This window comes from Bacteroidota bacterium, from assembly GCA_025059945.1.
GTDB lineage: Bacteria > Bacteroidota > Rhodothermia > JANXDC01 > JANXDC01 > JANXDC01.
Genome location: JANXDC010000012.1, coordinates 115,343 through 172,627 on the forward strand (window position 1 = coordinate 115,343; position 57,285 = coordinate 172,627).

A 57,285-nucleotide genomic window follows, 5' to 3' on the forward strand; every position below is an offset into this window, starting at 1 on the left:
AAGGGCCTCGGCCAGCGTCCCGCCAAGCCCGGTAAGCCCCAGCACCCGGCCGCCAGCCGTAAGGAGTGCGCCTGAGGCGTCCTGACGCGTGCCGGCATGGAAGACGAGCACGCCCTCCGGCACCTGATCTAATCCCGAGATGGGGAAGCCCGTCTGATACGGACCGGGATATCCGGATGAGGCGAGCACCACGCAGGCAGCATAACCGGCTTCCTGTTCCAGCGCTATTCCCTCTGGCAGGTGCTCCTCCAACATAAGCTCCGGATTGCGCCACAAGGGGAGCACCACCTGGGCTTCTGGGTCACCTAGCCGGCAGTTGTACTCGATCACGTAGGGCCCCTCGTCTGTGAGCATAAGGCCTACGTAGAGAAAGCCCGTATACGGGGTCCCCTGAGCGGCCATGCCTGCGAGCGTGGGCTCCAGGATGCGCTCTCGAATGCACGCCATGGCGGCCTCGTCAACGAGCGGTGTCGGCGCGTAGGCGCCCATGCCGCCTGTGTTGGGACCGGTGTCGCCCTCGCCTATGCGCTTATGATCCTGAGCCGGAAGCAGCAGCCCATAGCGCTCACCATCGACGAGGGCGAATACGGAGGCCTCCTGTCCCCGTAGAAAGCGTTCGATTACGACTCGCCTGCCCGCCTGACCGAAAAGCTCCCCCCGGAGCATGCGCGTGAGCACCTGTTCCGCCTCTTGGATCGAATCCGTAATGATGACCCCCTTGCCGCCGGCTAGGCCATCGGCCTTCAGCACGTAAGGGCCCGGAAAGGTGCGCAAGAACCGACAAGCCTCGGCGATCGTTCCTTCATCGAAGACCCCAAACGGGGCCGTGGGGATCTGCCATCGCCGCATAAAGGCCTTGGCAAAGGCCTTGCTGCCCTCTAAACGGGCGGCGGCCGCGCTAGGCCCCACCAGACGAAGGGATTGGCCGTGAAAGGCGTCCGCGATCCCGTTTACCAACGGAGCCTCTGGTCCTACGACGGTGCAGTCGATGCCCTCTTGACGGGCGAAGGCCAAAAGCCCCGCTATGTCCTCGGCCGATATGGGCACGTTTTGCGCAAGCTGCGCCGTTCCCGGATTACCGGGGGCGCAGTACAGCCGAAGGCCCGGGATGCGAGAAAGCGCCCACACCAGGGCGTGTTCACGACCACCGGAACCGATTACGAGCACCTTCATAGAGGTTTGGCTAAACCTGGGCGGTCAGGGCCTGCGTGACCTTTTGCGCGGCCTCTTCAAGCTCGGTAGCGGGGATCAGGTTAAGCCCGGATTCGGCCAGCATGCGCCGCGCCAAGTCCGCGTTCGTGCCCTGCAGGCGCACGATGAGCGGCACGCGCACGTCGACCTTGCGCGCGGCCTCTATAATGCCGGCGGCCACGCGATCGCAGCGCACAATACCCCCGAAAATGTTCACCAGGATCGCCTTGACGTGGGGATCGCTTAAGATGATGCGAAAGCCGGCTTCAACGGTTTCTGGGCTTGCTCCCCCTCCTACGTCTAGGAAGTTAGCCGGCTCCCCGCCCGCGAGCTTGATGATGTCCATCGTAGCCATGGCCAGGCCGGCCCCGTTGACCATGCAGCCCACGTTGCCGTCAAGCCTGACGTAGTTTAGCCCATAACGGGAGGCTTCGACCTCCAGAGGATCCTCCTCGTTGAGGTCCCGCAGCTCCGCGTAGTCGGGATGACGAAAGAGCGCGTTATCATCAAAGCTGATCTTGGCATCCAAGGCCAGCACCCGTCCATCCCGGGTGAGCACAAGCGGGTTGATCTCAGCCAAAGAGCAGTCGAGCTCCTCATAGGCCCGATAAAGCGCCTCGATCATGCGCACCACCTGCGCAAACTGCTCACCGGCCGTAAAGCCCAGGCCGAAGGCTAGTTTGCGGGCCTGGAACGGGGCCAGCCCAACTGCGGGGTCGATCCACTCTTTGAGGATCTTCTCTGGCGCCTGGCGGGCGACCTCCTCGATTTCGACCCCGCCTTCTGGAGAGGCCATAAGAACGTTTTGGCTTCGGGAACGATCGAGGGTGATGCCCAGATAATACTCGCGCTCTATATCCAGGGCCTCGGCGATGAAGAGCCGTCGCACGATCCGACCCTCGGGGCCGGTCTGCGGGGTGATCAACCGCGCCCCAAGCAGCGCCTGAGCCTTTTGGCGCACCTCTTCGAGGCTGCGGGCAAGCTTAATGCCGCCTGCTTTGCCGCGGCCGCCGGCATGGATTTGGGCCTTAACGACCCATGCCGAAACCCCTCGCTCTCGCTCTAAGCGCTGAGCGGCCTCTAGGGCCTCTTCTACGCTGAAGGCCACGTAGCCGTCCTGTACGGCTACACCGTAACGCTTAAGCAGCTCCTTGGCCTGATATTCGTGGATCTTCATGAGCGCCTGCTCTCCGCTTCTGGGACCGGAGCGAACATACGAAGGGCCGAAAAGTCCGGGCAACCGGGCGACAGCAGAACCGAAAGCCTCGTCGGCGTGTTTATGGGCTGGCCGTTGCGAACCCGGGATCGTGTATGCAAGTGCGCTTAGCGGGCGTGACCAAGTCTTACCCGATGGGCCGTACCTCGGTGCGCGCTCTACGCGGGGTGGATCTGGAGATCCATCCCGGCCAGTTTGTGTTGCTTGTCGGCCGAAGCGGCTCCGGTAAGTCCACTTTGCTTCATCTCATCGCCGCTATGGACCGGCCTAGTGCGGGAACGATCGCGGTCGGACCCTGGCAGCTGGATCGGCTCACGGCAAAGGAGCAGGCCTCATATCGACGTCAGACGGTCGGGATGATCTTTCAGGGCTTTCATCTTATTCCCACTATGACGGCCCGCGAGAACGTCGAACTTCCGCTTCTGTTGGCGGGCTGGTCCAAAAGGGAACGCCTTCGGAGGGCCGATGCGCTTTTGGAGCTGGTGGGGCTGCGAGAGCGAAGCGCCCATCGGCCAACGGAGCTCTCCGGCGGAGAACAGCAGCGCGTCGCGATCGCCCGCGCCTTGGCGCTCAATCCCCCTCTGTTGCTGGCCGATGAGCCCACGGGCAACTTGGATTCTCACACGGCAGCCGAAGTGCTTCAAATGCTGGCCCGCGTTCACCGAGAGGAAGGCAAAACCGTCATACTCGTTACGCACGATGTAGCCGAGGCCCAACCCTTCGCGCAACGCCTTGTCCGACTGCAAGACGGAGCGGTGATCGAAGATGTCTCCCTTTGACCTTGTGCGGCTCGCCTTGCTGGGGCTTGCCCGAAATCGCGCGCGCACCCTCATGACCCTGCTTGGGGTATCCGTAGGGGCCATGGCCCTGTTGACGTTGCTTGCTTACGGATCGGGGCTTCGCCGAAACGCCCGCGCCCAGTTTGAGGCCCTGGAGCTATACAACACGCTTCGCGTGACCTCGCAACCGAGCCCTTTTGATACACCGGAGGACTTTCTGTATCGCTCCTTGGAGTCGGACTCCGATTCCAATCGGCCCGTAGTCCCCTTGACCGACTCGCTTGCGGCCGTCTTGAGCCGTATTCCCGGGGTGTTGGCCGTCTATCCGGAAGTACAATTTCCGGTTCGGCTCCAGGCCAACGGCCGGGAGATAGCCGGCGGCGTCGAGGCCGTTCCGCTTGCCTTCGCTCGGTTGCCCAGCTATCGGCCCCGATGGGGCGGTTTCTTCACGGGTCCCGCCGACACGGCGATCCTCATCTCCGCCTCCATGGCCGAACGCCTGGGCTTTGCTCGGCCTGAAGAGGCCATCGGAAAGCGCGTGCGCATGCTCACGGCCACCCTGGACTGGGGGGCCTTGCAGCGCGCCCTCTGGGGTGGATTGGGGTTCTTTAGCGGGGAGCTACCTATTCGCATCGTCTCTTACTCCGTGCGCATTCGAGGCGTCTGGGATGCCGCAGGACAGCCCATAGCGGGGGTTTTTCGGGTCGTCATGCCCTTGGAGGTGGCCCGAGGGATGCAGAAGCTTACGTTCTTTTCCACCGTGGATCTGTTGCTTCGTCGGGCCGGCGCTTCGGGCTACAGCGCCCTGCGCGTGCAGCTGGCCGACATGCGAGCCCATGACGCGGTGCGTCGGGCCATCGCCTCCCATGGGGTGTACGTGAGCAGCTTCCGAGAGCAGTTTGCCGAGCTCGACAGGCTCTTCTGGCTTGTGGACCTGGCGCTTTTCGTGATAGGCGCCATCGCCCTTCTGGTGGCCAGCTTGGGTATCGCCAACACGATGAGCATGAACGTGCTGGAGCGCTTTCGGGAGATCGGCATGCTGAAGGCCCTCGGGGCTTACGAAAGCGACATCCAGCGGCTCTTTCTGCTGGAAAGCGCTCTTCTGGGGCTCTTAGGCGGTCTGGTGGGTTGGCTTTTGGGATGGGCTATTGCGGAGGTTATCAACGCCCTGGCCAATTACTACCTGGGTCGACACGGAATACCGTATGTGGAGTTTTTCCACATTACGCCGCAGATGCTTCTGGGGGTCGCGCTGCTGACCCTTTTGGTGGGGCTTGTTGCGGGCTGGTGGCCCGCTCGGCGAGCCGGCCGTGTGGATGTGCTCGTAGCGTTGCGCCACGTCTGAAGATCACAGGCAGGCCAGGACGTCCTGCAAGATCCGGAGGGCGGTCGTAAGCTCCTCTTCGCTGATGATCAGCGGCGGAGCAATGCGCAGTACGTTATCCGTATGCAGCGTGCCCCCGATGATCAACCCCGCCTGCAGAGCCTTGCGCACCGCCCTGCGGGCGCCTTCTTGATCCCTGAGAACGATGCCCAGAAGCGCCCCTCGGCCGCGGATCTCCTGTACAGCCGGATGCGACTCAAGAAACCGACGCGTGGTCTGCTCAATCCAACGCGCGCGCTCCCATAGGCGCTCCTCGATAAGCACCTGAAGGGCCGCTAGCCCCGCGGCGCAGCTTACGGGGTGACCTCCGAAGGTCGTGATGTGCGATAGCGGGGGATCATGGGCTAGCGTCCACATAAGCTCCCGATCCGCAACGAAGGCCCCCAAGGGCATGCCGCCTCCAAGGGCCTTCGCCAAACACAGGATGTCGGGGATCACCCCGTAATGCTCGTAGGCGAATAACGTTCCCGTTCGACCCAGACCGGTTTGGATTTCATCGAAAATCAACAGCGCCCCTACCTCATCGCAGCGTTCCCGGACCGCTTTTAGCCATTCGGGATCAAGCGCACGCATGCCGGCTTCCGCCTGGATCGGTTCCGCAATAACGGCTGCCACGGATCGGTCTATCTGAGTTAGGTCCTTGAAGTTGTTTGGTTGTATTGTTTTCGATTGCAATAACGGTTTAAAGGGGACCCGATACCGCTCCCAGCCGCATACCGAAAGCGCTCCCAACGTGTCCCCGTGATAGGCCCCCTCCAGGCAGACCCACAGCGCGCGCCCGGTGCGCTTGCGCGCCAACTTCAGCGCCCCCTCTACGGCCTCCGCCCCGGAATTCGTAAAGTAGACGCAGTTTAGACGCTCCGCCAAATGCGCAGCCAGCGTAGAGGCTAAACGCACCTGGCTTTCTATGATAAACTCCCCGTAAACCATCACATGCAGGTGTCGGGCTAGCTGCCGCTCGATCGCCTCCAGCACCCGAGGATGCCGATGCCCCAGGGTCGAAACCGAGATGCCCGCAATCAGATCGATAAAGCGTCGGCCATCGGTCGTTTGTATCCATACGCCCTCAGCGCATTCTACCTCCAAACCCATCGGCTCCGGGCTGGTCTGCGCAAGGTGCTTGGAGAATTGTTTTTGTAGTGCCATAACGGATTTTGAGAAGCCCATAACCCCCTTTACGCCGATCCCGTCGGCAAGGCAAACCAAAACCGCGAACCCCGGCCCGGCTCGCTGTGGACCTCTATGCGCGATCCATGGGCCTCGACGATCTTCTTGGCGATGCTCAACCCAAGGCCGGTGCCGCCCTCCCTGCGGGAACGGGCCCGATCAACCCGGTAAAACCGATCGAAAATGCGCGGCACATGCTCCGCCGGTATTCCCCGACCCGTATCCTCAACCTCAACGAGCACCCGATCGCCCTTCGGAATAAGCCGCACCCAAATATGCCCCCGATCCGTATACGCCACCGCGTTCTCTACCAAGTTTACCAGGACCTGCTGCAATCGAGCCCGGTCTCCGCGTACGAAGGTAGACGGGTTCTCGTAATGCAGCTGAAGCCCCTTCTCCTGGGCCCGAGCCAGTACGGTCTCCGCCGCCTCGCGCACAAGCTCCTGAAAATCGAAGACCTCCCAGTGCAGCACGTCCTCACGGTATTCAAGGCGGGAAATCTCAATCAGGTCCGAAAACAACCGATTGAGCCGCTCTACGTTCCGAAGCGCCCTTTGCGCGAACTCCCGGCGCTGCTCCGGGCTGAGTTGACCCGATCCCAAGGCCTCCACGTATCCCTGCAGGGCAAACAGGGGGTTTTTGACCTCGTGTGAGACATTGCCCAAGAACTCGTTTTGCAGCTGAGCCAGCCGCCGAAGCTCCTGAATTTGGGCGCGCAGCCGTTCGGCCATCCGGTTGACGTCCTCAGCCAGATCTCCTAACTCCGTGCGCTGCCGGACCACGATGCGATGGTCCAGGTCTCCCTCCGCGATCGTGCGAGCCCCCCGGGCGATCTGCCGAATGGGCTTCGTGATGCGGCTAGAGACGATCCAACTGGCCAGGGCCGCTAGCAGAATGGAGAATAGCATACCGGAGTAAATGACCCAGCGCATCTGCCGGATCGGCTCGCTCATCTCTCGCTCCGGTATCCCGATGCGCACAATCCAGCCTCCTTCTGGAGCGCGCAGCGCCACGTAAAGCATTCGGCCCCAGCCCAGCTCATCGCGCCAAGCATGAGCTGAGCCGGTTAAACGCAGCGCACGCACCTCGGGGGCTTGAAAAAACCCGGAATCCCGCAGCACATGGTTTCGATACACGTCAAGCCAGATCGACTCGCCGCGGGCGATCGTGACGTGGCGGTCCAGCTGTAAGCTGAACATCCTGAATTGCTCCGGTGCCGGCGGCCCAGAGGGGCTCCGGGCCAGCTCCGAAATCACCCAAGCCGCCTCCTGTTGGAGCCTTCGCAGGGTCTGCTGCGTGATGTTGTTCCGCAGCACCAGGATCGCATAGGACCCCGTCATGAGGACCCCTAGCCCCACAAGGGCTAGAAAGGTGAGCGTAATACGGGCCCGCAGGCCAAGCCGCCACCTCATTGGAGCTCCGCGGGGTCTACGAATCGGTATCCCACTCCGCGCACGGTCTGGATGCAAGGGGCGTACGGTCCGAGTTTTTCCCGGATGTTCTTTATATGGGCGTCGACGGTGCGATCCGTCACCATCACGGCCCCCTCTTGCCAGATCTGCTCCAGAAGGGCTTCGCGGCTGTGTGCGATCCGCGGATGGCGCATAAGATGGGCTAGCAAGCGAAACTCCGTATGCGTTAGAGGCAAAGCCTGACCTCGAAGCGAGGCCCGCAGCTCCTTCAGGTGAAGCTCCAGCTCCCCGGCCCGGAGCACCTCGGCCGACTCCTCTTCCAGACGCCGCCGCAGCATGGCCTTTACGTGCGCCACGAGCACAGCTGGGCTAATGGGTTTGGTCAAATAGCCATCTCCCCCGAACTCGACCAAACCCCGAATTTGATCTTCTTCCTCAGCACGCGCCGTCAGAAACAAAATCGGAATCTGCCGCAGACTGGCCTGCTCCCGTATGCGCCGGCAGAGCTCAAAGCCATCTATGCCGGGCAACATCACATCGAGCACAACGAGGGCGTGCTCAGGGCTGAGCCGCTGCCAGGCCTCCAGCCCATCGTACGCCACTTCGACTTCGTAGCCCTCCTGACGCAGAAAGTGCGCGATGACCTGGGCCACGTCCTCTTCGTCCTCTACGACCAAAATACGCGGAGCCGATGCGCTCATTCCCCATCTCCCTCATAGACGCGTTCCACGCGGGCCCCCAGGCGGGTTAGCACCTCATACGGCGTCGTATCCAAAACCTCCGCCCAATGCCAGGCATGCCAGTTGGGACTGCCAAAGAGCACAACGGGGTCTCCAAAGCGAACCGGACTTTGAGGGCCCACCTCGACCATCACGAAGTCCATGTTCACGCGCCCTACAATGGGATAGCGACGGCCGTGGATCTCAACAAAGCCTCGGTTCGAGAGCCGACGATCTATTCCGTCGGCGTACCCCGCATTAACGGTGGCGATCACCGTGGGCCGGGGCGCTCGCCAGGTGGCCCCATAGCCCACGCTTGCGCCTCGGGCCAGGCGGCGCAGCGCAACCACGCGCCCCACAAAACGCAAGGCGGGCTCCAGTCCGCTTGAGGCCTGCAAGAGGGGATTGGGGGCATATCCATAAAGGGCCAGACCGGGTCGCACCGCGTCGAAATGGGCCTCCGGATAGTGCACGATCGCGGCCGAATTGGCCGCATGCACCATCACCCCATCGGGACTCAACCTGCTCAACAGAGCCCGAAAGCGACGGATCTGCTCGCGCGTCTGTCGGTTTTCCGGTTCATCGGCGGAGGCGAAGTGCGTATACAGGCCCGCCAGACGCACCGAGGGATGGGCCTTGAGGCGCTCCCAATACGAAGGCACGCACTCCGGACTCAACCCCAGGCGCGCCATGCCCGTGTCCACCTCTACGTGCACGGTAAGCCGATAAGCTCCCTGCAGGACCCATTCGGCCACCTCTGGGCTCGTGACGGCAAGCTCTAATCCGTAGCGTTCATACAAGGGCAGCTCCGCATACAGGGGCACGCCCAAGACCAGTATCGCCCCCTCTATGCCCGCCTCGCGTAGCTTTACGGCCTCCTGCACGCTGGCCACAGCCCAATGCTCCACGCCCACCTGCCGAAGCGCTCGGGCCACGGCAACGGCCCCATGGCCGTAGGCATCGGCCTTGACCACGGCGACAATGCGCACCGCAGGGTGCATTCGGCGACGCAGCGCGAGGAGGTTGCGCTGCACCGTCCGCAAGCACACCTGCGCCTGGGGCGCGCTAATCGGGCCTTTGTGAACGGGCTGCTTCATGGAAACGGCCCAACGTTTTTAAAATAGCACGAGCCACGAGCGTCTGCTCAAATACGGATCCGCCTGATGCGACGCAGCGCCTCCTCGATGTCGTGCATGGAAACGTCCCGGTGCGTTACCGCGCGCACGCAGGCCGGACCGAACGGCACCATCCAGACCCCCACAGCGGCGAGCTTCCTTACGAACGCCTCCGCAGGCTGATCCAGAAGCTCAATCAGCACGATGTTCGTCTGCACGGTCTGCACCGCCACGTGCAAACCGGGGAACTCCGCCAGACCCTCGGCCAAACGGCGCGCCTTTTCGTGATCGGCTCGCAACATTTCAAGATGGCCGTTTCGGAGCGCATACAGGGCGGCTGCCGCCAGCAGGCCAACCTGACGCATACCCCCGCCCATGCGCTTGCGGATGCGGCGCGCCTCCTGAATCGCCTCCTCAGAGGCGCACAGCAGGGATCCGGCCGGAGCGCCCAACCCTTTGGAAAAGGAGACCATAACGGAGTCCACAAGCCGAGCCCAGGCCTGCAGGGGCTCGCCCGTGGCCACGTGGGCGTTCCAGAGCCGGGCTCCGTCCAAATGCACGCGCAAGCCCAAAGCGCGCGCTCGCTCTACCGTCTCCCGAAAAAGCTGGACCGGATAGACCGCGCCGCCGCCCCGGTTGTGGGTGTTCTCCAGACACAACAGCCGGGTGCGCGCCTCCCAGTCGGCCTCCCCGCGCACGGAGAGCTGCTCGGCCCGAATAAGACCTCGGGGGGCCGGGATGGGCCTTAGACGCACGCCCGCATAACGCTCCGGCGCCCCGCCCTCGTAATGCAGGATGTGCGCTTCGGCATCCAAGAGCACCTCTTCACCCGGTGTGGTCCAAAGCTGCAGAGCGATCTGGTTGCCCATCGTGCCGCTGGGCACAAACAGGCCGGCCTCCTGTCCGAGCAGGGCGGCCACTTCCTCCTCTAGGCGTCGCACCGTGGGGTCTTCGCCAAAGCCGTCATCGCCCATCTCCGCGCGCGCCATGGCCCGCAGCATGCCCGGCGTAGGACGCGTAACGGTGTCGCTGCGCAGATCAATGGGACGCATCCTGGACTTTTGGCCTTCTAGCGGGTCAATTTAGCGCGGCTTTGCAGAGAAAAGGGAACCTCGATGCTGCTTGATTTAATCTGCAGCCGATGTGGGCTTCACCATGAGGCCGATCGACCCCAAACGGTCTGTAGAGCCTGCGCTAAGCCGCTTTGGGCGCGCTACGACCTGCGGGCGTGCGCCGAGCGGTTGCGCCCTGAGGTTATGCGAAGCCGACCCCCCTCTCTGTGGCGCTATGCGGAGCTGTTGCCCGTCCGAGAGGAACGCAATCGCATAAGCCGACTCGAAGGCTGGACTCCGTTGCTATCGCTTAGAGGCCTAGCGCAGCGCTATGGGCAGCGCGCGCTTTGGCTGAAAGAGGAATCGCGCAACCCCACGGGGAGCTTCAAGGCCCGGGGCCTGTCGGTGGCCATCAGCCGGGCCCTGGAGTTGGGCATTCGGCACGTGGGCCTGCCTTCGGCGGGAAACGCCGCTGGAGCGGCCGCCGCCTATGCCGCCCAAGCTGGGCTGCGCTGCACGCTCTTTATGCCCGAGGATACGCCCAAGGCCAACGTGCTCGAATGCCGCCTGCTGGGAGCCGAAGTGCACCTGGTGCCGGGTACGATCGCCGACTGCGCCCGGGCCCTGGAGGCCTATCGGGCCGCGCATCCGGAGCTGTTCTCCCTGGCCACGCTGCGCGAACCGTATCGTCTGGAGGGCAAAAAGACCCTGGGATATGAGCTCTTCGAACAGCTTGGCCGCCTGCCGGACGTCGTGCTCTACCCCACCGGAGGCGGAACCGGCCTTATCGGCATGGGCAAGGCCTTCGACGAGATGGCCGAGATGGGCTGGATCGGGCCCGAACGGCCGCGCCTGTTTCTGATTCAGGCCTCCGGATGCGCTCCGCTTGTGCGAGCCTTTGAGGAACAGAGCCCCGAGGCGCGGCCCTGGGATGCGGCGCACACGATCGCCTCCGGGCTTCGGGTGCCGGCCGCGATAGGAGATTTCCTGATGCTGGATCTGGTGCGTCGCACCGGCGGCGGGGCCCTGGCCGTATCCGATGCGGAAATCCAGGAGGCCATGCGCGAAGTGGCCCACATCGAGGGCCTGCTGTTGTGCCCCGAGGGCGCGGCCACCTGGGCCGCCTATCGAAGGCTGCGCCAAGCGGGCCGCATCCGAGAAGACGAGGAGGTGGTGCTCTTCAATACAGGCAGCGCCTATAAGTACGTCGAGGTCCTGGAGAGCCTGCTCTGGGACTAGACCAGCTCCCGGGCGGCCTGTAGGATATCGGCCAGCACCCCGGCTGCGGTCAGCTCGGCTCCTGCTCCCGGTCCGCGCACGATGAGGGGCAGCTCGCGGTATCGATCCGTGTACAGCACCACGATGTTCTCCCCGGACGTCAGATGGCCCAGCGGTCCATTCGGATCCACCTCGGCCACCCCCACGGTCGCCACTTGCCCGTTGAAGCGCGCCACATAGGCCAGCTCCCGGCCTCTCTGCTGGGCGGCTTGCAGCCGCCTCATCCAGCGCTCATCTTCCTGGGCCAAAAGGCCCCAGAAGCGTTCTAGGTCGTCTTCCTGGTGGCAGAAAAGCGGCTCGACCGCGATATCGGATCGCTCCAGGCGCCAGCCCGCCTCGCGGAGCAAAATAAGCAGCTTGCGCGCCACATCCTCCCCGCTTAGATCGGCCATCGGATGGGGCTCGGTATAGCCTCGCTCGTAGGCCTGTCGCACGGCAAGGGAGAACGAAACACCCCGGCGCAGCTGCTCGAAAACAAACGAAAGCGTACCCGATAGCACCCCCTCAAGCCTGTGCAGCCGGTCCCCGGTGCGCCGCAGGCCCTCTACGGTTTGCACAAGAGGCATGGCCGAGCCCACGGTGGTCTCGTAGCGATACGGCACACCGCCGCGCTCGGAGAGCTGCTTAAGTTGTTCGTAATAGGTCCATTCCAGCGTATTGGCGAACTTATTGGGCGTGACCACGGCCACACCGGCCCTGAGCCAGGCTTCATAACGCCGGGCGACGGCCTCACTTGCCGTGCAGTCGACCAAGATGGCGTGTTCTAGGCGCGTCTCCTGGAGCTGATGCAACAGCGCCTCCCAATCCGCCTCTGGACCTGTCTGCAATAGCTCCCAGAGCCGATCATCCAAAGGCAACCCATTGGGATCGAAGCGCATCCGGCTGCGCGTGATAACGCCCACTAGACGCAGCTCCAGGCGCAGAGCCTCAAGCAGCCAAGGGTGGCGTGCGCGCAGCTGGCGCAATAGCGCCCGTCCCACCTGACCTGTTGGACCGGCTAGAAGAAGCGAAACCCGATTGTGAGACAAAAAGAAAGCCCCGTGCAAGACGGAGACGGCCTTGCGCAGATCGGCCCGATCCAGGACCACCGAGACGCTCTGATGCGAAGCTCCATCGGAGACGGCCAACACGTTGATGCGGCTTCGGCCCAGGGCGCCGAAAAAACGCCCCGCGATACCGGCTTGCTGCTCCATGCCGCTTCCCACGGCCGCCACAACCCCGATGCCCTCCCGAAGGGCGATCGATCGGATCTGCCCCCCCGCCAGTTCGGGGGCGAACTCCCTATACAGAGCCCGAAGCACGGCTCGGGCCTGATCGGCCCGCACGACAAAGCAGATGGACTCATCCGAGGAGGCCTGGCTGGAGAGGATCACCGACACCCCCAACCGGTCCAGGAGCCCAAAAAGACGCGCGGCCAGCCGGGCCCCGCCCATGAGCCCATAGCCCTCGATGGTCAGCAGCGCGGCCTCATCCAAAGAGGTGATGGCCTTTACGCAGCCCTCCCAGAGCTCCGATTCGGGGCCGATCCACGTGCCCTCCGCTTCGGGGCGAAAGGTGTTTCTGATCCAGACCGAAATACGGCGCCGCTCCAAAGGGTGCATCGTTTTCGGATGCAAAACTTTGGCCCCGAAGTAGGCCATCTCCGCCGCCTCGCGGTAGCTGATGCGCGGCAGCACGAAAGCCTCCGGCACCAGGCGAGGATCGGCGCTCTGCACCCCGTCGACGTCCGTCCAGATCTCTACGACATCGGCGCCCAAGGCGGCCCCCAGAAGCGTGGCCGTGTAATCGGAGCCGCCCCGCCCGAGCGTCGTCGGCACGCCCTCCTCGGTGGCCCCGATAAAACCGGTGACCACGGGGATTTGGCTTTCCAGGAGCGGAAGCAGGTAGGCGCGCACAAGGGCCTCCGTGGCCTCCCAGTCCACGTTGGCCTCTCCATGCGCGGCGTCGGTGCGGATGAGCCGGGTGGCATCCCAGGCCTGAGCCGACAGACCGCGGGCCTGCAGGGCCTCGGCTGCGATCGGCACCAAAAGCCGCTCGCCTACGCCCAAGATCCGGTCCCGCACCCGAGGGGAGCACTCCTCCAGTTGCTCTATTCCGGCGAGCCACTGGCGCAGATCCGCGATCCACCGCGTAAGCTCCTTCAAAAGCTCCGAACAGGCCTCAGGCCGCGCAAAGCGCGCCACGTAGGCCGCATGACGGGCTTGCAGCTCCTGCAGAAAGCCTTCCCAGGAGCGGTCGCGCCCGAGCGCCCACTCGATGGCCTGTAGTAGCCCGTTGGTCACCCCGCTTAGCGCCGAGAGCACCACCACAACGGGCTCCCGGCGGGCGGCGCGTTCGATGATCTCAAGCACCACGGCGAAGCGATCAAGAGAACCCACCGAGGTGCCCCCGAATTTGAGCACACGCATCGCCCTTACCCCGTTCTGCGACAAGCCCAATGTCCCAGTTCGGCGCGAAAACGCGCCAGAAGCGCCCCCAGGCGCTCGGTCTCGATCAGAAACGCGTCATGTCCATGGGGGGAGTCCAACTCGACAAGCCGGGCGTTGGGTATGAGCCGCGCAAGCTCCCGTTGCTCTTCCGGCACGTAGAGCCTATCCGTTGGGATGCTCACCACAAGCGTAGGATGCGCTATGGAACGGAGCACCGCCTCATAGGGCCCGCGGCTGCGCGCCAGATCATGGCTATCCATGGCGCGTGTAAGCAGCACGTAGCTATTGGCATCGAAGCGGTGCACAAGTTTGCGACCCTGATAGCGCAAATAGCTCTCCACGGCGAAGCAGTCGGCCTCCGGCTGCAGGTTGCGACCAAAGCGCAGCGCGAAGCTCTCGGGGCTCCTGTACAGACACATCGCCATCATGCGCGCCGCGCTCAAGCCCGCCTCGGGCCCCGGCCCAGGGTAATAACGCCCTCCTTGCCAACGGGGATCAGCGTAAATGGCCTGCCGCTGGGCCTCGCTGATGGCGATGCACCAGGCCGAATGCCGACCCGAGACGGCGATCGCGGCGACGGCCTCCACCCGCTCCGGATACAACAGGGCCCACTCAAGCGCTTGCATGCCACCCATGGATCCGCCCACGACAAGCCGCAGCCGGCGCACGCCCAGATGCTCCAAAAGCACCGCCTGCAGCCGCACCATATCCCGGATCGTAATCGGCGGAAAATCCGGACCCCAAGGGTCCCGACCCTTAGCCCTGGGGCTAAGCGGCCCCGTGGTCCCGTAGCAGCTGCCCAGCACGTTGGAGCAGACGATGTAATCGCGCTCCACATCAAGAGCCCGGCCTGGACCTATGAGGCCGGCCCACCAGCGATCGGCGTCGGCCGAGCCCGTGAGCGCATGACAGACGAGCACGGCGTTTACGCACCCCTCTGCCAGACGCCCCCACGTGCGGTAGGCCACCTGTACATGAGGCAAGACGGCTCCGCATTCAAGCTTGAAAGGACCCGGGTGGGTCCAAAATCGCGTATCCGGGTCGATATGCGCACGCCAGGCAAGCATGGGTCGCCTCTAGACCACCGGGACGCGGGCGAAGGCCTGCTCGAAATCCGCTATAATGTCTTCTATGTGCTCCAAGCCCACCGAAACCCGGATCATATCCGGACTCACCCCAGCCGCGCGCTGCTCCTCTGGGCTGAGCTGTTGGTGGGTGGTGGAGGCGGGATGGATCACGAGCGTGCGCACATCGCCCACGTTGGCCAGGTGACTGGCGAGCTTGACGTTGTTCACAAAAGCGCGCCCCGCCTCCCAGCCCCCGCGGATGCCGAAGGCGAGCACCCCACCGAAACCGTTTCGCAGGTAGCGCTTGGCCCGTTCATGGTAAGGGTGGCTCTCCAAGCCGGGGTAACTGACCCAAGCCACCTGGGGATGGGACTCCAGCCAGCGCGCCAGCATGAGCGTGTTTTGGCAATGCCGCTCCACGCGAAGTGAAAGCGTCTCCAGGCCCTGCAGGAACAAGAACGCGTTGAAAGGCGACAAGCACGGGCCATGGTCCCGCAGTCCCTCCACGCGCGCCCGGATGATAAAGGCGATGTTGCCAAAGGGGCTATCGGGACCGAAGACCTTCCAGAAACTCAAACCGTGATAGCCCGGAGCCGGCTCGGTGAAGGCCGGGAATTTGCCGTTTCCCCAGTTGAAACGCCCGGAGTCGACGATGACCCCTCCGATGGCCGTTCCATGCCCGCCGATCCACTTCGTAGCGGAGGCCACCACCACATCGGCCCCGAACTCGATGGGCCGGCATAGATACCCGGCGCACCCGAAGGTATTATCCACTACGAGGGGTATTCCGTGTTCATGCGCGATCTCGGCCAGGGCTATAAAATCGGGAATCTCGAAGCCCGGATTACCGATCGTCTCCACATACAGAGCGCGCGTGCGCTCATCAAGGGCTCGCCGGAAGTCCTCTGGATCATCCCCCTCTACGAAACGCACCTCAATGCCCAGCCGGGGGAAGGAGACTTTGAATTGGTTGTAGGTGCCTCCGTAAAGATGACTGCTGGAGACGATGTTGTCCCCCGCCTGCGCGATCGTAGTGAGGGCTAGAAATTGCGCAGCCTGCCCACTGGCCGTGGCCAGGGCCGCTACCCCCCCCTCCAGCGCGGCCATGCGGCGCTCGAAGACCTCCGTCGTGGGGTTCATGATGCGGGTGTAGATGTTGCCGAACTCCTCAAGCGCGAACAGCCGCGCGGCATGTTCCACGTCCCGGAAGGTATAAGAGGTGGTCTGGTAAATCGGCACGGCCCGAGCGTTGGTGCCCGGCGCGGGTTCAGCGCCCGCATGAATCTGCAGGGTCTCGAAACGGTAAGCGCGCTCCATAGGTGTTCCTCCTGAATTTGGTTTTGGTTTAAATCTGATTCAGAGGGGTTAGGCCCGAACGCTGCCTTGGAGCGGAAGGGCGCGCAAAAACAAACGCGCCTCTTCCAGGGTCGATGCGGAAGAGGCGCGTCGCGTATTTGGGATAGGGTTGAGGTTTCTACACGCCGGCTCCTTCCGTCATCTCCCCCGCATGGTCAGAAGACCAAGCGGGCGGGAATTGGCACCGTTTTCTTCCCTCAGCCGGAAGAAAGGTTGCCAAGGCTTCTTCGGGCCCGTTCCCTCCGCCTTTCTCGATGACGGTTGGATCCCGTAAAGAACACGGCGCAAAGATAACCCCTATACACAAGGCGATGCAAGGGCTTACCTTTGTCACCGATCGCGTTTCATCAGGCCTATGCGGATCACTGCCCTGTTCCGTCAAGCGGGTTGGGATGTGTCGGTTTGCCTTCTTGTGATAGGAGCCGTGCTGAGCGGGCATCCGATCCTACGGTGGGGTGTCTACGCATACACGGTAATACTTCTGCTGTTGCATCTGGTAGTGCTAGGGATGGGCCTTCGGGTGCGGCCCGTGCGCCAGGGGGAGCCTGTGCCCCAATGGTTCTATCATCTTCTGTATGGGATCAACGTAAGCGCGCTGCTTCTTTCTGGATCGTGGCTCTGGGCCGCTCTCTGGGGGCTGATCTGGATCCTGGCTGCTCGACACAGGTCCTCCTCCGGGCGCTATAACTAAGTAGATCTCCCAGGGTTGATGGAGGTCCTTGTACGAGGCGCGAAGCCGGCGTATCTTTTCGGTTGTTTACGATTTGTTAACAAGGAGCGCCAACGTGGCCAGCCCGAACAGAGCGGTGTGGCGCACCCCGGAGATCGAAGATCCCACGAATCGTTACCTGATCCACCCGATCAGCTGGGCGCTGGTGCGGGTTCTTTCGCGCACCCGGGTGCATCCGAATCTCGTATCCCTGGCTGGGTTGGGTAGTGGCCTAGGGGCCGCTTTCGCTCTCAGCCAATACGAGCAGGGCGGTTGGCTTTGGCTCGGGGCGGGGCTTCTTTTTCTGTGGCATGTGTTCGATGGGGCCGATGGGCAGCTCGCGCGTCTTACGGGACGCAGCTCCGAGCTGGGCAAAATCTTAGACGGGCTCTGCGACCACGGCACCTTTGCGGCTCTATACGTGAGCTTGGCTTGGGCCTCGGCTCCCTCTTGGGGCTCTTGGGCTTTCCTATTGGCCGCTTCGGCGGCGCTGAGCCATTTCGTACAAGCCAACGCCTACGAGCTGCAGCGGCAGCTGTACGACTATTGGGTGCACGGGAAGGCCACCTCGCCTCTGGAGCATCCGGCGCAGCTGTGGGCCCGTCGGGCGGCGTTTCGAGGCGTAGGGCGCTGGCTTGTGTTGCCGTATTACGTATATCTGCGCCTACAAAAGCTCGCCGGTCGGGTCCAAGAGCCCCTTCTGGAGCACCTGCGCTCACTGCGAGAGCCAAGCGAGCAAGAGCGGGCTCGTATGCTGTATCGCGCCTATCAGGCGCCCATGGTGCGCATTTGGGGGGCGCTGAGCTCTAACTACAGAACAGCCGCCCTCCTACTAGCCTGTGGATCAGGAGAGCCCGTTGGGTTCTTCCTCTGGGAGCTCACAATCCTGAACGGTCTTCTACTTGGGCTGCTTGTGGCGCAGTGGCGGCGCAACCAGACGCTGCTGCGTCAGCTGCGGGCTGAGCCTGCTCGTGCTCCTCACGTTAATAGGTGGGCCTTAGCCGCAATCCGCTCGTTTTGCTACCCCAAACGGAGAAGGTAACGCGATGCGCACCGGATCCCCGATTCCCCCAGCAGAGGGCAAGTTGCTCGTCTTGCTCCCCGGTCTTGGGGCCGTGGCCACCACCTTTATCGCCGGCGTAGAAGCGGTCCGGCAAGGCCGCGCCCGGCCCTTCGGATCCCTGACGCAGATGCAGACGATTCGGCTTGGCCGGCGTTCTGAGAACCGCAACCCGCTTATCCGGGATTTTCTCCCGCTGGCCCGTTTGGAGGACCTAGTCTTTGGCGCCTGGGACATCTTCCCGGACGACGCCTTCGAGGCGGCGGTGCGCGCGCAGGTGCTTGAGATGCGCGACCTAGAGCCCCTGGAGCCCTTCCTGCGCACGATCCGGCCCATGCCGGCCGTCTTCGACCGCCGCTATGTCAAGCGCCTAGATGGGCCCAATAAAAAGCAGGCGCCTAATAAGCGCATACTGGCCGAGATGCTGCGCGAAGACATCCGCCGCGCGCTTGCGGAGACCGGAGCAAATCGAGCCGTGATGATCTGGTGCGGTTCGACCGAGGTCTACATGCGGCCCGCGCCCTGCCATGAGAGCCTGGAAGCCTTCGAGCGAGGTTTGGAGGAGAACGACCCCGCCATCACCCCCTCTCAAATCTATGCCTACGCGGCCCTACGGGAAGGCGTTCCCTACGCGAACGGCGCCCCGAACCTCTCGGCCGATATACCCGCCCTGGAGCGACTGGCCGAGGAACGCGGCGTGCCCATTGCGGGCAAGGACTTCAAGACGGGCCAGACTTTTCTGAAAACCGTCATCGCTCCCGGCCTAAAGGCGCGCATGCTCGGGGTGCGGGGATGGTTCTCGACGAACATCCTCGGCAACCGGGACGGGGCCGTGCTGGATGATCTGGACAGCTTCCGGGCCAAGGAGGCCACCAAATCCGGGGTCTTGTCGACGATCCTGCAACCGGAGCTGTATCCGGAGCTCTACGGGGAACTCTACCATAAAGTGGACATCAACTACTACCCTCCGCGCGGAGACGCCAAGGAGTCCTGGGACAACATCGACATCTTTGGCTGGATGGGCTATCCCATGCAGATCAAGGTCAACTTTCTGTGCCGCGACTCGATCTTGGCCGCCCCTGTAGTGCTGGACCTGGCGCTGCTGTTGGACCTAGCTGGACGCGCGGGCCTAAAGGGTATTCAAGAGTGGCTGTCGTTTTACTTCAAAAGCCCTCATGTGCACCCGGGCCACGTGCCGGAGCACGACCTGTTCATTCAGCATTTTCGGCTCAAAAACACGCTGCGCGTGCTAGGTGGAGAAGCGCCGATCACCCACCTTTCCGAAGAATTTGACCTGCTTGAGACGCTGCGCGCATGACCATCCCCACCGCCCTTATATTGGCCGCAGGCTTGGGCTCGCGCTTGCGCACCCCCAATGGGGTCTTTTCCGTGCCCAAGCCCCTTCTGCCCGTAGCCGGCCGGCCCCTTATCGCCTACGCCTTGGAGAACGCCGAACAGGCCGGCTGCCAAGAGGCCGTTATCGTGCTGGGGCACGAGGCCTCCGAGATTCAGGGAGCTATACTCGCCTTCTACAAGGGCCCCCTCCGGCTGCGCTTCGTATACAATCCCCTCTACGCCCTTCAAAATGGGATCTCGGTGCTCGCGGCCGAGCCGTATCTATCGGATCCGTTTCTACTTCTCATGGCGGATCACTTGATCGAGCCGCAGCTCATGCGACGCATACGCCAGGCCCGGCCCCCCGTCGGCGGAGCGCTACTGGCTGTGGACTTTCAGTTGGAGCGCATCTTCGATCTAGCAGACGCCACCAAGGTGCTCGTCGAAGAGGACCGTATTCGCGCCATAGGCAAGGACTTGTCTGAGTACAACGCGATCGACACAGGATTATTTCTCTGCACGCATGGGCTGCTGGAGGCGTTGCGGCAAGCCCGCCAAGAACAAGATGGCGATGCATCGCTATCCGACGGGGTGCGGATCTTAGCGCAATCCGGGCTCATGATCGCCTTTGATATCGAGGGGGCCTTTTGGCAAGACGTCGACACAGCCGCTATGCACGCCTATGCGGAGAGCCAGTGGCGTGCGCTCATGGCGGCGCAGTTGCCTTGAGCGCCCGCATTAATTTAGATTTTAACTTGCCATCGGGGGCTTCCACGAAAGCGGGCATGAGCCGCCTATCACGTCGCTCGCTTACGCTTCTAGGCTTGATGGCCCTCTCCATTCTGGCCAGCTTGTATCTGGCTCTGCAGGAACTACGCACGAGCGCGCATCTGGCCGAGGAGGTCGAGCGCGGCCTACGCAGCGACGGAGAATTCTTTCTAGATCGCCTGAGTCGGTACACGGAAGAGCTCGTCTACGATCAAAACCTCCGACGGGCCGTTGAGAGTGAAAGCTACCTCATCCAGACCTCCTCCGGACCGGTCTTTGGCTTCGACTACACCTACTCTATCCCCAACCTGGTCGAATACGCCTTCTATATCGACCTACGCGAAGGCCTCGTTTACACCAGCGACCCCAGCCAGGACCCCAAGGAGGTGTTGGCGGTGTTTTCCATCGACACGTTATTGGCGCAGGTGCCTGATCTGTATCCGTACATTCTGCGGGGTGTCCGGCAGGGTCCAAAGGGCCCCTTTCACTATGTCTACCTATACGCTATGGTGGGGGAGCATGACGATTTTGTGGTCAAGGGGGTCAAGATCAATCCTCAGGTGGTGCTTCGAGAAGTCATTCCCCGCGCCTATGCACGCCTACAGGAGCTTGTGCGTACGCAGCGGGGGCGATTTCCGGACGAATACTTTGAGCTTTGGCTTTATACACCCTACGATACGCTTCGGCTTTCTCCTCGCAGCAGGAACTTAGAATACACGAACGTATATCGCGCCGGCTTCGATCCGGCCGGAGGGCTGTTCTCGAATTGGATCCTGGAGGTGCGCTACCGGAACCGGCTGGCCGCCGAGGGCCTGTTCCGATACGTGCGCGTTTTCATCCCGGCCTTGGTGTTGATCTTGGCTTTGTTGCTCGTCTACCGCATGGCCACACGCGAGATGGAACTGGCCCGGCTCAAGGCGGATTTCGTCTCCAACGTATCGCATGAGCTCAAAACCCCCCTGGCTAAGATCCGCTTCTTTGCCGAGATGCTGCGCCTGGGAAGGGCTCGGACCTCGGAGCGGAGGACGCAGTACCTGCAGATCATCGAGCAAGAGTGCGAGCGCCTGACCCGGCTAGTGGACAATGTGCTGGATTTCGCCCGTATCGAACGCGGACACCTCCGCTATGACATGCAACCGGTGGAGTTGCGCGCCCTCCTGGATCAGGTTCTGCGTACTTTCGGCACCTTGTACCAGAGCCGAGGCTATAAGCTGCGGGCTGAATGGGGCCCCGATCTGCCCGCCACGATCGAGGCCGATGCGGGCGCGCTCACGCAAGCCCTGGTTAACCTGATCGACAACGCCGTCAAGTACTCCGAGCCTCATGAGATCCGCGTTCGGCTCGAACGCGCCAACGGGCATGTGCGCATCAGCGTACACGATCAAGGCATTGGGATTCCGAAGGAGCAGCTGCCGTATATTTTCCGCAGCTTCTACCGCATTGAGACGGGCCTGGCGCAGCGCGCCTCCGGAAGCGGTCTAGGGCTGGCCGTGGTCGAACACATCGTCCAAGCTCATCGGGGGCGTATCGAAGTGGAAAGCGAGCTCGGTCGCGGCAGCACCTTTACGCTCGTTTTGCCTATTAGCCAACGCAAAACTACAGCGGGATCATGAGCCAGAACCTTACAAAAGCCCGACTGCTGATCGTAGAAGACGATCAAGAGCTGGCTATAGGGCTTCGGGATTTCTTCGAAGACGAAGGTTTCTCCGCACAACTAGCCTTCGATGGAACCCAGGCGCTGAAGCAGGCACGCGAGCAAACCTTCGACCTGATCATTCTGGACGTGATGTTGCCCGGTATAAGCGGCTTTGAGCTGCTTCGCCGTTGGCGTCATGAGGGGCTTCATACACCCGTGTTGCTGCTAACCGCCAAAGGCCAGGAGGCGGATAAGATCGAGGGCTTTCGATCCGGGGCTGACGATTATGTAACAAAGCCCTTCAGCGCGGCGGAGCTTCTGGAGCGCGTGCGGGCCATCTTACGACGCGCTATACCCGGTCCGGTGGAGCTATACAGCTTCGGAAACGTCACGGTCAACTTCACCACGCATACGGCCTATAAAGACAACCAACCCATCAGCTTCACGGCGCTTGAATTTGCCATCCTCAAGTACCTCATCGAACACCGAGGTCGATCGGTTTCGCGTCAGCAGCTGCTGCGTGACGTCTGGCATACGCGCGAGGATCTTACCACGCGCACCATCGATCGGCACATCGCCAGCCTTCGCAAAAAGATCGAGGACGACGCCGATAACCCCCGCTACATCGCCACCGTTTACGGGGTAGGGTACAAGTTCCTCGGTTAGCCCCTCCTCTTTCGCCCTCTGGGGCGTCGCCTTTGAGGCGCGCCCTTAACGCTCCGGGCTGCGCCCGAAGAGATACAGAAACGCCACCAGTACGCCCGTACCCAGAGCGATCGAGATCCACGGGGAAAGCCCAAAGGCGGTCGGAATATCCCCCAGGAGCATTCCGACCGCGGCCGCCAGCAGCGCATACGGCAGCTGGGTCTTGACGTGATCGATGTGATCGCAGGCCGAAGACATGGAGCTCAAAATGGTCGTATCGGATATGGGAGAGCAGTGGTCCCCGAAAACGGCCCCGGCCAGCACAGAGCTGATCACCCCGTGTAGGATCAAGGTCTGCTCCGAAAGCGTCAAGCCCGCATCCAGGCTCAGCGTGTGGGCCAGCGGAATCACGAGCGGCATCATAATCGCCATCGTGCCCCAACTGGTGCCGGTGGCGAAGCTTATGGCCGCAGCGGTCAGAAAAACCAACACCGGAAGCCAATGCGGTGCGATCGCGCCGCGCAATAGGTCCACAAGGTAGTGGGCCGTATGCAGCTCCTCGGTCACGGCCCCAATGGACCAGGCCAGCACCAAAATGAGCATGGCCAGCAGCATGGCCTTAAGCCCACCAAACCAAGCCTCAAGGGCCTCTTTAAGGCTTAAGATGCGCTGCAGGACGCTGAGCAGAATCGCCACCAAGGATCCGGACAGCGACGCCCACAGAAGGGCCCGGTACGAGTCCGAATGGCTGATGATGGCCCCGATCGTGTACGAAGAGGCGCCTTGATTGCGCAGGGCCTCCATACCGGTTGTGTACAGCCCATATCCCCCGACTAGAAGCACGGCCAAAATGGGCAAGAGCCCGTTATACCAGCGCGCTGGACGGGATCCGTCGTCGATTGGGCTCGTGCTCTCCGTCAAATCCGTAGCCGGCCTTGAGCCCGGACGCAACACCTGTCCTGTGGCCCGGGCTCGTCGCTCCGCTTCCAGCATCGGACCGATGTCGCGCCCCAGAAGCGCAACCAGGAGAGCCAAAATCAGAGCGAAGATGGGATAGAACCGATACGGGATCGTTTGAATAAAGACCGCGTAGGCTTCCTCTGGCCACTGGATGAGCTTTAGACCCTGCTCGATTAGCCCCACCTCGTATCCGATCCAAGTCGAGATCAGAAAGATGCTGGCCACCGTGGCCGCGCCGGTGTCGACAAGAAAAGAGAGCTTTTCGCGTGAGATCCGCAACCTGTCCGTGATGGGACGCATGAGGTTGCCGCGCACCAGCACGTTGGCGTAGTCGTCAAAGAAGATCACAAGCGCCATAAGCCAGGTGGCGATCTGGCCTCCGCGGGCGGTGCGGGCGTAACGGGTAATGAGGCTCGCTATACCCCGGGTACCCCCATTGCGGGCGATCACCCCCACCATCCCTCCGAAGAGCATACTGAAGAGGATGATCTGCAGATGGCTTGATTCGCTTAACGCCTTGAGCACGAAATGATCCAAGACCCGATATAGGCCCCCGATGGGATCGTAGTCAAACAAAAACACCGCCCCAAGCCAGATGCCCGCCACAAGCGCGATGATGACCTCCCGCGATAGCAGAGCCAGTAGAATCGCCACCAGCGGAGGCAACACGCTGAGCACCCCGGGGATGACCCGCACCACGTGGCTGGCCTCGAAGTCCGGCCCCATGATCCGGATCCTCTGGCGCCCCGCGTGGGCGAGCACGGCCTTCGGTAGACGCAGCTGGCCGTTTTCAAAACGCGCCTCGGATAACCCGTGAAGGCCCTCAAGACGCACCTTAGCCGAGAAGCCCTTTAGCACTTGCCCGGAGCTGTCGCGCGCCGTAACGGTGAGGGCAAACGGGATCCCCCGTAAGACCACCGAGGGGGCCTCAAAGACCCACTGCGCAGGAGCTTGGGCCCACCCGAAAGACGGCAAAAGCCCGATGAGCGCTACCAGCAGGCGCCGCACGACCCGACTCCTTTCGACTTGCCCACCCTGGATAGAGAAAGTGCGCAATGTTACGGCCTTTTTGCCCCCTCAGCAAGCCCTTACGGGGAACTAGAAGTAGACCCGGTACAGAAGCCTGAGGTTGCGGCCCGGTTCGGGCATGATGCGCTTGACTCGCGATAGGTGATTCCGATAGGCGGCGTCGGTCAGGTTCTGCAGGCCTAAAACCAGGGTATGCAGCAGCGCGCCGCCCGACCAGTAGTACTGAACCGAGGCGTCCAGGACGGCGTATCCCGGCGTGGGCTCCTCGAAGACGTCGACCCGTTCTTGACGCATGGCGAATCGGAGGCCTAAGAGCGCCGATAGCGCTCCGCTGCCGTAATGCAGCTCCAGGCGCCCCATCACGGGAGGTATCATGGGCAGGGGCTTGCGGGTATCGGCAAAGCCGCCCCAGACCCAACTGCTCGAGGCGAACAGGCCCCAATTCGCTAGCGGCCGCCACTCCAGAGCCCCCTCCCCGCCCCACAGGAGGGCGTCGGTGCCCATGTACTGGTAGATGGGCAACAGCGTTCTTGCGCTGATCCGGCCCGTGTTTCGAGGAAAGATGTAGCCCCGTATCCGATTGCCAAAGCCCGTAAGCCGCAGGCGCATCCCGGGCCGATTCCAACGCAGGGAGAGCTCGGCTCCGTGGCCCACTTCTCCGTCCAATTGGGGATTGCCGACCTCAAAAGAGTACGTGGCCAGATGGGGCCCCTCGGAGTACAACTCCTCCGGTTCCGGCGGCCGGAAGGCCCGCACAAGCCCCAGGCTCAGATCCAGTCCCGCAGGGAGAACGTAAGCGAGGGCTATAGAGGCCGATAGGTCGGCAAATTGCCGGGCGCGCATGAGCCCGATGGTGCGCGAGATCCGCTCCCGATACGGACTGATCCAGCGGCCGTCGGCGCGCAACGCGGCGCGCACGATCCAAAGCCCGCGGGACCATTCCTGATAGGCGGCCGCAGCCAGATTGAACTCCCAGAGATCTGGGGTCGAAGACCCTAAGGCAGCCCACCGATCCCGGTAGCCCGCCTCCACACCCAAGGCCCCGTTGCGCAGCGGCCCCCAGCGCCTCTGCCGGGTGATCGCCCGAACCTGATAGGTAAATTGGGCAAATTCGCTCCCAATAAGGCCCTTTGACTCTAGCTCGCGCAGCCGAAACAGGGTGAGATCCTGTTTGAGTTGGAGCCGGCTCCAGGCGACCCATGGCAGATTGAACTCCCCCTGCGAGGCAAGCTGAACCCGATCCATCTCGACTGTGACGCCCTCGGGGTGGGCGCCGACGAAGCCGCCCGGTATGCCGTATCGGGATCCGTACAGGATGAGAGCCCCTCCCAGGGTTCCCCAGGGGCGATCGATTCCCCAGCCGACCGACCCTGTGGCCGTCTGCAGGGCCGTGTTGCGCAGCCTTCCGGAAGGCGTGCGCACGTCGGCCGCGCTTCGAACGGAAGCGTCCACGCGGCCCGTGCCCTTAAGAGCGGGAAACCATAAGCCCACACCGCCGGCCAGCCCCCAGTTTACGGACTCCCCTTGCAAGCTTACGCTTCCGTGCAGGTGATCGGTGCGCTCCATGGGGATGGCGCCGCGGACCACGTTGATCACGCCCGTTAGGGCCTTGGAGCCATAGAGCAACGCCTCCGGACCGCGCAGGATCTCAATCCGCTCGGCCTGGAGCGGATCAACGGCCACCGCGTGATCCAGGCTCATCGCGGATAAGTCCCCGGTGCCTGCGCCATCTTCCAAGATGGTCAAGCGGTATCCTCCCAGTCCCCGCAGCACGGGCTGGACCGTGGCCGGCCCCATGCCAGCAGAAGCCAGGCCTGGCTCGCCGCTGAGCGTCTCGGCCAGGGTGCGAGCCAGGCTCTGGCGCAGGCGCACGCCGTGTATCACGTCTCCCAAGCTACCCGCCAGGCCCTTGCGCGCCTCCAGATCCGCGGCCACCTCTACAGTCTGCATCATGACGGCCGTGCTCGCCATGCGGATCTCTACGGTTGTGCGCGGGACCTGCACTTCCACGCGCAACGTTACGCTGTGATATCCGATTCGGAAGGCGCGCAAGGTATAACTTCCGGGAGGCACGTGGGCGATCTCGAAGCGGCCATCTTCGTGCGCGGTGGCGGATCGGTTGAGCTCCACTAGCAACACGGACGTCCAGCCCAATCCCTCGCCCGTGTCTCGATCCACAACACGCCCCTCCAGAAGGGCCGTTCGAACCTGAGCCCGACTCTGAGCGAAACTCAGAAGGAGCGCCCACAGAGCAATCCCGAAAGCCCTCCGGGGCAGGATGAGCCGTTTCATGGCGCAACCGTTACAGGTATGGCGGGGGTGCGAAAGTCCGCATGCCCGCCGTGCAGCAGCACGATTTCCAAGCTCGTCTGTCCGGCTGCTAGGCCGCGCAAATAGAAAGTCCAGCTGCTGCCGCTTCGAACCGAAGCGATGGCGCTGTTGGCCACGTTCAGCTGGAGCCTATACTCTGAGGGGTCGGGCTGAAAGGAGCGCTGGTTTTCGTCTAAGAAATACACCTCAATGGGTCCGAGCTCCTGACCAACACGCACCGAAAGAGAGCCTGTAACGCGCGCATCCCAGACGCGCACCACCTCTTGAGCGCCGATGCGCAACAGAAGCCCCTCGGCCTCCGCATGATCTTCATCGTGCCTGTGGCCAAAAAGCCCGCATCCCAGCCCGCCAAATAGAGCGAGCAAAAGCCAATAGTATCGCCGCATGACACTAGACCTCCTTCGCTGAGATCAGCCAAGACATGAAGCGGTTACGCACCCAGGAGGTCTCCCAGAGGAGGGGCGCGACCGGGACGCAGATGAACCGAAAGGCTGCGAGCAGAAGGCGCAGAAAACCAGGGGAGGCGGAGGCAGACTACCAGCTCCCCATTAGACCCAGAGGGGATAAACCACAATGCGCGCCCCGTATGCCAACACCAGAAGCAAGGGATCGCCTGTCCCTCAGCTTCGTGCCAGTGTCGCTGCTGTGGGGCTGCGTCGGCGCAAGAAGCGACCCAGATGACATGCCGATGCTCGGCCTCTGTCGGGGCCGGCACACTGCCTACAAGTAAGAGCGAGGCAAGCAGGCCAAGCAGAATCCGAGGCATGCGGCAAGGCGGCTAGGGATTTTGCGAGGGGAAAATTAACTAACCCGGATCTGTACAGCAATCCGGACTCAGTAACGAAACCGCAACGATCCCAGCTACTGTCGCTCTCGAGGGGCCTCGATGCGGTTTCGGACGGCCTCGGCTACGCGTTCCATGAGCCACCTGGGCGTGGAGGTAGCCCCGCAGATGCCTACTGACTGAGCTCCTTCGAACCAGGCCGGATCCAACTCGGTCTCGTTTTCAATAAAATACGTGCGCGCATTGTGCGCGCGGCAGAGTTCATAGAGGGTCCGTCCATTGGAGCTCTTACGCCCGGCCACGAAGAGGATTACGTCGTGTTCGCGCGCGAAGGCGGCCAAATGCTCGTCGCGGTTGGAGACTTGCCGGCAGATCGTATCGAAGGCGCGTGCTTCTGGCTGCCGGACTTCTACAGCTGCCTTCAACCGATAGAAGGCATCAAGGGACTTCGTGGTTTGCGAGAACAGGGCGATCGGCCGGCTCCAATCAATGCGCTCCAGCTCCGCCTCGGAGCTGATCACCAGGGCCTCCCCCTGGGTTTGCCCCACCAAACCTCGCACCTCCGGATGTTCCGGCTTGCCGTAGATGACGACCTGATACCCGGCATCATAGGCCTGCTTGACGCGGTTCTGCAGCTTCAGCACCACAGGACAGGAGGCGTCGATCAGCGTGAGCTCGTTTTGGCGGGCGATCTCGTACGTCTCCGGAGGTTCTCCGTGGGCGCGGATGAGCACGGGGACCCCGCGAAGCCGACGCAACTCTTCGTGCGTGATCGTGCGCAAGCCCTTTTGCCGCAGCCGCTTTACTTCCTCATCGTTGTGCACGATGTCCCCCAGACAGTAAAGCACGCCCTCAGACTCCAGCAAGGCTTCGGCCACAGCTACGGCATACTCCACGCCGAAACAGAAGCCGGATTCGGGGTCTATCGTGATGCGCATTCCGTGCCTCCTGTCCACGGTGGTTATCCGCCGGAGGCGGGCACCGCCTGGCGGGCTCGCCGCGCCTCCTCGGCCCACTGGACAATCCGTTCTACTTGCTCTGCAACGGAAAGCAGGGTCGTATCCAGCAGTTTAGCATCCGGGGCAGGCCGCAGGGGGGCGAGCGTGCGGGTTGCGTCTTGCGCATCCCGGTTGCGCAGTTCGGCCTCCACTTCCTCTAGGCTCACCAGAGAGCCCCGTTCCCGCAGTTCACGCCAGCGACGCCGGGCGCGCTCGGCGAGCTCGGCGGTCAGAAAGACCTTTAACTCGGCCTCTGGGAAGACCACGGTGCCGATGTCCCGGCCTTCGAAAACCACGCCTCCTTCAGCACCGAGGGCGCGCTCTATTTGCAGCAGCCAGCTTCGCACCTCAGGTAGGGCGCTTACCGCACTTACATGCGCCGAAACCTCAGGCAGCTGAAGCATCTCCGTAACGTCTTGGCTGTCGATCAAAACGCGTAACCCCATGGGGCTCTCTTGCAGTTCCAGATCAAGTAGGCTGAGGAATTCGGAGATGCGCTCTGGATGCGCGGGCCATATTCCGCGCGCAAGCAAAGCCCACGTCACGGCCCGATACAGGGCTCCGGTGTTGACGTACCGCAGCCCGAGGCGTTCGGCCACAAGCCGGGCCGTGGTGGATTTGCCCGAAGCGGCGGGTCCATCTATGGCGATGAGGATGTCCCGTCTTGTTGGGGGCATAGGCGCAGAAAGTCCAGATACTCCTGAAGCAACAACGCGGCAGCCGCCTGATCCAGACGTGCTTTGTTTTGGCGGTTCTTGCGTTTTACCCCCCCTTCGCGCAGCATCTGCTGCGCGCGTACCGTGCTAAGGCGCTCATCCCAGCGCACCAACTCAAGCTCAGGCGCCAGATGCTTAATGCGCCGCATGTATGCGGCCACCTCGCGAGCCATTTCCTGCGGTTGGCCGCGCATATCCAAAGGCCAGCCCACCACGAGCACCGCTACAGCTTCGCGCCGCACCTGCTCAAGCAACACCCGAAGGGCTTCCTCCTGCGCATATGTACCCAAGGGGCGGGCCACAAGGCGCATACGATCGCTGATGGCCAGCCCCACGCGTTTGCGGCCGTAGTCGAGGGCCATAATGGGTGATAGGCTCACGCCCGGCATTCCTCCAACAGGCGAGCCAAAACGGGCAGGGGCGGATTGCCGTATAGCCGTCCATCGAAGGCGATTGTGGGCACCCGGCGCCGGCCCTCGTTGTGTTGCATCACGAGCGCCTCCGCCTCCGGATCCTGATCGATATCGATCTTTTCGAAAGCGATGCCCGGTTGGCGCAAAAACCACTTGACTCGATGGCAATCTGGACGCCAAGCTGTGGTGTAGAGCCGAACTTGCATCAAGCGACCGCAAGGTGCCGTTCTAGATACCCTACAAGCATATGTTTGGGCACGGCGCCGATGAGCTGCTCAACCACCTGCCCGTTTTTGAAGATCAACAGCGTGGGAATAGAGCGGATATTGTACTGCATGGACACCTGCGGGTTGTGGTCCACGTCCAGCTTGCCCACCTTAAGCCGGCCCGCGTATTCCTGGGCCAGCTCCTCGATAATGGGGGCGATCATGCGACATGGCCCGCACCAGGGCGCCCAGAAATCCACCAGCACAGGCAGCTCGGATTGCAATACCTCTTGTTCGAAGTTTTGATCCGTGAGCGTAATAGGTCCGTTTTGTGGCATTGCGCAGCGCTCCCTTTGCTTGTCGCCTCAGCTTCTCGCTCCAACCCCCCGGCATCCGGCCGGGTTCCCAGCTAGATCACCGTTCCCGGGGGTACGATGGCGTTTTTGGGGATGATCACGATCCGCTCGCGGATATAGTAAAAATCCGCGTCGTGCTTCTCTAGCCCCATTGCGTTGCGAATCTGGACTCCGTCCCCGATGCGGGCGTTTTTGTCTACGATCGCCCGCTCGATATAGACGTTCCGGCCAATCCCCACATCCGGACGACCCAGCTCTCGGTTTACACGCTGGTCTTGAGGCGTCTCGTAATAGTCGGCCCCCATGATGATGCTATCCCGTATCACGGTGCCCGGTCCGATGATGGAGCGGATCCCAATCACGGAATGCTCGATATCACAGCCCTCCAAGATGCACCCTTCAGCCACGATGGATTGGTGCACACGGCTCATCTGAAATTTTGTGGGAGGTAGCATGCGAGCGTGCGTATACAAAGGCCGCTCAGCATCGTACAGGTTAAAAGCCGGCAGCAGATCTGTGAGCGCCAAGTTCGCCTCATAAAAGGAGGCGATGGTGCCGATATCGGTCCAATATCCGTCGAAGCGATAGCTATATACGGGCAGCCGCTCTATGGCCAGCGGGATCACCTCCCGGCCGAAATCCACCAGATCCGGATGTTCTAATAACAGATCGAACAGGACGTCGCGGTTGAACAGGTAAATCCCCATTGAGGCCAGGAAGCGACGGCCCTGATCGCGCATCTCGGGCCCCGTGTCGCTTTCCAGTTCACCCAAAAGCTCTGGCGGAGGCTTTTCCACAAAACGAACGATGCGCTGCGTACCGTCTGTCTTCATAATCCCCAGCCCCGGGGCCTCTTCTGCCCGCACGGGAGTGGTGGCGATTGTGATCGCCGCGCCACGCTCGCAGTGATAGGCACCAAATAGCCGAAAATCCATTTGATAGAGTTGATCTCCCGACAAAATGAGCGCGTAGCGGAAAGGGTATTCCTCAAAGTGATGCAAGCTCTGGCGCACGGCATCGGCCGTGCCCTGAAACCAACGTTGGGAGCGCGGGGTCTGCTCTGCAGCCAGAATGTCCACAAACCCTCGACTAAAAGGGCTAAAGCGATACGTGTGGTTGATATGTCGATTTAAGGAAGCGGAATTGTATTGGGTCAGGATAAAGATGCGGTTGATGCCCGAGTTGAGGCAGTTGCTCACGGGCACATCGATGAGCCGGTACTTGCCCCCCAGAGGAACAGCCGGCTTGGAGCGCAGCAAAGTGAGCGGAAACAGGCGCGTTCCCGCCCCACCCCCCAGAATTATGGCCAGTACATCTTGCTGCTTAAACGTCATCGCGTCACGAGAGCCTCATAGAGCGCTTGATAGGCCGAGGCGGAGCGATCCCAAGAGAAATCTTCTCGCATAGCGCGGCGCTGCAGCGCGCGCCACCGGACCGGATCGCACCAAAGCGACCGAGCCTGCCCGATCGCCTCGAAAAGGGCCTCAGCGCCATAGGCGGCCATCCAGAAGCCGGTGCCGTTTCGAGGATCTTGTTCCAGGGGCCTTATCGTATCGCGTAGCCCACCGGTGGGATGGACGATCGGTATGCATCCATAACGCAAGGCGTAGAGCTGATTGAGCCCGCAGGGTTCGGTGCGCGAGGGCATAAGCAGCACATCGGCTGAGCCGTACAGAAGATGCGCTAAGCCCTCGTCGAAGCGCAACCAGGCGCGCACACGCTCCGGGTACGTGGCCTCTAGCTCTCGAAAGGCCCGCTCCCAATCTGGCCAGCCCGTTCCCAGCACCACCAGACGGGCTTCAGGAAATGCCTCCACCCAGCGCGGAACGACCTCAAGCACAAGCTCTACACCCTTTTCCGGCACCAGGCGGCCGATAAAGGCCATCAGGAAGGCGTTCGCGTCCAGGGATAACCCGAGCCGCCACCCCAGGGCGCGCTTGTTCTGCTGACGCCGCTCCAGATGACGCGCATCATACGGAACGGCCAGGTTTGCGTCCTGGGCCGGATTCCAGCACTCCGGATCGATCCCGTTCAGGATGCCGAGCAGTTTGGGGGCGATCTCTTGAAACACGTACTCCAGGCCTCCGCCGGCCCATTCGGCAAGCTCGCGCGCGTACGTGGGGCTCACGGTCGTAACCCGCTCAGCCAGAAGCAAGGCGGCTTTGAGCGCGTTAAAGGCCCCGTCATGGTCCAGGCTGGAGCGCGGAAGCCCAGCGGGCCACCGCAACGCCTCTACTTGGGCCCAAGGATAACGGCCTTGATAAAGCGCGTTGTGTACGGTCAGAACAAACGGCTTCTCCGATCGCAAAACGCCGTAGCGCATCCACAGGGGCGTAAAGGCGGCATGATGATCGTGACCGTGCACGAGGTCTATTGGGGTGAGCTCGGACGTCCGCCAAGCGGCCCCGGCGGCCAAGGCCGCGGCCGCATGCCCTAGAACGGCATAACGGGCCAGTTCGTTTTCAAAAGGCTTGCCCGTATCGGGGTCCGCGTAGACACCCGGAGGGCGAAACCCATCGTATTCGAGCAAGTACAGCGGAAACGGGGTCCATCCGCTCTGATCGCGCCAGATCCGATACCTATGTCTGCGATCTGCGATCCAGAGCTCCCCCTCTCCGACCCGGCGCACTTGCTCGGGGTCCAGATGTCCGTACCACGGGATGAGCACAGAGGCCTGCAAGCCCCGGCGGATTAGGTACCGGGGCAGCGCCCCGACTACGTCCGCTAGCCCCCCTACCTTAACTACAGGGAAGCACTCCGCGGCCACGTGCAGTACGTGCATGGTGTCATGGCCAGGCTGCTCGGCCAAATTACGGGCCTTGTCGGCCTCGAACAACCGCGCTTGGCTTGATAAGCCCACCTCCGTCCTCTACTTTTGAGGGGCCTTCTCCCGAATATGGACCTGTCGCGCATCCTGCGGACGCTAGGCGCGCTGCTGTTTTTCGATGCGGCCGCGATGGGGATCTGTGGTCTGCTCGGCCTGGCTTGGGACGATGCCGGCGCCTCCCCTCTGCTCAGGGCCGCGGCCGTGGGCGCGCTCTGCGGCGCTTTTCTGTACGCCTGGGGCCTTCGGAGGCGACGATCGCCGCTTGGCGCGAATGCCGAGGGCCTGCTTTTGGTGCCCACGGCACTCGGCCCGCGGGAAGCAACGCTGATCGCCGCGTTGGGCTGGCTGCTTGTGCCCATGCTGGGCGGCCTGCCATACCGGATGGCGGGAGTTGTGCCCACGTGGACGGACGCCTACTTTGAGGCGGTCTCGGGCTTTACCACCACCGGATCCAGCGTGATCGCCTCCGTTGAGTCCCTGCCTGCGAGCCTGCTGCTGTGGCGCGCTCTTACGCACTGGTTGGGCGGTCTGGGGATCGTGCTTTTGGTGCTGCTGGTGCTGCCCGCCCTGGGCATCGGGGGGCTGGCCTTGTATCAACTCGAGGCCAGCCAGGTGGGCCAGGAGAAACTCGCCCCTCGTATGCATCAGACCGGCCTAATTCTGTGGTCGATTTACGCCTTGTTGACCGTCAGCCTGGCCTTGTTGCTGCGCCTGGGCGGCATGAGCTGGTTTGAGGCCATCACGCATAGCTTTGCCGCGATCGCCACCGGCGGATTCTCGACTCGCAACACCTCTTATGCGGCCTTCGAGAGCGCTTATCTGGAGCTCATCACGGCCCTGTTTATGTTCCTGGCCAGCTGCAACTTCGGGTTCTTCTACTGGATCTACCGCGGACGGTGGGACCTGGTGCGCCGCAGCCGCGATGTAGCCTTCTACGCGCTGAGCACCCTGATCTCTACGCTGCTTGTGAGCGCCTACTTGGTGGGGAGCGGGGTTTACGGCTCCTGGCCGCAGGCCCTGCGCTATGGGGTTTTCCAGGTCGTCTCTTTGCACTCCACCACGGGGTTCGCTTCCGCCGACTACGAAACCTGGGGGGCGTTTCCGCAGTGGTGGATGCTGTTGCTTATGCTCATGGGCGGCTGCGCGGGCTCCACAGCCGGCGCGATCAAAAACATCCGCATCCTGGTGCTCGTGAAATACGTCGTACGGGAGGTCCGCCAGTTCCTTTTTCCACGGGCCGTGCTTCCGATCCGCATCGGTGCGGAGGTCATCCCGGAGCCCGTCGTGCAGCGCATGGTGGCCTACGTGGGCGTCTACATGGGCTTTGTCCTGCTGGGATCGGCCCTGGTGACGGCGACCGGGGTGGACATCATGAGCGCACTCTCGGGGGCCATCGCCACGATGGGCGGCGTGGGGCCGGGTATTGGGCTGCTGGGCCCGATGGACAACTACGGCAGTCTGCCCGAGGCGGCCAAGTGGGTCTACATCGTCCTCATGTACCTGGGTCGTCTGGAGATCTTCACCCTGCTTGCCCTCTTCAGCCCCGAGATTTGGCGCGGGCACCCTTAGGGGCCCATCTTCGCATCAACGGAGGTCCATAGAAGAATGCGCGCGCACATCCGCTCTCGCGGCGCCCGTTCGATTGAAAACGCCCTAGCGCACTATCCGGCATGGGCCCAGGAGATGGCCCAGCGGTACCTCAGCAAAACGATCGGCCACTTTATCCTGCACGGCAATGTGCGCGATCTGGTGCCGATGCGCACCGGGCGCTCATGGACATACGTACCGCTTGCGGAGTTTCTGGCGCAAGACGTTTTCGCAGGCCGCGATCTGGTCCTGTTCTACGACCGGGGTTCCGGGGTGCGCTTTCGCACAAGCCAAGAGCAACTGGACTTTCGCCGGGCCCTGGCCGGATTCGACGCTCGCTACGGCACCTCTTACAGCCAACGGCCGCCTCGTGAGCCCGGCCTCCTACTGCCCCTGTTGGAGCACTACTTTCGGCTGCGACTTGGGGAGGGCAAACGGATCGCTTGCATCCTGGATTTTGCGGAAACGCTCGTGCCCAACACCGAGCTCTCCGGGCATTCCCCCGAGGAGCGGGCCACGCTGGTCTTGCTGCAGCGTTGGGCAAGCGATCCGCTTTTCCTGGAGGCCGATTTTACGCTCGTCCTGCTTACGGAGAACCTAGCGGACCTGGCGCGCCCCCTTGTGCGAAGCCCGCACCATGCGACAATCCCCATACCCTTTCCCGACGAGGCCGAAAGGCTGCGCTTTATCCGCCGTTTTCCGCGCGCTCGGTCGCTAAGACGCTATGCCCGGCTGTCGATAGAAGCGCTGGCTGAGCTTACGGCCGGATTGCGCCTGGAGCACATCCGCCAACTATTGGCCGACGCGATCGAAAACAGACGCCCGATCACCCCGGAGACCCTGCGCGAGCGCAAAAAAGCGATCATCGAGGCCGAGGCTTACGGGCTGCTCGAGTTCGTCGAGACGCCCTACACCCTCGACATGGTAGCCGGCCATAGAGCCGTCAAGGAGCTCCTGCGCCAGGCCGCTCAGGCCCTGCGCGCCGGCAGGCGCGATGTGCTGCCCATGGGATATCTCATTACCGGTCCTGTGGGCACAGGCAAGAGCTTTCTTATCAGCTGCTTTGCCGGGGAAATCGGCATACCCATGGTCAAGCTGCGCAACTTCCGCTCCCAATGGCAGGGGGTCACCGAGGGGAACCTGGAGAAGATTCTGCGCCTGCTGGAGGCCATGAGCCCGGTGGCCGTGCTCATCGACGAAGCAGACGCCTTCCTGGGAGATCGACGCGAAGAGGGCGATAGCGGCGTCTCCCGGCGCGTGTTTGCGATGATCGCCTCCTTTATGAGCGACACGACGCATCGAGGCCGAATCCTGTGGTTCTTGCTGACGGCCCGCCCAGATCTTATGCCCGTAGATCTAAAACGGCAAGGGCGCGCCGAAGAGCACCTAGCCCTTTTTTATCCCCAAAACGCCGAAGAACGCGAGGAGCTCTTCTGGGGGCTGGTGCGCAAAACGGGAGCTACCTTCGTAGGCCGCATCCCCGGGCGGCTGCTCGACGGCTCCATAGCCTTGTCGGGGGCCGATATGGAGGCGCTTCTGGTGCGGGCGAAGTTTCTGGCGGCCAGCCGGGGGCAGGAGGCGATCGATGAAACGCTGCTAGAGGAGGTAATGGCCGATTTCCTGTCGCCCGCCTATCCGTTGGAAATCGAACTACAGACGCTCGTGGCCGTACTGGAGTGCACCCGACGCTCCCTGCTGCCCGAGGCATATCGAGAGGCAGACCGCGAGGCGCTTCTACGCCGCGTGCGGAAGCTAAAACAGCTGCTCGGCGAATAGGCTACCAAAAAAGGCCCTCAGGCAGCTCTAGGTTTAGCTCCGTCAGCAACACTCGCAGCCGGTCCCGACCTTCCTGCGTATAGACGTCAACCTGATGCGGGATGCGCAGAGGTCCCACGGGACGATAATCCGCATATCGATAGCGGACGCTATAGCCAGAGGCGCGCCAAGATTCCTCCTCTAGCAAGAGGGTGGCTGCACTGTAGAGGAGCTCCAACTCCACCCCATCCGGAGCCTGAGCTTGCAGGCGATAGACCAACCCTCCATCGCGCTGAATCAGCTCAGCTGCGAGCAGACGCCAGCCGCCTTGGGGCTCCAACAAGAGCAGCTCGGGGCGAGGTCGGGCTAGTTGCCAACGCACGACGCGCTCCATGGGGCCATCCAGCCGCTGCCTACCTTGCGGGCCGTGCAGAAAAAGCCCCTCGGCGTTAAACAGGAGGCCGCCTTGAGCGCCGTCGCCGCTAACGGCCACTTCTAGTCGCATACGGCCTGGATAGCGCACCCACAGCAACACGAGATCGTGGTTCTGAGGCTGGGCTGAGCGCTCTAGCTCCAATTCCTGCCGATAACTTCGCACCGAGGCCCAAGCCTGCACGCCTCCTGTCGTGTTCAGTGCCCTTCGTAGCCATGCGATCGGCTCCTGCAGACTATCCCCCGATGGGCTAGCCGAGATAGGGGAGGGCTCGGAGGGGGGATATGGCGGATCGGGGCGCGGCCCAGCACATCCAAGCAAGCAAGCGCCGCTCCACACGAGTATTGCATACCATAACGCGCTCATGAGCGGCATATTGGCACCTCCTCTATTCGAGATCTGGGCGCCCTGCCGAGGTGGTCCACATCCACAGGGCCTTGGCGACCACTCGCCAGGCCGTGCCCAGGGCTTCAGAGCGCAGATGCGCGCTGCGATCCGAGGCCCTGTGCAGGCGCCTGAGCACGCGCGGGCTTGCGCCCGAACGCCGCCCCTGGGCCCAGGCCGCCAGCCGATCGGCATCCCCCCGAGGCACGATAGAGAGCGAAAGGTTCTCCAAGCCGGCCCGAGCAAAGGAGGCGTGGTCCGAGTGAGGATAAAAGGCGCGCTCCCGAAGCGGAAAAAGCTCACCCTGCACCGCACGGCGCAGGCGGGGCAGAATCCAATCGTCGTCCCCGCCTCCTACAGGTCCCACGTAGATCTCCTCCCCCTCTCCCACTACGTCGAGGTTGAGCATGGCCCGGATCTCACCGCGTTCAGCCGAGCGCACGTAGTGGGCCGAACCCAGCAGGCCTTGCTCCTCGAGGTCGTAAAAGTGAAACGCTATGGGCTCCTGAAGCGGACGTCCATGGAAAAACCGGATAAGCCCCAGCAGCACGGCCACCCCCGTGGCGTTGTCATTGGCCCCTGGAGATCCAGCCGCGGCGTCGTAGTGGGCACCCACGATCCACGCAGGCCGCTTGGCCGGACCCATGGACACGATCACGTTTACGCCCCGCAGCGTATCGGAGGTGCGGGCCAGCACGGTATCGAAAGGCTGCAGCCGATAGGGCACAGCCCAGGACTTCAGATACGAAAGGATCACCTGCCGGCGCTCGGCACCGCTTTTGCCCTCTAAGGCCCGCACGTAGCGCAGCAGCTCATGACCGACCTCCGAGGCCGACGGAAGCCCCTGCGCCCCCGCCGATCCGACCAGCGCGCCCAGCAGCACCAGGGCCAACCGAGTCCGCATCCCTCATCGTCTAGATCCGCAGCGCTCCCACCAGTTCGCCGATATCGCGCAGGCCTTCGCTGCGAGCGTACGCCTCCATGCCCTCGACGATGCGCACGGCCAGATCCGGAATCACAAAGGTGCCCGTGCCGACTTGCACGGCCTGAGCGCCTACAAGTAAAAACTCAAGCGCGTCCTCTGCGCTCATAATGCCCCCGATTCCGATAATCGGGATGCGCACAGCCCTGTAGGCCTCCCACACCTTGGCCAGGGCGACGGGCTTGATGGCGGGTCCCGAGTAGCCGCCCGTTACGTTGGCCAGCTTAGGCCTGCGGGTGCGCACGTCGACGGCCATACCGACCAGCGTGTTGATAAGCGAAACCGAATCGGCCCCCTCCTCTTCGCAGATGCGCGCTATCTGCCCGATGCGGGCCACATTGGGGCTGAGCTTGATCATGAGATGCCGGTCTGTGACGGGCCGCAGCGCGCGCACAACCTGGCGCGTCATCATGGGATCGTCGGCGAAGCAAGCCCCCCCTTCCTTAACATTCGGGCAAGAAAGGTTGACCTCATAGGCGTCGATGCCCTCATGTTCATCCAAAAAGCGCACAAGCCGTACGTAGTCCTCCACACAAAAGCCCACCACGTTGACCACAATGGCCGTATCAAGCTGGCGCAGACGCGGCAGCTTGTCCCGCACAAAAGCCCGCGCGCCGACGTTCGCCAGCCCAATTGCGTTCAGCAAGCCGCCTGGAACCTCGACGATCCGAGGAGGCGGATTGCCCTCTCGGGGCTCTAGGCTGATGGCCTTCGTGACGACCCCGCCCAGCCGAGACACGTCCACGAGCTCTCCCACCGTATCGGCGTAGGCGAAGGTGCCGCTTGCGACCAGGACGCGGTTTTTGAGCCGCAGCCCGCGGCCCAGGTCCACCTCCGTGCGCACAGCGGGGGCGGCTTCAGAGGCCAAGGGCATCCCAGTTCACCTCCTGGGCCTTGAAAACGGGCCCCTCCATGCAGGCAAGCCCGTAGCGGGGCCTAGGCCCCCGAAGGGGCACCACACAGCCCTGACAGACGCCAAAGCCGCAGCCCATGGGCGTCTCCAAGGCCACTTCGTGTTCCCAGCCCCCGGCTTGGCTTTCCCAAGCTAGGGCGCGTAGCATGGCCAAGGGTCCGCAGGAGAACCACTTCATCCGGCCTCGGATATGACCTTGCAGCCGGATCCGCCACAAATCGAGCACCGTGCCCCGAAGGCCCGCAGAGCCGTCCTCGGTGGCCACGAAGGGATCCTCAAGATGGCGAAGCACCAGCTCCGAGGCCGTGCGCGCCCCCAGGAGCGTGCACACCCGACGACCTCGGCGTCGCAGCTCCCGCTCGAGGAACACCAACGGGGCCACGCCAACACCCCCGCCGAAAAGCACCGCCACCTCGAAGTCCCCCTCTACCTCAAAGGGTCGCCCCAGGGGGCCCAATAGGTGCAGGTGCGCTCCGGGCTCGGCCTCGTAAAGCAGGCGGGTTCCGACCCCCACGACCTTGACCAAGAGCAGCAGGGATGAGTCCTCCACGGCGCATATGCTCATGGGCCGTCTGAGAAGCGGAAAGAAACCCTCGGCTGCGCGCACGGCCACAAACTGACCGGGAAGGGCCCGGGCGGCAATTTCAGGGGCTTCAAGGCGCAGCAGACAAAGCCGGGGGCCTATGCGCTCGTTTTCCAAAAGCCGAGCCGATACGTCCCGCATAAACGCTCCGCCAGAAGGCCTTAACGCGCAAGATAGGCCGCTTTAGCCCAACAGACCAAGACCGGCTACGCATCACGGCGCCGAAAACGAGATGTATCTCGCCTGGCGCGCGCCGTGTCGGGCTCCAGGCGCGGGGTGGGGGATCGAAGACGACGAGGCGCATCGTCTAAAAGCAGACTATCCGGAACGGTTGGACGGCCGCTAGGAGCCGGCAAGGAGGCTCGATCGGCCGGTTGTGTCCGCATGACCGACCGCGCAGGACGGACTCCGGCCTCAGGGGACGAGGCTTCCACAGCCAGCGCCTCCAGCGCCCTGCGGGCCCGCTCGGCCAGGGGCGCGTTCGGATACCGCTCCAGGATCAGGCCAAGAAGCGCGCTCATGGTGAGCGTATCGGGCCCCTCTGGACGGGCCGAATCGAGCGCCGATTTGCGCAGCAGAGCCTCCAGGCTCGCCGCTTGGCTCTTCATCTGCTCTCGGGCCCGGCGCAGGGAGTCCGTCCACTCCGAGTCCGGGGCAGCCTCCCAGAGGCTCAACATGGCGCGCAGGGAATCGAGCTTCTGCCTCCACAGAAGGGAGTCGGCCTGAAAGGCCCTGCGCACTCGGCGCAGCCGTTCGCGCTCTAGCATGGGATGGCGCATGACGAGCGCAAAGGCCTCTACACGCTTTTCGCCCCTGGCGAGGGCGGAGTCGCGCAGGGCATGGGCGGCGGCCCAAAGCGCGCGCGGCGCGTATTCGGAGTCCGGATACCGATCTACTACTTCCAAAAACGCCTCTATGCTGCGCCCAAACCTGCCTGCGCTCCACAGCGAAAGGGCTTGCTCGTAGAAGGCGCGCGCCCTTTCCGGATCGGGCTCTTGAAGGGGCTCCCGCATGCCCAGCCGCAGCCGGGCTCGCACGGCCAGAGGCCCGCTTCCTGAGGCCAGCTGCGCGTAGTGTGGGCGCGCGCTCAAGCTGTCCCCTCTGGCCAGATGCAGCTCGGCGAGCGCGAAGCGGGCCTGATCTGCCAGCCTCTTTTCGGGGTTCTCCTGTAGAACGCGCTCGTAGTAAAGACGGGCCGAATCCGCAAGCCCGAAGGCGAACCAAAACAGGTTGCCGAGTTCGTAGATGCTCTGCGCGCGACGCAGGCGAAGCCGAGCCCACGAGGCCGAGTCCCGGGGCACCTCTGTGGTGTCGATGCGCACTAGGCTTTCTAGATCATCGTCCTGGAGGCCACGGGAGCCGATCTCGTCGGCTAGATTGGGCGAAGCCGAGGCCAAGAGTACGGCTCGTCTTCGCCAGTTCGGCGCATACGGCCGATCGCCCCAACGCGCCCGAAACGCCTCGCGGCCTGCGCGCACCAGCGCCGGATCTTTGTGAAACAGAAAACCGGCCGCCAGAGCGCTTTCCTGTCCGGCCCCCGTAACCGCCCCTGAGCGCCTCCAAGCCGGGGGATCTGGGCTTGCCATCGAGAAGGCCTCGCGACGCCTTTCGGCCTGCGCGCGAAGGCGCTCCGCTCTGAGATCGGCCAGTTTGCGCGCTCGCAGGACCTCAAGCAGGGAATCGAAGGCCCTGCGAGGCAGGGCCGCCACCTTGAGCAGGCTATCGGAGCGCTCCAGATCCCGGCGCAGCTGCACGTAGGCGGAAAGCCGGGCCTGCTCCCGTTCCAGCCCCACCTGTTCGGCCCAGCGTGGGTCCGCCCCCAGGCGGGCGCTGTCGGCGTAGGCCTTAGCCAGGGCCCATTGACGGTAAACGTCCCGGTATAAGATCGCGAGCCGCCAGTAGACCTTGGGACGAACCCGCATCCAGCTAGCCTGCCCGCGGCTATAGCGCGCCGCTCCGCGCAGCATATCTCGATAGATACTCAAGGCCTCTTGCGGCCGACCCATCTGTTCCAGGGTGTAGGCGCGCTCGAAGTCGAGCTCAGCCAGGGTTTCTAGGTACTTGGCGTCGGCCCGCATTCGGTCTAACAGCCGAAGCGCCTCGACGGGAGCGCCGGAGCGCCGAAGCGCCTCAACCCGGCCGAGGGCGGCTGTGCGTATCAAGATGAAATCCACTCCGGAACGGACAACCGCCTCAAAAGCCCGATCGGCCTCCCGGTTGCGGCCCAGTCTAAGGCCCACTTGCCCGCATAGCAGCCTAGCACGAGCTCGCTCCCGAGCCGATTTTAGGGCACCTGCGGCTTCCTCGAGGTGCTGGAAGGCTTCCTCAAGACGATCTTCTCGCAAGTAGATCTCGCCCAGCAACACCCGAAGCCGGGGCTGCGCTGAGGAGGCGCGGCTGTCCAGGCGCCTAAGCTCTTCCTCCAAGGAGACGCGCGCCTCCTGTAAGCGTCCCATGGCCACCAGAGTCCGGGCCCGCCAGAAGAACGCCTCCTGGCGGAAGGGGCTTTCAGGGAAGTGCTCCAGAAGCTCGCGAAATCTCTGCTCGGCCAGCCCATATTGGGCTTGGTAAAAGTGGGCCCGTCCGATTAAGAGCAGGGCGTCGTCAACGAACCGGCTCCGGGGCCGATCCCGAATCACGGCGGCGGCCTTTTCGATGGCCGTGCTCCATGGGTCGGAGGGGCTGGCCCCTCTCGAAGGTCCTGCTGCGGGAACCTCAGGCGCCTCCGGTGTGAGGGTATAGACCCACAGCCATTCATGCAGAGTCGGCTGCCCGTGTTCCGTCCTCTGCTGCCTTTCGGCTTTCGAGAAAGCCGCCCGAGCGTTGTAGAAGGTGTTGAAGTAGGCCGTGAAGTCCACCCACGTCTGCGCGGCCCGAGGTCGGAGCGCGCTGCAACCGGCAAGCAAGACGGCGCCCAGCGCTATGGTGGCGATGGTTCTCACAGCGTGGCCACCTGCACCATATTGGTTCGGCCTTTGGCCGGAAGCGGCATGCCGGCCGTGATCACCACGCGATCACCGGGCTTGGCCCAGCCGCGGCGCAGCAATTCCTCTCGGACCCGGTCGATGACGGCATCCGTGTGCGCCTGAAAAGGGATGGGCACGCCGATTGTGCCCCGAACCAGATGCAGCAGGGCCGCTACATGGGGATCGTCCGTAAAGGCCACGATCGGCACCCAGGGGCGGTACTTGGCGATCACGCGGGCCGTCTGCCCCGAAAATGTCAAGCAGGCAATCGCACGCGCCCCAACTTGTCGAGCCAGCTCGCAGGCCGTGTAGCTGATGGCCTCTGTTACAGCCTCCTCCGCAGTGCGGGCTGGGGTAAATGGGTGCGGTGGGAAGAGATCCGGTCGCGCCTCTGTGGCCTCAATAATGCGCGCCATCACGCGCACCGCCTCTACGGGATGACGCCCCATCGCCGTTTCGGCCGAGAGCATCACAGCGTCTGTACCGTCCAGCACAGCGTTGGCTACATCGGTGGCCTCAGCCCGCGTGGGTCGAGGGTTTTCGACCATGGATTCCAACATCTGCGTGGCCGTGATGATGGGCCGAGCCCGTTGCAGGCTTTTGCGGATAATATCCTTCTGCAACAGCGGAATCTGATCGGGTGACGCCTCAATCCCCAAATCCCCCCGCGCCACCATCACGGCATCGGCCACCTCCAGGATTTCCTCCAGGGCCTCCACCGCTTCAGGCTTCTCGATCTTCGCCACCACGCCCGCCCGACCCCCCAGGGCCGCGATCTCGCGCCGCAGCGTGCGCACATCCTCCGCAGTCCGCACAAAGGAAAGGGCTATCCACTCCACCCCCTGCGCCAACGCAAAACGCAGATCCTCTCGGTCCTTGCTCGTGAGCGCCGGCAGCCGCACCGGCACGCGAGGCAGGTTCATCCCCTTTCGGGAACGCAGCAGCCCCCCAACCTCCACAACCGCTAAAACCTCCCGCGGACGCGTCTCCAGCACCCGCAGCTCCATCAGGCCATCATCTAACAGAATCCGGTCCCCGGGCCGCACGTCCTCCGGCAAGTGCGCGTAGTTCGTGCTCAGCCGCCAGCTGGTGCTCGGCAGAGGTTCGGTGCTGATCAGCACCTGCTGACCGGCGCGTAGTTCTACGGCATCACCCTCTACGGGGCCGATGCGGATCTTCGGACCCTGTAGATCGTACAGAATCGGCACCGTACGAGAGAGCTCGCGCCCAGCCTGACGCACATAGGCGATCAGCCGGGCTTGATCCTCGTGCGTGCCGTGCGCGGCGTTGAGCCGGGCCACGTCCATACCGGCCTCTAGTAGGGCCCGAATCCGCTCCGGGCTCTGTGTAGCCGGCCCCAGGGTGCAGATGATCTTCGTATGCCGCATCATCCCAGTAACTCCAGCAGGCGCACGAGAGCCGCAGTGGCGCGCTCCCGGACGGAATCGTGAACCCGATCGGAAAGAGCGGTGGGCTCGAGGTTGATCTCGACCGTATAGGCGCCCGATTCCCAGGCGATCTCCGGAAGCCAGGCCGCCGGATAAACAACGGCGGAGGTGCCGATCACCAAAAAGACCTCAGCGCGTCGGGCGGCGGCCTCGGCCCGCATCCAGGCCTCTTCCGGCAGAGGTTCGCCAAACCAGACCACATCGGGCCGAACAAGCTCCCCGCAGTGCGCGCAACGGGGCGGCTCTTTGAGCTCTGTATCGGGTTCGACCCAGGGCCGCTGGCAGGCGACGCAACGGTTGCGTTCTATGTTGCCGTGCAGCTCCACCACGTTGCGGCTGCCGGCGCGCCGGTGCAGGTTGTCGACGTTCTGCGTGATGAGCGTAAAATCCGGATAGCGCTCCTCCAGCGCAACAAGGGCCAGATGGGCGGCGTTCGGCTGGGCCTCCCGCGCCACCCGACGCCGGTGTTCGTACCAAGACCAGACAAGCTCGGGGTTGCGCAGGAAGGCCTTTACGTTGGCCAGCTCTTCGGGCTTGAACCGGGCCCAGAGGCCCTCTGGGCTGCGAAAAGTCGGAATTCCGCTCTCCGCGGATATGCCCGCTCCGGTTAGCACGGCCACTGAGCGGGCGCGCCGCAGTCGTTCAATGGTCTTCGGATGGTACATGGCTCATGCGGCGCAGCAGTTCCATCACCTCGGCCATGTCCTCAGGGGGATCGGCCGCAAACTGGAGCCATTGCCCCGTTACGGGGTGCCGAAACCCCAGCGTGCGGGCGTGCAGGGCCTGTCGGGGCAGGCGTTCCAGAAGCGCCTGATACGCAGCTCGCCGGCCGGCGCGCTCAGCCCCGTAGCGCAGGGTCCGCCCCCCGTAGACCGGATCCCCGAAGACGGGATGCCCCAGCCAGGCGCAATGCACCCGTATTTGGTGCGTGCGACCCGTAAGCAGGCGCAGCTCAAGCAGAGAGAGCGCCTCGTAGCGCTCCAAGACCCGGTAGCGCGTCACAGCCGGCTTGCCCGAAGCCAGAACGGCCATGCGCTTGCGGTCGCGCGGATCTCGACCAATGGGGGCCGAGATCTCGCCCTCCGGCTCCGGATGCCCCCAGACCAGCGCCCAATAGCGGCGCTCCAAAGTTCGAAGCTGAAACTGCCGGGCTAGGTTCGCGTGTGTGCCTTCGTCCTTGGCCACCAAGAGCAGTCCGGAGGTGTCCTTGTCAAGTCGGTGCACGATACCGGGCCGGAGCACGGGATCGTTCAGCCCCGAAAGCCGGCCTACGTGGGCAAGCAGCCCGTTTACGAGCGTGCCGCTCCAGTGCCCAAAGGCCGGGTGCACGACCACGCCGGGGGGTTTATTGAGCACCAACAGGTAGGCGTCCTCATAACGGATATCTAGCTCCATGGGCTCAGGCCGCACCTCCGGAGGCGGGGGCTTGGGGATCATGACCTCGATCCGGTCGCCAGCCCGCACGCGATAGCCCGCCCTCGTGGCGAGCTCGCCTGAGACCCGCACCAGGCCCGCCGCTATGGCGGCCTGCACCCGGGAGCGCGTGGCGTGCTCCAGGCGCCGCGCGATGTAGAGATCAAGCCGTTCCCGCTCCCGATAGCCAGCGGGAACCTCGAGGACGACACGACGCACTTCAGCCATCGGAGGCCGCAGCATGGCGAAGGCGCATTCGGGCGCGGATGCGTTCTAGTTCCGGCTTCAGGAGGTCCCAGAGCGAGTCTGGAGCGGCAAGCGTTACGGAGACCACGTGATGGTTTGGCGTAAGCAGGGCCGCCTGCACAGCGTGCAACACCTGCTGCGTGCCCGGCACGAGCACGTGACCCTCGATTTCGTGCGCTTCTAGACCCGCTATCTGGGTGCGGCGCTCTTCGTGCACCTCCGTATTGGGGGCCGTGGCCGTCTGCTTGATCAGGCGCCGGCGCAATAGCTCAAGCGAAAGCGTATCCCGAACCGGATCATAGGGGGCGGCGCGGACGACCACGTTGTTGTAGCTCATCGGCACCCCCGGGGCTCGGGCCCGGAGCTCATACCAGCGCCGCTCCCCGCGCCAACCGGCCGGAAGCCAGACCTCTAAGGCGTCGCGGCCCACAACGAGCACGGAGTCGCGCCGCAGCACAAAGCGCTCCACATCCGAGGCCGGACGATCGCGCTCCAGACGGCCGCAGCCCAGGCTCAGCAGAAGCAAGCTAAGCGCAATCGCGCTCGTAGATCGCATACGCCGCTCGACGAAAGCCGGTCCGTTCGTATACGGCCATGGCCATCCGATTTTCTTGGTGCACGTACAGACGCAAGCCGCAAACGTCACTAGAGGCGCGGGCTGCGGCCTGCACTTCCCGCAAAAGGGCGCGAAAAACCCCACGACCTCGCCATGAGGGCGCAACGTAGACGCTCTGCACCCACCAAAAATATCGGGCCCGCCAATCGCTCCACTCCCTGGTGATAAGCAGCTGCCCTACAGGAGTCGATCCGTTTTTTGCTATCCAATAACGGCCTTTTTGAGAGTCCCGCAGCACAGCCTCCACGCCGGCCCGCACCCGCTCGGGATCCAGGGTCAGGCCCTCAGACTCCCAGGCCAGGGCCAGGTTGAAAGCGACGATCGCCTCCGCGTCCTCCCAAGAGGCCACATGCACCCGAAACGAGCTCATTCCGTCCAACCCTGGTTCTCCAGCCGCTGTTCCTGTGGTACCGGCCCAGCAGGACGCGCCGGAACACCCTTGTAAATGAGACCCGGTTGCGCATGCCGCGTCAGCACAGCACCGGCGCCTACCAGCGCGTCCTCCCCGATTTCTATGCCCGGCAGGATCGTCGCATGCACCCCAATGCGCCCGCCTCGACGCACGGTCACGCCGCGAAAACGCCGAAAGCGCTCCGCCGTGCGGCCCGCAAAGGGATCGTTGCTTGTGGCTACACAGGGGGCGACGAACACAAAATCCTCCAGCCGCGAGTAGGCCGTTATGTAGGCGTTTGTTTCTAGTTTGCAATAACGGCCTATGAGGCAGTCGTTCTCCACCGCCACCCCCCGGCCGATGATCGTGCCCGCGCCCACCTGAACACGCTCCCGCACCGTGGCCAGGTCCGCCACCATGACGCCGGCCTCCAGGCGCGCCCCCGCATATATGATGGCGTGCGCCCCGATCAGGCATCCGTCGCCGATCTCCGCCGGCGGCTGCTCTTCGGCCCGCGTGACGGCGCTGCGCGCGGCCCGCATGGGCTGCTTGCCGATCACGGCGTGCTCGTCTATGCGCACCCCATCCCCGATGCGCACACCGGCGTGCACCACCACATGATGCCCGATTCGGCAGTTGCGCCCGATGCGCACCCCCGCCCCGATCACGACAAAAGCGCCCAGCTCCGTGCCTGGACCGATCTCGGCCGTGGGATCGATCCAGCATGTCGCCCTCATGGATGCAGATGCGGCAGTATCTCGCGTAGCTTCTTCCATGTCTCCTCCAACGCCTCGGAGATAACCTTCACCTCCCCGAGCACGGGCATGAAATTCGTGTCCCCGTGCCAGCGGGGCACCACATGCAGGTGCACGTGATCCTCGATCCCGGCCCCCGCCACGCGGCCCAGGTTCATGCCCACATTATAGCCGTGGGGCTGCATAAGCGCATCGAGGGCCCGGATGGCCAAGCGCGCAGCACACCAGAGCTCCAGCAGTTCGGCCTCCTCAAGCCGCAGCAGCGAGTCCACATGCCGGAAGGGCACGGCCATCAGATGGCCGCTGTTGTACGGGTACAAGTTCAGCACAAGGAAAACGCGTTCGCCCCGCCAGACGATCAAGTTCTCGGGGCTGTCGGGCCTCTGAGGAGCCTCGCAGAAAATGCAATCCCGAGACCCGGATCCCTCCTTGAAAGAGGCGATGTACCGAGAGCGCCAGGGGGAAAAGAGCCGCTCCATAGGGACCAAGGTGTGGTGGGCGTTCAAAGATACGCAACAGGGCCTCAGCGCGGCGGCCGCGCATGAAGAACCTGCATGAGATCGTCTACGGGCAGCGGCCACTTGTGATAACGAAAGCCCTCGGCGTAGGCGGCTCCGATGAGCAGGCCGAAGTGCCGCAGCCGACCGATGAGCCCCTCCCAGAAGCGATCCGTAGAGAGTAACGTCGGCGGGTCGTCCCCGGCGTAATCGGGGCTGAAAAGCTGAGACCGGTAGGCCCGCACGGCCTGTAAGCGTTCCTCGATCACATCCGATATGTCCACTACGAAGTGCGGCCGCAGATCATCGTGCTGTAGGTAATGCAGGATGTGATGAGGCCGCCAGGGCTCCTGCGGGGTGCCATCGGCCTCCAGCGTTTGGATTCGACGCAGGCCGGCGTAAAAGGAGGCCTCCACGACCAGACGGGCGGCATGTTCGTGATCCGGATGCCGATCCGTGGGCGCGTTTACCAGGATCAGATGCGGTCGATAGCGGCGCAGCACCCGGATCACGGCCAACCGCGCCGCTTCGTTTAGGGGGATGTGGCCGTCTGGAAGGCCTAGGTTTTCGCGTATGCTTAAGCCCAGTATGCGCGCGGCCGCCTCGGCTTCCTGGGCGCGTATTTCAGGCGTGCCGCGCGTACCCAGCTCCCCGCGCGTGAGATCTACAATCCCGGTCCGATAACCGGCCCGAGCAAGCTTAAGAAGCGTGCCGCCGCAGGAGAGCTCTGCGTCGTCCGGGTGCGCAGCGAAGGCCAATACATCTAGCTGCATCGGGATCTCCGAAAAACGGGACGAAGTTACGAGCTCGCGCCTTATGGGTCCAGCCGTTAGCGAACTCGGGGAGTCCGGTCTATTTTTGCGATATGCGCAAGCTCTTGCCGCATGAAATCCGGCGCCCCAGCCTAGAGGAGCTCCCTCGGCTTCCCCGGCATCCGATCGTGCTCGTGGCGGAGAACATCCGAAGCCTGCACAACGTGGGCTCTTTTTTCCGCACCGCCGACGGGGCGCGCATCGAGAAAGTTTACCTAACGGGCTTTACGGGCACGCCTGAACGGGCTGAGGTGCGCAAAACCGCCCTAGGAGCCGAGGCCTCTGTGCCGTGGGAGCACGATCCGGACACGCTAGCCGTGCTGGAGCGCCTGCGAGCGGCCGGCTATCGGATCGCAGCCCTGGAGCTAACCGACTGTAGCCGCCCCTACCACGCCGTGCGCCCAGAGGAATTCCCCTTGGCGCTCGTGGTAGGCAACGAGCTTACGGGCGTTTCGGATGCGGCCCTGCAGCGATGCGATTTCGCCCTCGAGATCCCTCAGTACGGGATCAAGCACTCCCTGAACGTCTCTGTTGCCGCCGGGGTGGTCCTTTTCACCCTGGTGCATCTGTACCGAGAGGCCTGCGGCCTACCCAGCGGGTATACGCCCGAGCAGGAACATCTACTGGGGCGCTTCCGCGGCCGTGAGGCGCTCTCGCAGGACCCTTGCGGCCTGCACCATGGCCCATAGATTGCGCTCCACTTCCTGCCAAGTGCGGGTCTTCAGACCGCAGTCAGGGTTGACCCAGAGCCGTTCCGGGGTAATGTACCTTAAATATGCCTCTAGGCGCCTCGTTACCTCTTCTGGGCTCACCTCCTGGGGCGAGTGCACATCGAAGGCTCCGGGACCTACGGAGAGCCCCAGGCCTTTTAGGGCCTCAAGAAAACGCGGCTCCTGGCGAGAGGCCTCGATGCTGACCACATCGGGATCCATGGCCTCAAGAAAGGGCCTCAGCACCGCGTAATCGGAGTAGCAAAGGTGCACGTGCACTTGCACCCGGGGCCCCACAGGAACAGCGCGCCGGAAGGCCTCTCGGACCAGCTCCAGATATGCCGGACGATCCGAGGCCCGAAGGGGAAGCTTCTCGAGCAGGGCCGGTTCGTCGATCTGCAAAAACCGAAAACCCGCCTCCTCTATGGCCCGCACCTCTTCTGAGAGGGCTTCGGCGAGGTTCAGCACGACTTGAGCGAAGCTTGCCCCTTCAGGTAGGTAACTCCAAGCCGCCAACGTAATAGGTCCCGTCAGAATAGCCTTCACGGGCTTGTGGGTGAGGCTTTGGGCGTAGCGCAGTTCCTCCAGGATCAGGGGTCTTGTGCGCCGCGCCGGACCCGACAGGATCGGGGGCCGGTACACGCGGCTTCCGTAGGACAGAACCCAGCCTCCGGGGTTGAGGTGAAAGCCCTCTAGCCGCTCGGCGAAGAACTCCACCATGTCGCTGCGCTCCGGCTCCCCATGCACCAGCACGTCCAGGCCGACTTCCTCTTGAAAGCGGATCACGCGCCAGATGGCCTGCCTTATGGCTTCCCAGTAGGCCGCAGAGGCGAGCTTGCCCTCTCGGAGCCTAGCCCGAAGAGCGCGCAGCTCTTGGGTCTGCGGAAAGCTTCCGATGGTGGTGGTGGGCAAAAGCGGCAGCCCTAGGTCCTGCTGCGCCTGGCGTCGCACTTCAAGAGGGGGCCGGGGCCTAGGCGGGGAGTCCGGATCAGAAAACCGCGTCGGCTCCTGACGGGGTCGCCAGCGCTCAGCCTCCCGCCAGGCCGCCTCTTCTTGACTGAGCATGCGGCTTAGTAGGGCCAGCTCACGCAGCCGCTCCTCGGCGAAGGCCAGTTTCCCCTCCAGGCCCGGAGGCGGGGTCTCAACCCGCCAGGGCAGGTGGTATAACGGGGCGCGTGGGGCTAGCCACAGTTCGCGACCCGTTTCCCCCAGAGCCCCCTGCAAGCGATCGGCTAGCTCCGGCAAGGGGGTGCGCCAGACCTCTTGGCCCTCCACCACGCCCAAGACGAGCACGCCGGGCGCTTGGGAAAGCTCGGCCCAAATCGCCTGTTCCTTGAGGTCTAGGCTTACGCCAGCCCAGGGCAGACCATAGAGCACCCCTCGCACCCGGGGCTCCGGAAACAGGTAGGGGCAAAGGAGCACAAGCGGCAGCGCCGAAAGCATGCGTGCATAAAGCCCCCTTAGCAAGGGCGCATCCTCAGCCGCTTCGTCCAAACCCAAGGCGGGCTCCTCCAAAAGGGCTAAGGGGGCTCCGGCCTGCTTGAGCTCGGCCAAAAAGACGGCGTACACCTCCCCCAGCGCCCCCAGGTGTTCGGCGCGCCTTTGCTCCGGGGGAGGGTTTTGGGCTAAGCGCAGCAGGGTGTAAGGTCCAAGCAGCAGGGGCAGCCCTTCGGGGTGGCTCCGGTAAGCCGCAAGGGGCTTGTTCCAGTGAGGGCGGTAGTCGGGTTTCTCCGGAAGCGCCGGGGCCAAGTAATGGTAGTTCGTCCCAAACCATTTCCTTAGGGGCAGCGCGCCTTTGCCGCGCGCCAGGGCGTAGTAGGCCTCAGGATCTTCGGGGTCTATGGGGTAGATCCCCACCATGATGGCCACATCCAGCAGGGGATCATACAGGCTCATCTCTCCCACCGGATAGCGATCCACGTACCGGCGGTAGGTGGCCAGCCGCAGTTCCTCTAGAGTCTCAAGCCCCCTCCAGAAGTCCGCCTCGGAGATCTTTCCCGCCCAGTAGCCCTCTAAGAGCTCCTTGTACTCCCGGCTTGGGCCCAACCGGGGAAGGCCATAGGCCAGCGTTTTGAACATATCCCCCTCCTTATAAAGGCGAATCGGACGCTATAACCCTCTCGCAGATCAAAATAAAGCTAGCTTAGCTCTCCGATGAAAACCGCAAACGGCTTTAGGACTATTTCGCGGGGGCGCTGGAGGACTTCCTTTTCGCAAAAAAGGCGGCGAACGGATCTACCCCTAGGCAGGGGCGCGCAAACCTCCTCCGAGCTCATGTTGAACGTGATCCAGCAGGTCTGACCGCTCACGGCATCGCGTCGCAGGAAGGTCAAACAAGCCTCCGAATCCCCGAGCGGCTCGTAGTCTCCGCCGTAAAGGGCCGGGGTGCGCTGGCGAAGCCGAATGAGCCTACGGTAATAGTGGAGCATCGAGTTGGGGTCTTGCTCCTGATCGGCCACGTTGATCCCCTGGGCGTAGTTGGGGTTGACGGGAAGCCATGTTTCGACCCCCGGTGGGCTAAAGCCCGCGTTCGGCGCGTTGGCCCATTGCATGGGTGTGCGACAGCGGTCTCGACTTGTGCGTATGGCCAGCGTGCGCGCCCATTCCGGATCGCAGCCGCAGGCCACGGCGGTCCTATACAGCACGATGGCCTGGGTGTCGCGGAGCTGCTCTACGTCCTGCAGCAGCAGATCGGTCATGCCGATCTCCTCCCCGTAATACAGTACGGGCGTGCCCTTGAGGGTGAGCAGCAGCGCGGCGTTAAGACGCGCTATCGCCTCGTCGTGCTCGCCGTCTCCGAAGGCGGAGCGCACGCGGGAGCTGTCGTGGTTGTTGAGCGTATTGCAGGGCCATGCGCCGGGGGGAAGTTGGGCTAGCCGCTCGGCCTGATTGGCACGTACGAAAGCCGGCCGTATGCGGTTCGTGTGCATGAGGGGAAAGTTGAAGACCAGATGCAGCTCATCTTGCCCGTTGCCGTAGTAGGATATGTCGTGATCCTCGCCGATGAGCACGCGATCTCCCGGGTACGTATCCACTAGGGCGCGCAGCGCCTTCATGAGGACGTGCACCTCGGGTTGGGCGTTTTGGTGGCGGAACGTCTGCGCCAGGGCTTGCGCAAGCTCGCGCATCTGCTCCGGCGGCAGGTTCTCCCGCCAAGCGCGCAGGATCTCCAGATCCGAGAGCCGGATCTCGGCCGGAGGCATGTCGGGATGCTCGTAGATCGTGCTGATGGCGTCCAGGCGAAATCCATCCACTCCGAGCGAAAGCCAAAAGCGCACGACCTCCCACATCGCCTCCTGCACTTCGGGGTTGCGCCAGTTCAGGTCTGGTTGCTCCTTGAAAAAGTAGTGATAGTAATACTGGCCCGTTGCGGGGTCGAACTCCCAGGCGGAGCCTCCGAAGACAGAGCGCCAGTTGTTCGGCGGCCCTCCGTCGGGACCCGGATCGCGCCACACGTACCAGTTTCGTTTGGGGTTGCTGCGATCTGAGCGCGACTCCAAAAACCACGGATGGCGATCGGAGGTATGATTGAGCACGAGATCAACCAAGACGCGTATACCCCGAGCGTGCGCCTGGCGCACCAGCAGCCGAAAGTCCTCAAGCGTGCCGTATTCCGGGGCTACAGCCATGTAGTCGGCCACGTCATAGCCCCAATCCACGTTGGGGGACGGATAGTGGGGGCAAAGCCAGATAGCGCCGATTCCGAGCCGTCGCAGGTAATCGAGCTTGCCCAGGATGCCGTTTAAGTCTCCGATGCCATCTCCGTTGGCGTCGGCGAAGCTGCGCGGATAGATCTGGTAGAAAACCTCTCGCTGCCACCATTTCAGAGGTGTGCGCATCCGAAAGTTCCCCCCCTGAAGATCTGATGCTGTCCGATCGCGAGCATATCCCGCAGGATGCGGTTGAGGCGCGACGTCTCCTGCACGGCCAACATGCCGCAGCAGGGCAGGGCGGCCAGAGTAAGCCTGCGCATGCTTTCCAGATGAACCCCGATTCGCTCAGCCCATTGGCGTTGCTCTTGAGCCGTCATGCCGTTTCCGGCTGCCCGTTCAAGCCCGCTAATAAGTCCGAATAAGATCCTGCCGTGCCAGCGTGCCTTCCTCCTATAGGCCGCCACGCGCTGGCGACGCTCCAGGGCATGAGCCAACGACGCGACAGCTTCGTCCAAGAAGGCCATCACCAAGCCGTAGGCTACGGCACCTATGGAGACGAGCGCGAAAAGCTCGAACGGAATCCGATATACGGGGAGGCCGGGGTCCCAGAGCTGTTCGCCCACGACGAAGCTATGGGCCTCGGGCACGAAGACCTCGGTGACGCGAAACGACCAGCTGGAGGTGGCCCGCATGCCCATGGCATGCCAATCGGGTATGAGTTCGACCGCCTCGCGAGGGAAGGCGAAAGCCCTGATGGCGTTGCCCTCCTCCGGAAGCACCGCGTTTGCGGTAAACAAGCTTGCGTACTGCGCGCCGCTGGCGTAGCGCCAGGTACCGCTTACGCGGTAACCGCCGGTGACGCGATACGCCCTTCCGCTGGGGTATCCAGAACCCGCGATCACGGCTTGCTGGGGAGAGAAGAAGGCCTTTGCCACCTCAGGCGGAAAGGAAGGCACGAAAAACCCTCCCCCTGCGCCGATCTGCACCAACCACGCCACGCTTCCGTCGGCCCTAGCGAGCGCCGCGTAGAGCGCGGCGGCCTCCCGAAGGGACAGGGCGAGCCCGCCGAATGACTTGGGCACAAACAGCTTAAAAAGCCCTCGCTCAACAAGCTGTGCCAGGACGTCCTCAGGCAGCGTCGGGTGAGCCTGCCAGCGTGGAGCGTTTTCGGCGATGAACGCGATAAAGTCCTTTTGTGCCCTCAAGTAGAAGCCATCTCCTAGCGACATGCAGCAACACCCCCTTCAAGGGGGCGAAGATCCCGATCAGGGGTCGATATTTGCTCATTGCGAACAGCTTAAAGCTCATGCAGGGCCGGGCTTATCGGGGTCGTCTTCCTCCCCCAGGGCTCCCCAATCGAGCTCAGAGGGCTTTTCCTCCCGATACTCTGGAGGCCATTCTGAGGGCGAGGTCTCCTCTCGGAGCGGCACAAAGGGATCCGGGATCTCAGGCAGGTGCGTGAACCAGTCCACTGCGTAGACCAACTCCGACGGGGTCGTTTCCTTGAAGGCGATCACCTCCACACGTCGGCCCGAATCGGCCACAGCCTCGATAAGCTCCAGAAAATGCCCATTGCCTGAGCCCAGCACGACCACATCCAGATGGGGCAACAGGCGCAGCACATCCGCTGCGATGCCCATGTCCCAGAGCCCGTGGTATGTCGTACGGTCCAATTCGGTATACCGGTCATGAGGTCGCACCCGGCGGCGCACGCGGTAGCCCAGCGCGGAAAGCTTGTACACAAACGGCCGGATCGAGCTCCCCCCCTCTTGTTCAACCACGTATGCTGTGGCTCGCACCAGGCGACGGTATCCCACAGCAAACCGAAGCAAACTCTCGAAGTTTACATACCGCCCGTAGAATTCACGGCTGGCGTAGTAGAGATTCTCCGTGTCCACAAAGATCCCCACGCGCTGATCCCGCACGTTCCCCCATTTGATGGCGCCCATACGAACCTCTTCCTTTTGGGGAAGTCCAGCCAAGCTAACCAAAGCTAACACGCGACTTGAGCTTTTTCCAGGCTCACGCTCCGAATGAAGAGGGGCAAATGGGCTCCGCCGGCGCCCGAGAATCCGCCTGCTCAGAACCGCTTCTCGACGAGGCTTTGGTTCTACGCGTGAGCTGTGTATCGGTCGAACTAGAGCCTTAATTTGGTCTGTGTGCAAAACCAACGGAGGGGTGCGATCATGGATATCGCGTGGCGCTTGCTGGGCGCAGTCCTGCTAGCGGGAGCCCCGCTCCTAGCCGGAGCCCAGGGCCCCGCCCGTCGGGCACTGGAGGCCGCATCCCAGAGGGTGCGGGCCTGGTGGCCCGCGCAGGCTGATTCCGCGCTCGCGCTGTATCGCGAGCTGCACCAAAACCCGGAGCTGGCCTTTCAGGAGCGGCGCACCGCCGCGCGTCTGTCCGCCGTGCTGCGCAGGGCGGGTCTGGAGGTGCACGAGGGCATCGGTCAGACCGGCATAGTGGGCGTGCTGCGCAACGGACAGGGGCCTGTGATCCTGGTGCGCACCGACCTTGACGGCCTGCCCGTAGAGGAGCAAACCGGCCTTCCCTATGCCAGCCGCGCCCGGGCGGAGCGATCGGACGGCTCCGTGGTGCCCACGATGCACGCCTGCGGTCATGATGTGCACATGGCCACCTGGGTCGCCACGGCGCGCTTTTTGGCCGCACATCGCGACCTGTGGCGGGGCACGATCCTCTTTGTCGGGCAGCCCGCAGAGGAGATCGGAGCCGGAGCAGCCGCCATGCTGGCCGACGGGTTCTATGAACGCTTTCCCCGACCAGAGGCGGCCCTGGCGCTACATGTAGATCCGAACCTGCCGGTGGGGACCGTTGGATACGTGCTTGGGCCGGCCTTTGCGCACGTCAACTCCGTCGACGTGACGATCTACGGGCTGGGCGGGCATGGGGCGGCGCCACACAAGGCGGTCGACCCCATAGTGCTTGCGGCCGAGTACGTGCTGCTACTACAGACCATCCGCAGCCGGATGCTCGATCCCATGGAGCCGGCCGTGGTCACGGTCGGCTTCATCCGGGGAGGGACGCAGCACAACATCATCCCCGATCGCGTGGAGCTGGGGCTTACGATCCGCACCTATAGCGCCTCGGCCCGGGAGCAGATCTTCGAGGCCCTTCGGCGCCTGGGCCGCGGGCTGGCCGAGGCCTATGGACTACCCCCGGAACGATATCCGAAGGTGACGATCAGCCCCACGGAGACGCCCTCTACCGTTAACACCCCGGAGCTAACCCGCCGCATTGTGGAGGCTTGGCGGCAGGTATGGCCTTCGGATCGGATTCAGGAGCGCCGACCGGAGACGGTCGGCGAGGATTTCGGTCGCTTCGGGATGGTCTCCCCGCCGATTCCCACGTTCATGTTTCGGCTCGGCACCACCCCGCAGGAGGCCTTCGCGCGGGGCGACCTTCCGAGCCTGCACAGCCCCTTTTACGCCCCCGACGCGCAGGGGGCGATCCCCGTTGGACTAGAGGCCATGGTGTTGGCCATCGTCAGCCTGGCCGGGCGATGACACCGGGGCCGGGGTCAGGCCGAGCGCCCGGAGGGCCTCGCCCACGGCGCGTCGGGTCTCGGCTGAGGCGGGCACAAGGGGCAGGCGCACCTCCTCTGTTCCGATCCCGAGCAGAGACAGAGCGTATTTGACGGGGATCGGATTGGCCTCCATGAACAGGGCCCTGGCCAACGGCAGAAGGCGCGCCTGCAGGGTTTGGGCCTGGCGCAGCTGGCCCTCTTGAACGAGCCGGAAGAGCGTCTGGGCCTGCTCAGGTGCGACGTTGGCCAAAACCGAGATAAGCCCGTCGGCTCCGGCCAGGTACGCGTAGAAGGCTAGATCGTCGTCGCCGGAGTAGATGCGAAACTCCGGCCGCGCCGGCCGCAAGAGCGCAAGCAGCCGTTCCATTTGGGCCAGGGACCCGGCGGACTCCTTGATGCCCACCACTTGAGGGGCTTCCTCGGCGATCCGCAGCACGGTCTCCGGCTGCAGGTTCACCCCCGTGCGGCCCGGCACGTTGTATAGGATCACGGGTAGCCCCACCTCGGCCACGGCCAGAAAATGCCGGCGCAACCCCTCTTGAGGGGGCTTGTTGTAGTAGGGCGTGACCACAAGCGCTGCATCGGCCCCCATGAGGGCGGCCTCCTCAGTTAGGGCGCGCGCCTGCCGGGTGTCGTAGGAGCCGGTCCCCACCACCACG

50 protein-coding genes, 1 pseudogene and 1 riboswitch (2 of these 52 only partly in view) are annotated in these 57,285 nt (G+C 63.3%); of the genes and pseudogenes, 13 read left to right on the forward strand and 38 right to left on the reverse strand.

Translation table 11 applies throughout. The features are described 5' to 3' along the window. Window positions 1-1,173, reverse strand: partial view of a phosphoribosylamine--glycine ligase gene (purD, locus tag NZ993_07505; protein MCS7155635.1) — the 5' portion only. Its footprint begins 108 nt before the window's first position; the window shows 1,173 of its 1,281 coding nt (coding positions 1-1,173); the start codon lies at window positions 1,171-1,173; the stop codon falls past the left edge of the window. Between the two features lie 10 nt (window positions 1,174-1,183). Next, window positions 1,184-2,368: an ADP-forming succinate--CoA ligase subunit beta gene (gene sucC, locus NZ993_07510; protein MCS7155636.1), complete on the reverse strand. Its 1,185-nt coding sequence runs from the start codon at window positions 2,366-2,368 to the stop codon at window positions 1,184-1,186. 155 nt (window positions 2,369-2,523) lie between these two features. Between sucC and NZ993_07515 the strand changes: the two genes are divergently transcribed. Together NZ993_07515 and NZ993_07520 are read left to right on the forward strand one after the other, a co-directional pair. Then, window positions 2,524-3,186, forward strand: a complete 663-nt coding sequence (locus NZ993_07515; GenBank protein MCS7155637.1) for an ABC transporter ATP-binding protein — start codon at window positions 2,524-2,526, stop codon at window positions 3,184-3,186. Beyond that, window positions 3,173-4,531 (forward strand): ABC transporter permease, encoded by a 1,359-nt coding sequence (locus tag NZ993_07520; GenBank protein MCS7155638.1) that lies wholly within the window; start codon window positions 3,173-3,175, stop codon window positions 4,529-4,531. The genes NZ993_07515 and NZ993_07520 overlap by 14 nt, the downstream gene beginning before the upstream one ends. 3 nt (window positions 4,532-4,534) lie before the next feature. Here the strand turns inward: NZ993_07520 and NZ993_07525 are convergent, their stop codons facing one another. The 5 genes from NZ993_07525 to NZ993_07545 all read right to left on the reverse strand — a co-directional run bounded on the left by NZ993_07525 (window position 4,535) and on the right by NZ993_07545 (window position 10,035). After that, a complete protein-coding gene (locus tag NZ993_07525; protein ID MCS7155639.1) occupies window positions 4,535-5,662 on the reverse strand; it encodes an aspartate aminotransferase family protein in 1,128 nt (375 codons plus the stop codon). Window positions 5,663-5,745: 83 nt separating this feature from the next. Continuing rightward, complete coding sequence (locus NZ993_07530) at window positions 5,746-7,149, reverse strand: HAMP domain-containing histidine kinase (protein ID MCS7155640.1); 1,404 nt, start codon at window positions 7,147-7,149, stop codon at window positions 5,746-5,748. Beyond that, window positions 7,146-7,850, reverse strand: coding sequence for a response regulator transcription factor (locus tag NZ993_07535; GenBank protein MCS7155641.1), 705 nt, complete (start codon window positions 7,848-7,850; stop codon window positions 7,146-7,148). Before NZ993_07535 ends, NZ993_07530 begins: the two co-directional genes overlap by 4 nt. Continuing rightward, window positions 7,847-8,965, reverse strand: a complete 1,119-nt coding sequence (alr, locus tag NZ993_07540; protein MCS7155642.1) for an alanine racemase — start codon at window positions 8,963-8,965, stop codon at window positions 7,847-7,849. Before alr ends, NZ993_07535 begins: the two co-directional genes overlap by 4 nt. A gap of 47 nt (window positions 8,966-9,012) precedes the next feature. Continuing rightward, window positions 9,013-10,035 (reverse strand): beta-eliminating lyase-related protein, encoded by a 1,023-nt coding sequence (locus tag NZ993_07545; GenBank protein MCS7155643.1) that lies wholly within the window; start codon window positions 10,033-10,035, stop codon window positions 9,013-9,015. A 63-nt stretch (window positions 10,036-10,098) separates the two neighbouring features. Here NZ993_07545 and NZ993_07550 point away from each other — a divergent pair, with 63 nt between their 5' ends. Beyond that, window positions 10,099-11,274: a threonine synthase gene (locus NZ993_07550; GenBank protein ID MCS7155644.1), complete on the forward strand. Its 1,176-nt coding sequence runs from the start codon at window positions 10,099-10,101 to the stop codon at window positions 11,272-11,274. On the opposite strand, the gene thrA is transcribed toward NZ993_07550, so the two are convergent. The 3 genes from thrA to NZ993_07565 are packed head-to-tail and all read right to left on the reverse strand — an operon-like array spanning window position 11,271 to window position 16,126. Beyond that, window positions 11,271-13,721: a bifunctional aspartate kinase/homoserine dehydrogenase I gene (gene thrA, locus NZ993_07555; protein MCS7155645.1), complete on the reverse strand. Its 2,451-nt coding sequence runs from the start codon at window positions 13,719-13,721 to the stop codon at window positions 11,271-11,273. The two genes, NZ993_07550 and thrA, sit on opposite strands and share 4 nt — an antisense overlap. Before the next feature lie 5 nt (window positions 13,722-13,726). Continuing rightward, window positions 13,727-14,809, reverse strand: a complete 1,083-nt coding sequence (gene metX, locus NZ993_07560) for a homoserine O-acetyltransferase (protein ID MCS7155646.1) — start codon at window positions 14,807-14,809, stop codon at window positions 13,727-13,729. A 9-nt stretch (window positions 14,810-14,818) separates the two neighbouring features. Beyond that, the gene (locus tag NZ993_07565; GenBank protein MCS7155647.1) at window positions 14,819-16,126 is read right to left on the reverse strand and encodes an O-acetylhomoserine aminocarboxypropyltransferase/cysteine synthase; all 1,308 of its coding nucleotides are present in this window, start codon (window positions 16,124-16,126) and stop codon (window positions 14,819-14,821) included. Between the two features lie 174 nt (window positions 16,127-16,300). Then, window positions 16,301-16,426: riboswitch (SAM riboswitch) on the reverse strand. Window positions 16,427-16,559: 133 nt separating this feature from the next. Here NZ993_07565 and NZ993_07570 point away from each other — a divergent pair. The 6 genes from NZ993_07570 to NZ993_07595 all read left to right on the forward strand — a co-directional run bounded on the left by NZ993_07570 (window position 16,560) and on the right by NZ993_07595 (window position 22,339). Beyond that, window positions 16,560-16,856 carry a hypothetical protein gene (locus NZ993_07570; GenBank protein MCS7155648.1) on the forward strand — a complete coding sequence of 99 codons (297 nt, stop codon included), beginning with the start codon at window positions 16,560-16,562 and terminating at the stop codon, window positions 16,854-16,856. A gap of 94 nt (window positions 16,857-16,950) precedes the next feature. After that, a complete protein-coding gene (locus tag NZ993_07575; protein ID MCS7155649.1) occupies window positions 16,951-17,916 on the forward strand; it encodes a CDP-alcohol phosphatidyltransferase family protein in 966 nt (321 codons plus the stop codon). A 4-nt stretch (window positions 17,917-17,920) separates the two neighbouring features. Further along, window positions 17,921-19,252, forward strand: a complete 1,332-nt coding sequence (locus NZ993_07580) for an inositol-3-phosphate synthase (GenBank protein ID MCS7155650.1) — start codon at window positions 17,921-17,923, stop codon at window positions 19,250-19,252. Further along, complete coding sequence (locus NZ993_07585; protein ID MCS7155651.1) at window positions 19,249-19,998, forward strand: NTP transferase domain-containing protein; 750 nt, start codon at window positions 19,249-19,251, stop codon at window positions 19,996-19,998. The genes NZ993_07580 and NZ993_07585 overlap by 4 nt, the downstream gene beginning before the upstream one ends. Before the next feature lie 56 nt (window positions 19,999-20,054). Continuing rightward, a complete protein-coding gene (locus NZ993_07590; protein ID MCS7155652.1) occupies window positions 20,055-21,650 on the forward strand; it encodes a HAMP domain-containing histidine kinase in 1,596 nt (531 codons plus the stop codon). Further along, complete coding sequence (locus tag NZ993_07595; protein MCS7155653.1) at window positions 21,647-22,339, forward strand: response regulator transcription factor; 693 nt, start codon at window positions 21,647-21,649, stop codon at window positions 22,337-22,339. Before NZ993_07590 ends, NZ993_07595 begins: the two co-directional genes overlap by 4 nt. Window positions 22,340-22,384: 45 nt before the next feature. On the opposite strand, the gene NZ993_07600 is transcribed toward NZ993_07595, so the two are convergent. The 10 genes from NZ993_07600 to NZ993_07645 form a co-directional block, all read right to left on the reverse strand. After that, a complete protein-coding gene (locus NZ993_07600) occupies window positions 22,385-24,286 on the reverse strand; it encodes a Na+/H+ antiporter NhaC family protein (GenBank protein ID MCS7155654.1) in 1,902 nt (633 codons plus the stop codon). A gap of 90 nt (window positions 24,287-24,376) precedes the next feature. Beyond that, on the reverse strand, window positions 24,377-26,599 hold the full coding sequence (locus NZ993_07605) for a TonB-dependent receptor (protein MCS7155655.1): 2,223 nt from the start codon (window positions 26,597-26,599) through the stop codon (window positions 24,377-24,379). Further along, on the reverse strand, window positions 26,596-27,024 hold the full coding sequence (locus NZ993_07610) for a hypothetical protein (GenBank protein MCS7155656.1): 429 nt from the start codon (window positions 27,022-27,024) through the stop codon (window positions 26,596-26,598). Before NZ993_07610 ends, NZ993_07605 begins: the two co-directional genes overlap by 4 nt. 475 nt (window positions 27,025-27,499) lie before the next feature. After that, entirely contained in the window at window positions 27,500-28,360 is an 861-nt protein-coding gene (locus tag NZ993_07615) for a 4-hydroxy-3-methylbut-2-enyl diphosphate reductase (GenBank protein MCS7155657.1), read from the reverse strand. Window positions 28,361-28,383: 23 nt separating this feature from the next. Beyond that, on the reverse strand, window positions 28,384-29,097 hold the full coding sequence (cmk, locus tag NZ993_07620) for a (d)CMP kinase (protein ID MCS7155658.1): 714 nt from the start codon (window positions 29,095-29,097) through the stop codon (window positions 28,384-28,386). Further along, window positions 29,061-29,525, reverse strand: a complete 465-nt coding sequence (ruvX, locus tag NZ993_07625; protein MCS7155659.1) for a Holliday junction resolvase RuvX — start codon at window positions 29,523-29,525, stop codon at window positions 29,061-29,063. The genes cmk and ruvX overlap by 37 nt, the downstream gene beginning before the upstream one ends. Next, a complete protein-coding gene (locus tag NZ993_07630) occupies window positions 29,513-29,755 on the reverse strand; it encodes a glutaredoxin family protein (GenBank protein MCS7155660.1) in 243 nt (80 codons plus the stop codon). Before NZ993_07630 ends, ruvX begins: the two co-directional genes overlap by 13 nt. Continuing rightward, window positions 29,755-30,093 carry a thioredoxin gene (trxA, locus tag NZ993_07635; GenBank protein ID MCS7155661.1) on the reverse strand — a complete coding sequence of 113 codons (339 nt, stop codon included), beginning with the start codon at window positions 30,091-30,093 and terminating at the stop codon, window positions 29,755-29,757. Before trxA ends, NZ993_07630 begins: the two co-directional genes overlap by 1 nt. 71 nt (window positions 30,094-30,164) lie before the next feature. After that, window positions 30,165-31,445 (reverse strand): glucose-1-phosphate adenylyltransferase, encoded by a 1,281-nt coding sequence (locus tag NZ993_07640; protein ID MCS7155662.1) that lies wholly within the window; start codon window positions 31,443-31,445, stop codon window positions 30,165-30,167. Next, window positions 31,442-32,893 (reverse strand): glycogen/starch synthase, encoded by a 1,452-nt coding sequence (locus NZ993_07645; GenBank protein MCS7155663.1) that lies wholly within the window; start codon window positions 32,891-32,893, stop codon window positions 31,442-31,444. The genes NZ993_07640 and NZ993_07645 overlap by 4 nt, the downstream gene beginning before the upstream one ends. A 114-nt stretch (window positions 32,894-33,007) precedes the next feature. Here NZ993_07645 and NZ993_07650 point away from each other — a divergent pair, with 114 nt between their 5' ends. Both NZ993_07650 and NZ993_07655 read left to right on the forward strand, forming a co-directional pair. Beyond that, window positions 33,008-34,507, forward strand: a complete 1,500-nt coding sequence (locus NZ993_07650) for a TrkH family potassium uptake protein (protein MCS7155664.1) — start codon at window positions 33,008-33,010, stop codon at window positions 34,505-34,507. A gap of 36 nt (window positions 34,508-34,543) precedes the next feature. Then, window positions 34,544-36,301 carry an AAA family ATPase gene (locus NZ993_07655; protein MCS7155665.1) on the forward strand — a complete coding sequence of 586 codons (1,758 nt, stop codon included), beginning with the start codon at window positions 34,544-34,546 and terminating at the stop codon, window positions 36,299-36,301. Between the two features lies 1 nt (window position 36,302). Here the strand turns inward: NZ993_07655 and NZ993_07660 are convergent, their stop codons facing one another. The 13 genes from NZ993_07660 to bshB1 form a co-directional block, all read right to left on the reverse strand. Beyond that, window positions 36,303-36,896, reverse strand: coding sequence for a hypothetical protein (locus tag NZ993_07660; GenBank protein MCS7155666.1), 594 nt, complete (start codon window positions 36,894-36,896; stop codon window positions 36,303-36,305). A gap of 205 nt (window positions 36,897-37,101) precedes the next feature. Beyond that, window positions 37,102-38,001, reverse strand: coding sequence for a M28 family metallopeptidase (locus NZ993_07665; protein MCS7155667.1), 900 nt, complete (start codon window positions 37,999-38,001; stop codon window positions 37,102-37,104). Between the two features lie 10 nt (window positions 38,002-38,011). Beyond that, the gene (locus NZ993_07670; protein MCS7155668.1) at window positions 38,012-38,953 is read right to left on the reverse strand and encodes a dihydroorotate dehydrogenase; all 942 of its coding nucleotides are present in this window, start codon (window positions 38,951-38,953) and stop codon (window positions 38,012-38,014) included. Beyond that, entirely contained in the window at window positions 38,937-39,716 is a 780-nt protein-coding gene (locus tag NZ993_07675; GenBank protein MCS7155669.1) for a dihydroorotate dehydrogenase electron transfer subunit, read from the reverse strand. Before NZ993_07675 ends, NZ993_07670 begins: the two co-directional genes overlap by 17 nt. A gap of 65 nt (window positions 39,717-39,781) precedes the next feature. Further along, complete coding sequence (locus NZ993_07680; GenBank protein ID MCS7155670.1) at window positions 39,782-42,517, reverse strand: tetratricopeptide repeat protein; 2,736 nt, start codon at window positions 42,515-42,517, stop codon at window positions 39,782-39,784. Continuing rightward, complete coding sequence (gene pyk, locus NZ993_07685) at window positions 42,514-43,932, reverse strand: pyruvate kinase (GenBank protein MCS7155671.1); 1,419 nt, start codon at window positions 43,930-43,932, stop codon at window positions 42,514-42,516. The genes NZ993_07680 and pyk overlap by 4 nt, the downstream gene beginning before the upstream one ends. Then, window positions 43,929-44,654 carry an NAD-dependent deacylase gene (locus tag NZ993_07690; GenBank protein ID MCS7155672.1) on the reverse strand — a complete coding sequence of 242 codons (726 nt, stop codon included), beginning with the start codon at window positions 44,652-44,654 and terminating at the stop codon, window positions 43,929-43,931. Before NZ993_07690 ends, pyk begins: the two co-directional genes overlap by 4 nt. Beyond that, on the reverse strand, window positions 44,632-45,645 hold the full coding sequence (locus NZ993_07695) for an RluA family pseudouridine synthase (protein ID MCS7155673.1): 1,014 nt from the start codon (window positions 45,643-45,645) through the stop codon (window positions 44,632-44,634). The genes NZ993_07690 and NZ993_07695 overlap by 23 nt, the downstream gene beginning before the upstream one ends. After that, entirely contained in the window at window positions 45,623-46,204 is a 582-nt protein-coding gene (locus NZ993_07700) for a hypothetical protein (GenBank protein ID MCS7155674.1), read from the reverse strand. Before NZ993_07700 ends, NZ993_07695 begins: the two co-directional genes overlap by 23 nt. Beyond that, window positions 46,176-46,634: a GNAT family N-acetyltransferase gene (locus tag NZ993_07705; GenBank protein MCS7155675.1), complete on the reverse strand. Its 459-nt coding sequence runs from the start codon at window positions 46,632-46,634 to the stop codon at window positions 46,176-46,178. Before NZ993_07705 ends, NZ993_07700 begins: the two co-directional genes overlap by 29 nt. After that, complete coding sequence (locus NZ993_07710) at window positions 46,631-47,392, reverse strand: N-acetyltransferase (protein MCS7155676.1); 762 nt, start codon at window positions 47,390-47,392, stop codon at window positions 46,631-46,633. The genes NZ993_07705 and NZ993_07710 overlap by 4 nt, the downstream gene beginning before the upstream one ends. Further along, entirely contained in the window at window positions 47,389-47,889 is a 501-nt protein-coding gene (locus tag NZ993_07715) for an HIT domain-containing protein (protein ID MCS7155677.1), read from the reverse strand. The genes NZ993_07710 and NZ993_07715 overlap by 4 nt, the downstream gene beginning before the upstream one ends. 44 nt (window positions 47,890-47,933) lie before the next feature. After that, window positions 47,934-48,680, reverse strand: a complete 747-nt coding sequence (bshB1, locus tag NZ993_07720) for a bacillithiol biosynthesis deacetylase BshB1 (GenBank protein ID MCS7155678.1) — start codon at window positions 48,678-48,680, stop codon at window positions 47,934-47,936. 92 nt (window positions 48,681-48,772) lie between these two features. On the opposite strand from bshB1, the gene NZ993_07725 reads away from it, so the two are divergent. Next, a complete protein-coding gene (locus NZ993_07725) occupies window positions 48,773-49,408 on the forward strand; it encodes an RNA methyltransferase (GenBank protein MCS7155679.1) in 636 nt (211 codons plus the stop codon). Here NZ993_07725 and metE read toward each other — a convergent pair. The 4 genes and pseudogenes from metE to NZ993_07745 form a co-directional block, all read right to left on the reverse strand. Then, entirely contained in the window at window positions 49,340-51,508 is a 2,169-nt protein-coding gene (gene metE / locus NZ993_07730; protein ID MCS7155680.1) for a 5-methyltetrahydropteroyltriglutamate--homocysteine S-methyltransferase, read from the reverse strand. The genes NZ993_07725 and metE overlap by 69 nt on opposite strands. 59 nt (window positions 51,509-51,567) lie before the next feature. After that, window positions 51,568-53,268, reverse strand: coding sequence for an alpha-glucosidase (locus NZ993_07735; GenBank protein MCS7155681.1), 1,701 nt, complete (start codon window positions 53,266-53,268; stop codon window positions 51,568-51,570). After that, complete coding sequence (locus NZ993_07740; protein ID MCS7155682.1) at window positions 53,253-54,311, reverse strand: acyl-CoA dehydrogenase family protein; 1,059 nt, start codon at window positions 54,309-54,311, stop codon at window positions 53,253-53,255. Before NZ993_07740 ends, NZ993_07735 begins: the two co-directional genes overlap by 16 nt. 198 nt (window positions 54,312-54,509) lie before the next feature. Further along, window positions 54,510-55,031, reverse strand: a pseudogene (locus NZ993_07745) (NYN domain-containing protein). A gap of 237 nt (window positions 55,032-55,268) precedes the next feature. On the opposite strand from NZ993_07745, the gene NZ993_07750 reads away from it, so the two are divergent. Continuing rightward, window positions 55,269-56,606 carry an amidohydrolase gene (locus tag NZ993_07750; GenBank protein MCS7155683.1) on the forward strand — a complete coding sequence of 446 codons (1,338 nt, stop codon included), beginning with the start codon at window positions 55,269-55,271 and terminating at the stop codon, window positions 56,604-56,606. Here NZ993_07750 and dapA read toward each other — a convergent pair. Beyond that, window positions 56,562-57,285 carry the 3' portion of a 4-hydroxy-tetrahydrodipicolinate synthase gene (gene dapA / locus NZ993_07755; GenBank protein ID MCS7155684.1) on the reverse strand. It continues 212 nt past the right edge of the window, so 724 of the gene's 936 nt are visible here — the last part of the coding sequence; its start codon lies off the right edge, out of view; it ends in the stop codon at window positions 56,562-56,564. The genes NZ993_07750 and dapA overlap by 45 nt on opposite strands.

Coding starts and splice junctions, on each gene's coding strand:
- NZ993_07610 (MCS7155656.1), bottom strand. CDS start 27,024: ATGCGGCGATACTATTGGCTTTTGCTCGCTCTATTTGGCGGGCTGGGA.
- NZ993_07665 (MCS7155667.1), bottom strand. CDS start 38,001: ATGCGGACTCGGTTGGCCCTGGTGCTGCTGGGCGCGCTGGTCGGATCG.
- NZ993_07750 (MCS7155683.1), top strand. CDS start 55,269: ATGGATATCGCGTGGCGCTTGCTGGGCGCAGTCCTGCTAGCGGGAGCC.
- bshB1 (MCS7155678.1), bottom strand. CDS start 48,680: ATGCAGCTAGATGTATTGGCCTTCGCTGCGCACCCGGACGACGCAGAG.
- NZ993_07595 (MCS7155653.1), top strand. CDS start 21,647: ATGAGCCAGAACCTTACAAAAGCCCGACTGCTGATCGTAGAAGACGAT.
- NZ993_07710 (MCS7155676.1), bottom strand. CDS start 47,392: ATGAGGGCGACATGCTGGATCGATCCCACGGCCGAGATCGGTCCAGGC.
- NZ993_07550 (MCS7155644.1), top strand. CDS start 10,099: ATGCTGCTTGATTTAATCTGCAGCCGATGTGGGCTTCACCATGAGGCC.
- pyk (MCS7155671.1), bottom strand. CDS start 43,932: ATGATGCGGCATACGAAGATCATCTGCACCCTGGGGCCGGCTACACAG.
- NZ993_07585 (MCS7155651.1), top strand. CDS start 19,249: ATGACCATCCCCACCGCCCTTATATTGGCCGCAGGCTTGGGCTCGCGC.
- NZ993_07650 (MCS7155664.1), top strand. CDS start 33,008: ATGGACCTGTCGCGCATCCTGCGGACGCTAGGCGCGCTGCTGTTTTTC.
- NZ993_07655 (MCS7155665.1), top strand. CDS start 34,544: ATGCGCGCGCACATCCGCTCTCGCGGCGCCCGTTCGATTGAAAACGCC.
- NZ993_07630 (MCS7155660.1), bottom strand. CDS start 29,755: ATGCAAGTTCGGCTCTACACCACAGCTTGGCGTCCAGATTGCCATCGA.
- NZ993_07735 (MCS7155681.1), bottom strand. CDS start 53,268: ATGCGCACACCTCTGAAATGGTGGCAGCGAGAGGTTTTCTACCAGATC.
- NZ993_07645 (MCS7155663.1), bottom strand. CDS start 32,893: ATGCACGTACTGCACGTGGCCGCGGAGTGCTTCCCTGTAGTTAAGGTA.
- NZ993_07695 (MCS7155673.1), bottom strand. CDS start 45,645: ATGCTGCGGCCTCCGATGGCTGAAGTGCGTCGTGTCGTCCTCGAGGTT.
- NZ993_07725 (MCS7155679.1), top strand. CDS start 48,773: ATGCGCAAGCTCTTGCCGCATGAAATCCGGCGCCCCAGCCTAGAGGAG.
- metX (MCS7155646.1), bottom strand. CDS start 14,809: ATGCTTGCCTGGCGTGCGCATATCGACCCGGATACGCGATTTTGGACC.
- NZ993_07675 (MCS7155669.1), bottom strand. CDS start 39,716: ATGCGGGACGTATCGGCTCGGCTTTTGGAAAACGAGCGCATAGGCCCC.
- ruvX (MCS7155659.1), bottom strand. CDS start 29,525: ATGCCGGGCGTGAGCCTATCACCCATTATGGCCCTCGACTACGGCCGC.
- cmk (MCS7155658.1), bottom strand. CDS start 29,097: ATGCCCCCAACAAGACGGGACATCCTCATCGCCATAGATGGACCCGCC.
- NZ993_07690 (MCS7155672.1), bottom strand. CDS start 44,654: ATGTACCATCCGAAGACCATTGAACGACTGCGGCGCGCCCGCTCAGTG.
- NZ993_07700 (MCS7155674.1), bottom strand. CDS start 46,204: ATGCGATCTACGAGCGCGATTGCGCTTAGCTTGCTTCTGCTGAGCCTG.
- NZ993_07535 (MCS7155641.1), bottom strand. CDS start 7,850: ATGAGCGCATCGGCTCCGCGTATTTTGGTCGTAGAGGACGAAGAGGAC.
- metE (MCS7155680.1), bottom strand. CDS start 51,508: ATGTTCAAAACGCTGGCCTATGGCCTTCCCCGGTTGGGCCCAAGCCGG.
- NZ993_07715 (MCS7155677.1), bottom strand. CDS start 47,889: ATGGAGCGGCTCTTTTCCCCCTGGCGCTCTCGGTACATCGCCTCTTTC.
- NZ993_07740 (MCS7155682.1), bottom strand. CDS start 54,311: ATGTCGCTAGGAGATGGCTTCTACTTGAGGGCACAAAAGGACTTTATC.
- NZ993_07580 (MCS7155650.1), top strand. CDS start 17,921: ATGCGCACCGGATCCCCGATTCCCCCAGCAGAGGGCAAGTTGCTCGTC.
- sucC (MCS7155636.1), bottom strand. CDS start 2,368: ATGAAGATCCACGAATATCAGGCCAAGGAGCTGCTTAAGCGTTACGGT.
- NZ993_07640 (MCS7155662.1), bottom strand. CDS start 31,445: ATGACGTTTAAGCAGCAAGATGTACTGGCCATAATTCTGGGGGGTGGG.
- NZ993_07615 (MCS7155657.1), bottom strand. CDS start 28,360: ATGCGCATCACGATAGACCCCGAATCCGGCTTCTGTTTCGGCGTGGAG.
- NZ993_07520 (MCS7155638.1), top strand. CDS start 3,173: ATGTCTCCCTTTGACCTTGTGCGGCTCGCCTTGCTGGGGCTTGCCCGA.
- thrA (MCS7155645.1), bottom strand. CDS start 13,721: ATGCGTGTGCTCAAATTCGGGGGCACCTCGGTGGGTTCTCTTGATCGC.
- NZ993_07670 (MCS7155668.1), bottom strand. CDS start 38,953: ATGCCCTTGGCCTCTGAAGCCGCCCCCGCTGTGCGCACGGAGGTGGAC.
- NZ993_07525 (MCS7155639.1), bottom strand. CDS start 5,662: ATGGGTTTGGAGGTAGAATGCGCTGAGGGCGTATGGATACAAACGACC.
- NZ993_07545 (MCS7155643.1), bottom strand. CDS start 10,035: ATGCGTCCCATTGATCTGCGCAGCGACACCGTTACGCGTCCTACGCCG.
- NZ993_07590 (MCS7155652.1), top strand. CDS start 20,055: ATGAGCCGCCTATCACGTCGCTCGCTTACGCTTCTAGGCTTGATGGCC.
- NZ993_07705 (MCS7155675.1), bottom strand. CDS start 46,634: ATGAGCTCGTTTCGGGTGCATGTGGCCTCTTGGGAGGACGCGGAGGCG.
- NZ993_07605 (MCS7155655.1), bottom strand. CDS start 26,599: ATGAAACGGCTCATCCTGCCCCGGAGGGCTTTCGGGATTGCTCTGTGG.
- trxA (MCS7155661.1), bottom strand. CDS start 30,093: ATGCCACAAAACGGACCTATTACGCTCACGGATCAAAACTTCGAACAA.
- alr (MCS7155642.1), bottom strand. CDS start 8,965: ATGAAGCAGCCCGTTCACAAAGGCCCGATTAGCGCGCCCCAGGCGCAG.
- NZ993_07565 (MCS7155647.1), bottom strand. CDS start 16,126: ATGGAGCGCGCTTACCGTTTCGAGACCCTGCAGATTCATGCGGGCGCT.
- NZ993_07530 (MCS7155640.1), bottom strand. CDS start 7,149: ATGAGGTGGCGGCTTGGCCTGCGGGCCCGTATTACGCTCACCTTTCTA.